The sequence below is a fragment of the Pedobacter sp. KLB.chiD genome, from assembly GCF_047040275.1.
Classification (GTDB): Bacteria; Bacteroidota; Bacteroidia; order Sphingobacteriales; family Sphingobacteriaceae; genus Pedobacter.
On record NZ_CP178207.1, the window covers coordinates 3747429 to 3805099 of the forward strand.

The window sequence follows — 57671 nt, forward strand, 5'->3', positions numbered from 1 at the left end:
ACAAAACCACGTTGAAGAAGGCTTTTTACATCAGCTATTGGTCAAAACAGATGTACTCGTTCAGCAAAAAAGCGGATTAATCTATATCGGAACAATTATCATTTCTATCATTGCCTTTGTTGGTGTAATGAAAATAAATGTGAATGGCTACGTAGTTGATGACCTGCCCAAAAACTCCGAAATTTTAACTGACTTAAAGTTCTTTGAGAAAAATTTTGAGGGCATTTTACCTTTGGAAGTAAGTGTCGATACCAGGAAAAAAAATGGCGTTTTCAATTTAACCAACCTGAAAAGAATGGAGAAATTGGAAAAAATGATCTCATCTTACCCGGAATTTTCACGGTCTATCTCGGTAAATATGGGCTTGAAATATGCTACTCAGGCATTTTACAATAACGACTCTACCTTTTTCCGTTTGCCAGACAACCTGGAGAAGAATTTTATTCTGGCCTACATCGCAAATGGCGGTAAAGGAAACGCAAACCTCTTAAACAACTTTGTTAGTAAAGGAAATCAGAGCACGAGGATCAGTTTTCAAATGGCTGATGTAGGTTCGAAACGTTTAGACGCCATTATGGCCGAATTAAAACCACGTATTGACAGCATATTACCTCCATCTAAATTTGATGTTGAGCTCACCGGCTCAAGCATTATCTTTTCTAAAGGAACCGACTATATGTTAAGGCACCTGGTAGAAAGCATTGCCCTTGCTATTATATTGATCTCTCTCTTAAGGCTGGCACAGTTTAAGAGTTTGGGCATTATGTTCATTTCGCTGTTGCCCAACATTGTTCCGCTTATTATCACAGCCGGAATTATGGGCTATTTTGGAATTTCCTTAAAACCTTCTACCATATTGATTTTCACCATCGCCTTTGGTTTAGCATCCGATCAGACCATTTATTTTTTAACACGCTACCAGCAGGAATTAAACCTGACGAATTTTAGCGTACCCAAAGTAATTAGCGATACCATTACCGAAACAGGCGTAAGTATGACACATATCGCTTTAATTTTATTTTTCGGTTTCGGAATATTTACCGCTTCAACCTTTGGCGGAACAGTAGTATTAGGCTTACTCTTATCTATAACCTTATTGGTGGCCTTAATTTTCAATTTAACTTTATTGCCGGCACTGGTATTATGGTTAGATAAAAAGAAAGTAAGAAAAGTGGTATCAGATGAAGAATCTGCGAAAAACGCAGGTGAGTTTGATCATTAGACCTTTTTCTAAATCCTATAAGGTTTTTAAAACCTTATAGGATTGTTATATTTATAAAAAAAATTGCCATGAAATATTTCGATAAATTTCATCCCGACAATTTTTACCATATTTATAACCATGCTGTAGGAAAAGAGAATCTGTTTAGAAAACATGATAACTTTATTTTTTTCTTGAGCAGATATGATAAATATATATCCCCTATCGCTAAAACATTTAGCTATTGTTTAATGCCTAATCATTTTCATTTATTGATTCAAATTAGAAATGATAAGGTGATTAGGCTGTTGGCGAAAAATGATAATGATGAATTTGATTTCCATAAATTCATTATGCAGCAACTCAGTAATTTTTTAAACAGCTATGCGAAGGCATTTAATAAACAATGCAATAGAAGAGGAGCTTTATTTTTAGATTTCACTCGCAGAAAAGAAATTAATGATGAATCTTATTTTTGCAAACTAATAAATTATATTCACCATAACCCTGTTCATCATGGTTTTTGCAAATTACCATCGGAATGGAATTATTCTTCTTACAATTCAATAATCAACATCAACAAAAGCTCCAAACTCGAAAGAAATGCAGTTTTCGATTGGTTCGGAGGAATAGAAGAGTTTGTGGAATTTCATCAAAATGAAAAATCTATTCTAGACCTATAAGGTTTTGGAAACCTTATAGGTCTATCACTTTATTCTGTTGCAGGCTTTTTCTCCTCCTCATCAACCGGAACCTCAACAGTCGGATCGGTAATAATTTCGGCATTGCCATCTTTGTCTCTTTTGGCAAATAAAATTGGATAGAGCATCCAGAGTGCACCAACCATGATAAGTACGCCCGCCAGCATTTGGAAATAGACGCTTCCCTTTACTTCATAGGCGTCCAGAATTTTATAAGTAATAAAAGAAAGCAGCCCTGCAGCAATTACAAAAACGGCCTTCTGCAATTTCAATAGCTTAATCATAGGGTCTTTCTTTTTAGTGTGATCATATGGATTAAAACAAAAATAAGTCCGATAAGTTCGAGCAAGCCACAGAAATAAAAAGCATATAGCACAAAATCGCGGTCAGAAGGGCTTATTACCACTATAATTGGCAAAACAATTACAGCTACGATCATTAATGCAAGCCCTATATTAAATAATTTCACGTTAAAAGTATTTACATCAAAACTACCAAAATTCGGCCAATTCTGTTAACTTTGCAACCTTTAATTTTTTGAGGTACTTGATTGATGTATAGCGAATTTAAACAACTGGAACTTGCCAAAATAGGGCAGGAAATTTTAGATTTTTGGAAAAAGGAGAATATCTTTGAAAAAAGCATTTCTTCGCGTCCTAAATCTAATCCGTTTACTTTTTACGAAGGACCACCGTCTGCCAATGGTATGCCGGGGATCCACCATGTAATGGCGCGTGCAATTAAGGATATTTTTTGCCGCTATAAAACTTTAAAAGGCTACCAGGTTAAACGCAAAGGTGGTTGGGATACACACGGTCTCCCGATTGAACTTGCGGTAGAGAAAAAACTGGGCATTACAAAAGAGGATATCGGTAAAAAAATCAGTGTAGATGAATATAACGAAGCCTGCCGTACCGAGGTTATGCGCTATACCGACGTATGGAACGACCTGACCGAAAAAATGGGTTACTGGGTTGACCTTGAAAATCCATACATTACTTACGAAAATGAATACATCGAAACCCTTTGGTGGATTTTAAAACAGCTTTATGACAAAGGATTTTTATATAAAGGTTATACCGTTCAACCTTATTCACCTGCTGCGGGTACAGGTTTAAGCTCACACGAGCTGAACCAGCCAGGCACTTATAAAGATGTAAGCGACACCACGATTGTGGCACAGTTTAAAACTATTGAGTCTACTTTGCCGGAAGCATTAAAAGGTTTTGGTACGGTTCACTTTTTAGCCTGGACAACCACCCCATGGACATTGCCAAGTAATACCGCATTAACCGTAGGGCCGAAGATTGACTATGTACTGGTTAAAACTTTTAATCAATATACTTTTGAGCCGATCCAGGTGATACTGGCTAAGGCTTTGGTGGGCAAGCAATTTTCAGGGAAATATTTCTTAGCCGAGAGCGACGAAGCTTTTGCAAGCTACAAAGCTGAAGATAAAAAAATCCCTTACACGGTTTTAGCAGAATTTGTGGGTACAGATTTAGTAGGCATCAGATACGAGCAATTATTGCCTTATGCACTGCCTTATCAAAATCCGGAAAATGCCTTCCGGGTAATTGCCGGAGACTTCGTAACCACCGAAGATGGTACAGGTATCGTACATACCGCACCAACTTTTGGTGCTGATGATGCCCGGGTAGCTAAACTGGCGACACCTGAAGTACCGCCGATGCTTGTTTTGGATGAAAAAGGCAATGCCGTTCCTCTGGTAGATCTGCAGGGTAAATTTATTGCATCGTTAGGCGGAAATTACGGCGGCAAATACGTCAAAAACGAATATTATAAAGACGGTGAGGCGCCAGAAAAATCTGTCGACGTAGAAATCGCCATCCAGTTAAAAGAAGAAAACAAAGCTTTTAAGGTAGAAAAATACGTCCACACCTATCCACACTGCTGGAGAACAGATAAACCTGTTTTATACTATCCGTTAGACAGCTGGTTTATTAAAACCACCGCGGTTAAAGATAAAATGGTGGAATTAAATAAAGGAATTAACTGGAAACCGGAATCAACAGGGATTGGCCGTTTTGGTAACTGGTTGGAAAACCTGGTTGACTGGAATTTATCGCGTTCACGTTATTGGGGAACACCTTTACCCATCTGGCGTACGGCTGATGGAACGGAAGAAAAATGTATAGGCTCTATCGCTGATCTAAATGCGGAGATTGCAAAATCTGTAGAAGCCGGATTTATGCCGGCAGGTTTCGAACTGAAAGATATGCACCGCCCATATGTGGATGATGTAATCTTAACTTCATCAAAAGGTGAAAAAATGATCCGCGAAACTGACCTCATCGACGTTTGGTTTGATAGTGGTGCCATGCCTTATGCACAATGGCACTTTCCGTTCGAGAATAAGGAAGAGTTTGAAAACGCTTATGCTGCTGATTTTATCGCAGAAGGTGTTGACCAAACCAGGGGTTGGTTCTTTACTTTACATGCCATTGCGGTAATGTTGAGCGAAGCCAGTGATGAAATTAAAGCGGTAAACGCAAAAGTAGGCAATCCTGGTGTTGCTTTCAAAAATGTAGTTTCGAACGGACTGGTATTAGATAAAAACGGCAACAAAATGTCTAAACGTTTGGGCAACGCCGTTGACCCTTTCAGCACCATCGAAACTTACAGCGCCGATGCTACGCGCTGGTATATGATCAGCAATGCATCACCTTGGGATAACCTTAAATTTAGTTTAGAGGGCCTGGACGAAGTACGCCGTAAATTCTTTGGAACCCTTTACAATATCTACGCGTTCTTTGCTTTATATGCCAATATCGATAAATTCGAGATTGACAAAAACAACCTGAGCAAAGTTGAAGACAGAACGGAATTAGACCGTTGGATTTTGTCACTCTTGCAGAATTTAATCAGCGAAGTTGATGAAAGCTATAATACTTACGAGCCAACTAAAGCTACCCGTGCCATCCAGACTTTTGTTGATGAACATTTGAGTAACTGGTACATCAGGTTAAGCCGCCGCCGTTTCTGGAAAGGCGAAATGACTGATGATAAACGTGCTGCCTACGAAACACTTTATACCTGTTTAGAAACCCTTGCACAGCTGATGAGTCCGGTTGCGCCTTTCTTTGCGGATTGGTTGTACAGAAACTTAACGGTAACGGATGCATACGCAGCAGAATCGGTTCACTTAACGTTATGGAAAGAAGCTGATCCAAGTTTAACAGACAATGCGTTGAACGAAAGAATGGTTTATGCTCAGGATATCTCTTCGATGGTTTTATCGTTGCGTAAAAAATCGGGCATCAATGTGCGGCAGCCTTTAGAGAAAATCTTAATTCCATCTTTAAATGGTGATTTCGAACAAAAAATTGCTAAAGTTGCCGATTATATTCTTTCCGAAACCAATGTGAAACACATTGAATTCATCACTGATACGCATGGCATTGTAAAGAAAAAGCTGAAACCAAACTTTAAATCTCTGGGTAAAAAAGTTGGGAAAGATATGAGCATCGTAAAAGAAGCTTTAGAGAACATGACACAAGACGATATCCAGCGTCTGGAGGTTGATGGTTACATCAACGTTTTTGGCAGTAACAACATTCAGCATGCTATTGATCTGAATGATGATGTAGAAGTTTTTGCTGAAGATATTCCGGGGTGGCAGGTAACCAACATTGGCAGCTTAACTGTTGCTTTAGATGTAACCATTTCGGAAGAGCTGAAACAGGAAGGTATTTCGCGCGAATTGGTTAACCGTATCCAGAATTTACGGAAAGAACTGAATTTTGAGGTGACCGATAGGATTAAAGTTTCATTACAAAACGATAACTTGGTAACCAGCGCAGTTGCTAAAAACAAGGATTACATTTGTGCCGAAATATTGGCCGATGAATTTGAATTAACAGATGCTGTAAATAATGCAAACAAAATCGTGATTGACGATGTTGAGTTAAACATTTCAGTAACTAAAATATAAATCCATATATAAAAAAATTAGAAAAGAACATGGAAAACAGTAACAAAACACGCTACTCAGACAGTGAATTACAGGAGTTTAAAGAATTAATTCAAGATAAATTACGCATGGCGAAAGAGGAACTTAATGCTTTAACGGCATCTTTAAGTAATCCCAACGCCAATGGAACCGAAGATACTTCAGGTGCTTACAAAACATTGGAAGATGGTTCGGCAACGATGGAGAAAGAGCAGATCAATCAATTGGCTGCGCGTCAGAAAAAATTTATCGATAATCTGGAGAACGCATTGGTGCGTATCGAGAATAAAACTTATGGTATTTGCCGCGAAACGGGTAAATTAATCCAAAAAGAGCGTTTACGTGCTGTTCCTCATGCTACTTTAAGCATGGAAGCTAAATTAAAACAGAGTTAATGAAAGGCTATACAAAACCTTTAATTGTTATCTTTTTAGTTTTACTGGCCGACCAGCTGGTTAAAACCTGGGTTAAAACGCACATGTACCTTGGGCAGGAGTTCCATATTATTGGTAAATGGTTTATTATCCATTTTACTGAAAATAACGGAATGGCCTTTGGAATGGAGTTTGGTGGTGAATTTGGCAAATTAGCTTTATCGCTTTTCCGTATTGCTGCTGTTGCAGGAATCGGTTATGGCCTACATTACCTCATTAAGCAAAAATATCACCGCGGTTTAATTCTAAACGTCGCTTTGATTTTTTCCGGTGCATTAGGCAACATTATCGATTCGGTTTTTTATGGAAAGATTTATGGTTACGAAACCTGGTTTCACGGCCGTGTAGTTGATATGTTCTATTTCCCAATCGCCGAAGGTCATTTCCCTAACTGGCTTCCGATTTGGGGAGGAGAAGAATTTGTTTTCTTTAGGCCTGTTTTTAACCTTGCAGACGCTGCAATTTCGGTTGGGGTGATCCTAATCCTGATCTTCCAAAAAAACTACTTTAAAGAAGATGTAAAGGATGATGTTAGTTTAAACAGTGAAATTGTGGAAGATTAATATTCCAGCAGACAAGAATTTAATAAATTGAAGCCTGTTTCAAAATTGAGACAGGCTTTTTCATGAAGATCCGTTCATGGAGCTAGCCTCTTTTTATTGTCATTCTGAACAAGATGAAGAATCTTCCCTATTGACTGCCACTTCTATCCACCCGTAGCGTTCCGAAGAGCTCTACGGATCACAGCATCGGAAACAATCTTCTGCTCACTCATCGTTGAAATAAAAGTTCAGTTCAACAATCCGCAGCGGACGCTGCGCTTCACTCGACGGCATTAAGCGGCCGAAGATTTCTTAATTCAGGCCTATTAATTTTAGCAAAAACAATCCACTGCCAATGATCAACTTCCTCAATATCGCCTATCTCAAGTCTGGAAATGAGAAGCAAAAAAAAGCCTATCAGGTTTTGACCGAGAATAAAGTTTTAGAAAAACTAGGACTATATCAACCTATTTTAGTCGGCACCATACCCATTAATATCGACATCGAAAACAGCGATCTTGATATCATCTGCTATATGAAAGATAAAGCCGCTTTTACCGAATTATTAATCAATCACTTTCAGAACAAAAAAGACTTTAAGATCACAGAAAATCCGACCTTTCAATCCATAAATGCTAATTTCGTTATAGACGGTTTCGAATTCGAAATATTCGGACAACCAGTCCCCACAACCATGCAGAATGCTTACCGCCATATGTTAATCGAATATCAGTTACTTTAAAAAAAAGGTGAAGCATTCAGACAAGAAGTTATCATTTTGAAGAAACAGGGATATAAAACCGAACCAGTATTCGCAAAATTACTGGGAATGGAGGGAAATGCTTATGAGGAATTATTGAAATTAGAATTTGATGTCGTGCCGAACGCCGTGAAAAAATCTCAATTAAGACAATAAAAAAACCAACGCTCGTTATTTAAGATCTTCATTTCATTCAGGTTGACAATTATTACCATCATTTTCAAATTTTTAAAATATATTTGAATAAACCAAATATCATGAAATTTCATTACACCCTACTATTACTCATCACACTTGGTACATCGGTATTTGCCCAGAAAAGCCTCTTTAATGGCAAAAATTTAGATGGCTGGCATGTAGATGTACCTGCAATGGACAGCAAACCCGACACCGTTAATCCATTTATGGTACGCAATGGCATGCTGGTCAGTTTAGGTACACCTGGCGGACATCTAATAACCGATAAAATTTACAAAAATTATCAATTAACCGTACAATATCGCTTCGCTGGCAAGCCAGGTAATTGTGGTGTTTTGGTACATGCTTCAACTCCGCGCGTGCTGTACGGAATGTTCCCAAAATCGATGGAAATCCAGTTGCAACATCAAGATGCAGGCGATTTTTGGTGTATTGAAGAAGATATCACTGTACCGGATATGGTAAGCAGACGTGGGCCAAAAGAAAACTGGGGCATAAATGGCGATAAATTACGTCGTATAAAAAACTTAACAGATGACAGTGAAAAACCTGTTGGCGAGTGGAACACCATGATTATTCAGTGTTTAGGAAATGAAATAATGGTGTGGGTAAACGGCACTTTGGTAAACCATGGCACCAATTGTACCGCAGCTAGTGGACAAATCGCTTTACAGGCAGAAGGCAGCGAGGTGGAATTTAAACAATTGGATTTGAAACCGATTAAAGTTTTATCTAAATCTTAGGTTATTCACCCTAACGTAGCTTGTAAGTAAACTATGCTGGAATAGAAACTCCGCTCAATCCTTAAAACACAAACAAATCAAATAACCAACAAAGTAAGCAAGCAGGTCGTAAACAGAAAAATAAGTCCCTAAAACAACAGTCCAAAACGTATTGTCCTGCAGACCCAACCAGTTTACGTAATGAACAGCCTGTAAAAACTCGATTACAAAAGAGAAAATTAACACACCTAAAGCGAGTCTTTTGTTATCGGTAACTAAAAATATTCTGAAGAACGAATAAATTAACATAACTACCAAAACATCACCGCCAAAAGGCCGAATAAATGCATCATTAAGATATTTAGCGATCAACATTTCTATAAGGAATATCGCTAAAAAAATAAATAGAAATTTTGAGTTAAACGTTAATTTCATTTTTTGTTATAAAAAAGAAGTCAAGTTTTTACAGCACGTTGGCCATAAAACTTGACTTCTTTATAAATGTAATAAGTCCCGATTAACCGGTTTTTAGGTTTAAACGCCTAATAACAATCTAGCCGGATCTTCTAACAATTGTTTCACCCGAACCAGGAAACCAACTGACTCACGTCCGTCGATAATTCTGTGATCATAAGACAACGCAACATACATCATCGGGCGGATCACCACCTCACCTTTTTCTGCTACCGGGCGCTCAACAATGTTGTGCATACCTAAAATAGCCGATTGTGGTGCATTAATAATTGGGGTCGACATCATGGAACCAAATACACCACCATTGGTGATGGTAAATGTTCCACCAGTCATTTCTTCAATGGTTAATTTGCTGTCACGTGCTTTTAAAGCCAGTTCTAAAACCGATTTTTCAATCTGGGCTAAAGTCATGCTTTCTGCGTTACGGATTACCGGAACCACTAAACCTTTTGGTGCAGAAACAGCGATAGAAATATCGGCAAAATCATTGTAAATCAATTCGTCGCCTTCAATACGGCCATTAACAGCAGGAAAATCTTTTAAAGCTTCGGTAACGGCTTTGGTAAAAAAGCTCATAAAGCCTAAACCAACGCCAAATTTCTCTTTAAACTGGTCTTTATATTTTCCGCGTAAATCCATAATTGGTTTCATGTTAACCTCGTTGAAAGTAGTTAACATGGCAGTTTCATTTTTAACAGCAACCAAACGTTTCGCCACAGTTCTACGCAATGGCGACATTTTCTCACGGCGTTCGCCACGGCTACCTGCAGGAGCAGCAGCTGTCACAGGAGCACTGGCTTTTGGTGCCTCCGCTTTTTTACCTGCCTCCGCTTTCACTGCATCATCTTTGGTAATACGGCCATCAACACCGGTACCTTTTACTGCAGCAGCATCAATGCCTTTTTCGGCAAGGATTTTACCCGCAGCAGGTGACGGAGTACCTGAAGCGTAAGAGTCTTTAGTCGCAAGTCCTGAGTCTTGAGTCTTTGGTGCTTCGGCAACAGGGGCCGGAGCTTGGGCATCAGCTTTTGAACCATCGCCTTCTGGCTTCGGACTAACAGCTGCACCCCCATCTTCAATTTTACAAACTACTGCACCGATAGCTAAAGTATCGCCTTCGGCGGCTATGGTTTTTAAAGTTCCAGCTTGTTCTGCGGTTAATTCGAATGTTGCTTTATCCGATTCTAATTCGGCTATCACTTCATCCATTTCAACAACATCGCCATCGTTTTTTATCCATCTTGATAAAACAACTTCGGTGATCGATTCACCAACAGGTGGAACTTTTATCTCTAAACTCATATTTTTAAAATTGTAATTTTTGTTGTTATTATGTTTTAAGATTGAAAGTTTAAAATCGTGAATTATTTAATCCGCTATTTTAACCCCTCGGAACCTTCTACATTTAATCTGCTTCAGCCATTTTTTTATTGGCTTTTTTGGTCGCTTCCTTTACTTCTTCCTGTTTAACAGGAAGTTCAAGAGCCTTGGCTAAAATATAGGTTTGTTGGTTGGCATGTTGTTTTGCAAAACCCGTAGCGGTACTGCTGCTTTCCCTTCTCGAAATTACGTCGATACCTTTTAAAGCAGTCTTATATAATTTACGGAATAAATATGGCCATGCACCCATATTTTCTGGCTCTTCCTGCACCCAGAAAATTTCTTTTGCATTTATGTATTTTTTCTGAATGGCTTCCATCTGATCAACCGGTGTTGGATACAATTGCTCTACACGAACAAGGGCTACATGTTTAATTTTATCAGCCTGTTGTTTCTCCAGCAACTCGTAGTAAATTTTACCGCTACAGAAAACAATACGTGTTACCTCTGCAACTTTAGCATTTACATCATCAATAACCTCTTTAAAGCCGCCTTCGGTAAATTCTTCTAACCTGGAAACACAAGCCGGGTGACGGAGTAAACTTTTTGGCGTAAATACCACCAATGGTTTACGGAAATCGCGTTTAAACTGGCGACGTAAAACGTGGAAGAAGTTTGCAGGAGTAGTACAGTTGGTTACCTGCATGTTATAATCTGCACAAAGCTCCATAAAACGCTCAATCCGCGCTGATGAATGCTCAGGCCCTTGTCCTTCGTAACCGTGAGGCAATAACATCACCAAACCGTTTTCGCGTTGCCATTTGGTTTCAGCACTGGCAATATATTGATCTACAACAATTTGAGCGCCATTAAAGAAATCGCCAAACTGTGCTTCCCAAATGGTTAATGCATTTGGATTGGCCATGGCATATCCATATTCAAAACCTAAAACGCCGTACTCTGATAAGTGTGAATTGTAAATATCAAATGAGGCCTGTTGATCTGAAATATTGGCCAATGGTACATATTCTTCTTCACTATCTTCAAGTGTTAATACGGCGTGACGGTGAGAGAACGTACCACGCTCCACATCCTGACCACTTAAACGAACACGTTTACCTTCTGATAACAAAGTACCATAAGCCAGTTGCTCGCCCATTGCCCAATCGAAAACAAGCGTTTCATTCACCATTTTGGTGCGCTCGGCAAATAGTTTTTCGATTTTTTTGAAGAACTTTTTATTTGAGGGTAAAGTGGTAATGCGTTTACCAATTTCCAATAAAGTACTTTTTTTAACTGCTGTAACCGGCGAAGCCTCGAAATCTTTAGGTGTTGCCATCCGCAGATCGGCCCATGCACCACCAAATTTAACTTCGCTGTTGCTGGCCACGTATTCTTTAGCTTCATTCAAACGTTCCTGCAAAATACCACGGAAATCTTTTTCCATTTCTTTTGCTAAACCAGCTTCCAGTTTACCCTCTTTGGTTAATTGATCAATATAAATTTCTCTTGGGTTAGGGTGTTTTTCAATCGTTTTGTACAATAATGGCTGCGTGAATTTAGGCTCATCAGACTCATTGTGTCCGAAACGACGGTAGCAAAGAATGTCAATAAAAACATCATTTTTATATTTCTGACGGTATTCCATTGCCAGGTTAATCGCATAAACCAAAGCTTCAGGATCGTCACCATTGACGTGGAAAACAGGCGATAAAGTTACTTTAGCAATATCGGTACAGTAAGTACTGGTACGGGCATCTTTATAATTGGTGGTAAAACCAATCTGGTTATTAATTACAAGGTGAATAGTTCCCCCTGTTTTATAACCTTCCAAACCAGCCATCTGGATAACTTCATAAACAATACCCTGTCCGGCAACTGATGCATCACCATGAATCAAAATCGGCGCTAAACGGCTATTGTCTCCACCATATTTGAAATCGATTTTAGAGCGGCTCATGCCTTCTACCACACCATCAACGGTTTCTAAGTGGGATGGATTAGGACATAAACTCAAGTGGACGCTTTTACCCGAAACGGTAGCAACATCGGTAGAATAACCTAAATGGTACTTTACATCGCCCCCATATGGAGTATCAGGGCTGTAGCTTTTACCTTCAAACTCCGCAAAAATATCTTTGTATGTTTTTTGCATGATGTTGGCCAACACGTTCAAACGGCCGCGGTGTGCCATACCAATTACAAATTCTTCTATTCCCAGTTCAGCCCCTTTTTCAATTACCGAATCCAAAGCAGGGATCAAAGCTTCTGCTCCTTCTAACGAAAAACGTTTCTGACCCAGGAATTTTGTACCTAGGAAATTCTCGAAACTTACCGCTTCATTTAATTTCCGGAGAATACGTTTTTTCTCGTCGATAGAGAAGTTTGGGGTGTTACGCACACTTTCCATTTTTTGCTGAATCCAGTTCAACACTTCTGGTGTGCGTAAAAATTTAAATTCGGCCCCGATAGAACCTGCGTATGTTTGTTTTAAAAAGGCTACAATATCTTTCAGTTTCGCTGCTCCAATACCAATCTCCACACCAGAGTTAAAAACAGTCTCCAGGTCGGCATCCGATAATCCAAAATTGGCCAGTTCCAATGTCGGTAAATGTTTCCGTCTTTCACGAACAGGGTTGGTGTGGGTAAATAAATGACCGCGGCTACGATAGCCATCAATCAGATTTAAAACATTAACCTCTTTTAAAAAGTGCTCAGGCGTTTCTGCTGTTGCTGCAGGCGCTTCAGATCCTCTTCCAAAATCAAAACCTTCGAAAAATTTCTGCCAACCAAACTCAACAGATGCCGGATCTTGTTGGTAGGATTGATATAAAGACTCTATATATTCGGCGTTTGCGCCATTAAGATAAGATAATTTATCCATTATTAACTGTTTACTATAAGCATTACAAAATTAGAATTTTACCTTATATAAATGGCAAAAATCTCTATTAAATTAAATGAACGGACTTTAACTTTGCAAGTTTGTAAATGAGCTGGCCTGATATACAAAAAACGGGCAAAATCTGCTAAAATTCAATTACCCAAACGTGCGTGTTCCATACGTAGCCGTTTTATCATTCTACGTCACAACTATGATGCCCAAGTTATGGCGTAATTGCCTTTTGGGTCAAGATTTTTGATATTTTTATCAAGATCGAAAACACTTTTTGATTTTTGATCATTACCTACACCGGCTACATTGGCCCAATTGCCCCAATTACTGGCAGGATTGTAATCAATCAGTTTTTCTTCAAAATAGGCGGCTCCCAAAACCCAGCTTACCTCTAAATTATTGATTAAATAAAGGGCTGCCGTTTGACGGGCAATATTCGAAATAAAACCGGTTTGGTTCAACTCCGTCATCACCGCATCTACCACAGCAAAACCAGTTTGCGCATTGCGCCATTTATTAAAATTATCCTGCTCGTTGGCTACATCAACCAGGCCCTGGCTGCCAAATCCATCCGGATTAAAAAATGTATTGCCGTATTTTTTAAACATAAAACGGAAATAATCTCTCCACAACAGGCCTAACAAGATATGATTAAACATGGCCTTGGTATTAGGCACACTTTCCATCTTTTTAATTTCCCAGTACACTTTGCGCGGAGATAAACTGCCTATGGCCAACCAGGCAGAAAGTTTAGAAGCGAGAATTAAATTCTTGGTTGTTGCAGCTTGTTGCATGGCCATAATGACCTTTTGAAGATGAACCAAACCTTCTGCTTCTCCGCCAGCAAACTCGAAATCTGCACGCTGGTCTTTTTGCTGAGGCAAAAGATTAAGGTCTTCCAAAGCGGGTAGCATGCCCCAATCAATCACTTCAGCTACATTGATCCGATCTGGTGCTGCAAAGCAGGGCTTGATCATCGAATCGCGTTCAATTTTCTTTTTAAACTGATTAAAAGCATCAGGAATATCCTTAATGGGAAATGGCAGATCTTCCTTATTGTATAAAGTATGACCAATAAAATGTTTCAGGTTGACGCGTAATTTCCAAAGTGCATTTTCTACAAGTGTTGAAATATGCGTTTCCTCACGCGCAACTTCCCGGTGATGGTAAACTTCCGTAATCTCATATTCCTGCACCAGTTGAGGAATAATATCTTCGGGCTTCCCTTCAGCAATCAGCAAATTACCGCCAATCTGTTTTAAAGCATTTCGTAAGCCTAAAACACTTTCTAGAAGAAACTGCGCTCTGATATTACCTGTTTTTAAAGTACCATATTTAGTGTCGCCAAAAGAACGGCGATCAAGAATGTATACAGGTAAAATCGAATCAGATTTAGCAATCGCTTCCACCAACATTTCGTTATCATGCAAGCGAAGATCATTTCTAAACCAGACTAAAATTTTTTTGGACATCTTTTATCGAAAAGGGTATAAGAACGCTTTACAAATTTATCTTATTTTTCTTCTTCATCCAACCGCTAAGTAATTCTTTACAAATAGGAAACAAAAGAATTAGAACCAGATTAATGCATTTTAATATCCCTCCGACAAACCCTTTTGCTTCTTTGGTGTTTAAAAAAGATGGCAAAAAAGATTCTGATTACCGGCGCTACAGGACTTGTGGGTACTGAACTGAAAAAGCACTTGCTGAACAAGGGTTATGCGGTGAATACACTTTCGAGAAAGAAAGATAACGACGCAAACAATTTTGTATGGGATGTTTATAAGGGAACTATTGAGGCCGACTGTTTGAATGGTGTAGAGGCCATTATCCATTTAGCGGGAGAGCCGGTTGCCGATAAAAAATGGACGGATGAACGCAAAAAACAGATTATCGACAGCCGTGTAAAATCAACAGAATTACTTTTCAAAACCATAAAATCTAATCCGAGCCTTCAACCAAAATCGTTTATTTCTGCTTCGGCAGTTGGTTTTTATGGCGATTGCGGTGATGAGATTTTAACGGAAGAAAGTCAGAAAGGATATGGTTTTCTGGCAGATTGTTGTAAGCTTTGGGAAGATGCCGTAGATGAAGGGAAAAAGCTGAGCCTCCGAATTGTAAAACTTCGTACAGGAATTGTGTTGAGCAATGATGGGGGCGCCTTGCCTCAGCTGGATAAACCCGTTAAATTATTTGTCGGAGCAGGCTTAGGAACAGGAAAACAATGGACACCGTGGATACACATCGACGACATGGTTGAAATGTATATGGAAGCCATCGAAAACCTGAAAATGGAAGGCTGCTACAATGCCTGCGCACCTTTCCCGGTAACCAATACCGCCTTAACCAAAGCGATTGCCAAACAGCTTCGCCGCCCCTTCTGGCCGATGAAAGTTCCTAAAAAAGCATTGGAATTATTATTGGGAGAACGCGTAGAGGCCGTTTTGATGAGCAATAATACCTCGGCACAAAAAATCCTGGATGCAGGATTTAAATTTAAATTCACCCATTTGGATGATGCTTTAAAAAATTTGTATAAATAGGTTAACTGATCAAATGTCGACATCCTGATCCGATAGTTATCGGATTTATTTCAGAATCTTACCAATATACTGGTGCAAAAGGATACTGAAATTCCCGTCCGACTGGCCGGGCGGAAGTTCAGCATGACGTAATATAAGTAATTTATAATTTCCCTGAATGACTCCAATATCCATTTTCTGGTTCCGCCGCGATTTACGTTTAACGGATAATGCCGCATTATACCACGCCCTAAATGGCGACTATCCGGTTTTACCACTTTTTATTTTTGATCAGAATATACTGGAAAAGCTACCAAAAGATGATGCACGCGTAACCTTCATTTATCAAACTGTCGAAGCGCTAAAAAAACAACTTCGGCAGCAAGGATCAGACTTACTGGTAAAATACGGCGCACCTGAGAAAGTATGGCCTGAAATTTTAAAGGAATACCATGTTAAGGAGGTATACGCCAATCACGATTATGAACCCTATGCCCGCGAACGTGATGATAACATGGCCGAGTTTTTAACCAGCGAAGAAATTGTGTTTAAAACCTATAAAGACCAGGTTATTTTTGAAAAAGATGAAATCTTAAAAGCAGACAAAACACCTTATACCGTTTTTACCCCTTTTTATAAACAGTGGCATGCCAAACTGAACGATTTTTATATAAAAGCTTATCCAACCAAAAAGTATTTTAAAAACCTACTGCAAACCAGGCATCTGCCTAGTCCGGGTTTAAAAGAAATGGGCTTTGAAAAGAGCAAGCTGGATTTTCCGAAAATAAATTATAAAAACAAGCTTGATGATTATGCAAAAGAACGCGATTTCCCTGCGCTTGATGGTACCACACACGTTGGTCTGCATTTGCGTTTTGGAACGTTAAGCATCCGGAAAGCCGTTAAAGATGCCCTGGAAGCAAAATCGAATGTCTGGCTTTCGGAACTGGCCTGGCGGGAATTTTACATGACTATAATTTGGCATTTCCCATACGCTGCTTTCGATTCGTTTAAAAAACAATATGATAAAATTAAATGGCGCAACAATGAAGATGAATTTAAGGCCTGGCGTGAGGGCAATACCGGCTATCCGATTGTTGATGCAGGCATGCGCCAGCTGAACCAAACCGGCTGGATGCACAATCGCGTACGAATGATTGTGGGCAGTTTTTTAAGCAAACATTTACTGATTGACTGGCGATGGGGAGAGGCCTACTTCGCCGAAAAATTATTGGACTATGAAATGGCGAGTAATGTTGGCGGCTGGCAATGGGCTGCAGGATCAGGGAATGACGCCGCACCTTATTTCAGGGTATTCAATCCCGAACTGCAAACCAAGAGATTTGACCCTAAACTGGAATATATTAAAAAGTGGGTACCGGAATTTGGCACCAAAAACTATGCCCAACCGATAGTTGAGCATAGTTTTGCAAGGGAAAGGGTTTTAAAAGTTTTTAAAGAGGCGTTGAGTGATTAATTAACATTGAACGAAGGGGCGTTTGGGACACCACCGGAAAAAAAACGACCTGTACCCCAAATACTTCCTGGTTTTCCTTCTTGAGTACCTATATCGATGATAATTGGACCAGTCGCATTACCAATACTGTAGCTACCTAAACTATAATTAAATATTGTATAATTTGGATTTGGAAAAATAGCAAAACTATAATTGTAGTTTAAATTACTAAAATAATAATCTGTTTCATTTGTTCTCCAACCACCAAAAGTTTTTTTTAATTCTTGACGCGAACTGAAATAATATCTGATACGGTATTCTAATGCAGCAGGATCCCAAACCTCAATATCGGTTCTGGGTGCACTATCTTTCCATAGGTCAACAAAAAGCCTTCTCTTACCATCCTCGTTATAGTATAATTCAGATTTAATAGCACTGGTTACAACAGATCCAAAAGTTGCTTCAGTATTAACTACAGCCATCTTTGTTGACACACTCCCCACGAATATGCCTTGGTTTGCATCGGTCTTATAAATACTATTAATCTGCGATTCGCTTTTATGTTTACCGGCATAAGAAACCATACGTTGATCTTTTGTATATACTGTTGTAACGCCTCCAATCTTCACCTCTCCGTTTATATTGGTAAATAGCGCTGAAAGTGGAGTACCGAATCTATATGTTAAAGAACTATCCGATTTGATTTCTACCAAATCAGAATATTTAGTCTTAAAATCATCAAATGCCTTAGAATTATTGACATTTTGATATTCCTTTTCTATTTCCATAAATATATCCTTGTAAGACTTAAAATTTACCAATTCTTTTGGTTTGGTATTAGAATTTTCAGGCTTTACCAAGATATTAACCAAAGAATCAAAGGCTTTTTGATCTCTGAATTTTAAATATCCGTTTTCAATGCTAACCGCGTTTGTTAAAAGTTCTTCTTTTTGATTTCCGACAGTAGCATCCTTTTTACAGGAAGCAATTGAGATACTAGCCAGCATAGGTAGTATTAAGTAGCGTAAATTAAATTTATTTTTCATAATTAGATTGTATGTTTTCCCTTACACATCAAACATACAACTAAAAAATAAGTTATGAAAGCTAAAGCCAAAAAATATGCCCAACCAATAGTTGAGCATAATTTGCAAGGGAAAGAGTTTAAAAGTTTTTAAAGAGGCGTTATCTAATTCGTAACCTTAACAATTTCTATATCAAAATCTAAAGGCTTCCCATTAGCTAAATCAGAAGGGATAATAAGACGAAGTTTTCCACCCGCAGTTACTTTTCCTGGCAATATTAACTGCCAACCTTTATATAAGTCAGACAAAACACTACTAAAACTTCCGTCTGTACTAGTTTGCAACACTGTTCCATCTAAATATCTTACTGTGTAATTTGCAACTATCGTTGAGGTCAGGCTAATCGCATCCGTTCCTGTCCCGGGTGTAATAATGCTGTAGCGCGCTCTTGAAGGGTCTTTAATTAGTGTAAGATTATTTTTTGAAATAAATTTATTAATCTCCAATTCGTCAATTTCATGCCGCTTCGATTCGCTGTACATCACTAAATCAACTATAATATTTTCATTTGAACCGATATTCAAAGCACTAATACCGTTTTTACCAAAAGCTAAATGCGATGGCATAATCAAAGTAGCACTACCACCCCTGTTTAATTTGGTTAACACCTCTCTTACCGGAGCAAAAACATAATTTACAGTCTGGCTATTAATCCTGAATTGATCTGTATATCCTAAATAAGTACCTAGGATCATTAAATCAGACGTTTGCTGTAAAACTTGCCCAGATAATGTTTTAAAGGTATAAGTATAATAAACCGAGTCCTGATTCGCAACCTTACTGCCCGTACCTTGTGTATTGATTTTAAAATAATAACCTTTGGTCGGATCTTTATCGAAATTAAGATTATTTTTTTTTAAGTAGGCCTGGATAGCTGCATCATCTATACTTTCAATAGACTCATATTCCTTTTTGCAAGCGCTGAAAACTACAGTAGCAAATAAGAGTGTAAATAGGCCAAGTTTAGTAAATTTGTTCATTTATTGTTGTACGTCTGTAAGTGTTATCGTAAAATCAAGTACGGAATTAGCAGGAACGGAAGATGATGGCGAGCGAGTTCCATAGGCATAATAAGAGGGGATAATTAACCGGATTTTTCCTCCCTTTTGTATTTTTTGAATCCCAAATTGCCATCCTAAAATCACATTTCCAAGTTTAAACGTGGCGGGAGTTCCCTTAGTACTATCGAAAATAGTACCATTTAATAGTCTTCCTTCATAATCTGCAGAGATCACTGTAGAAGTTAAATAACTTACGCTTCCTGATCCTGGAGCAATAATCTGATAAAAAATACCGCTGGCGTCTTTTATCGCCGGGATATTATTAGTCTTCACAAAAGCAGCAATAGCCGTCGTATCTGCTTTAAATTGCGGCGTAGGATCGTAAGCATCATCAACAGGGACATTTTTCTTACAGGCCGCTAAGCAACCTGCGAGGCAGACCATGATCACAAAATATTTAAATTTAACCATTATCCGCAAAAATAAGCTTTTAATGTGGTTGCAACAATTTTTAACCTATTTTAACAATTTTAAGGCATTTAATGTAATAGCAAAGACCCAGACATATTAGCAGATTTTGCTTTAGTCTTTAAACTTATTGTACGTTTGATAGTTGAATGTTAAAATCCAACACAGAATTTCCCGGAATGGGGCCTACCGAACTACTGCCATAGCCTAATCCTGGTGGAACAATTAATCTGATTTCGCCACCTTTCTGAATTTTAGGAATACCTATACGCCAGCCTTGAATCAGTTCTGCAAGATTAAAGGTTTGTTCTTTGCCACCTCCATTATCAAACACATTGCCGTTTAACAATCTGCCCTCATATTTAATGGTAATTTTGGTATTGCCCGGATAAGTGAAGGAACCCGAACCCGGTTTAATGATCTGATAATATAAACCAGAATCGTCTCTCACGGCATCGATATTATTTTTTCTGATAAACTCTGCGATCTGTTTTTCGGGATCTTCGTCTTTCTTACAAGATGAAACAAAAGCTACACTTAAAAAGAGCAGGGTAAGGAATCTAAATTTACTCATATGCGAAAATATGATTTAATATCATAAAGCTAAGGACTTATTATTTTTTCAACTCCTGTCATGCTAAGTTTAAATTTGCCACGTAAAAATCAATATAAACGACTGTAATCAATTTACTAGTAAAAAAATCTCTCAAGTTACAATCATTTCGAGCGGATTGCAACGAAGTCGAGAACCCGAAGGCTCTGCGAAGCAAAATCTGCCTCGATAGATCTCTCCATTTCGCTGTGCTACAGTCGAGATGACGACCATTCTACTGATGTCCTGTCACTTCGTACCTCAGCATGACAGCATATTATATTATAGCCTTATGTAGAATAAAAAAAGGTTTAGCGCTTGAGGTTAATGCACCCAAACCCTAAACCTTAAGCCCTACACCCTAAACCTTAAAAAATATATTTATTTGCTTCAATAAGCTGTTGTGCAACTCTTTGACGGGCGTCTTTAACATTAAACGGCTCTACTTTTGTAAACCGGCGTAAACCTACCTGCATCATACGCAGTTCATCACCTTCTGCAAAAGCCCATAGTGCTTCTTTACCTGCTTTTGCTATACCATCGACAGCCTCTACCAAATAAATCCGCAATAAATCCAGCTGACCTGCACAGGCCTCTTCACCGCGGGTATGTACCAGTTTTTCTGTCCTTAATAAAGCTGATTCAAGCACATAAACATAACTGGCCATATCGGCAATGTTCATTAAAATTTCCTGTTCTTTGCTTAGCGTCATCATTAATTTTTGAACCGCAGCACCAGCGACCATTAATGTTGCTTTTTTAAGGTTGGAAAGCACTTTTTTCTCTGCAGAAAATAAGGCTGTGTCCTCTTCACCAAAGTCAGGTATGCTCATCAGCTCGGCGGCAACGGCAGTAGCAGGCGTCATTAAATCGAGTTCACCTTTCATGGCGCGTTTCAACATCATATCAACCGTTAACAATCGGTTAATTTCGTTTGTACCTTCAAAAATACGGTTAATACGGGCATCGCGGTAAGCCCTGTCCATAGGTGCATCAGCACTAAAGCCCATACCTCCATAAATCTGTACACCTTCATCTACTGTATAATCTAAAGCTTCAGAACCCCATACTTTTAAAATGGCACACTCTACGGCAAATTGTTCAACAGACTTTAACCTGGCTTTGCCAGACTCCATTCCGCCTGCAACCAATTGATCATAAGTATCATCAATATTTTGTCCTGCACGGTAGTTTGCCGCATCAACCGCATAAAGCTTAGCCGCGATTTCTGCAATTTTAAAACGGATGGCACCGTATTTCGAAATCGGGCGGCCAAACTGGATCCGCTCGTTTGAATAGTTGATAGCTGTATTTAAAGTGGCTTTCGATGCTCCGATAGCTGCCGCAGATAATTTGATACGGCCAATATTTAAGATATTTACCGCTATTTTAAAGCCGTTTTCGCGTTCACTTAACATGTTCTCAACAGGTACAGGGCAATCGTTAAAGAAAACCTGACGGGTTGACGAACCCTTGATACCCATTTTGTGTTCTTCCGGGTTCATGGTAATGCCACCGAAACCTTTCTCCACAATAAAAGCAGTTAAGTTCTTATCATCATCAATTTTGGCAAAAACGATAAAAACATCCGCAAAACCACCGTTGGTGATCCACATTTTCTGACCATTGATGATATAATGTTTACCATCATCACTCAATTTCGCCTTGGTTTTACCGGAGTTGGCATCCGAACCTGAGTTTGGCTCAGTTAAACAATAAGCGGCCTTCCATTCACCCGAACCAAGTTTAGGAATATACTTGGCTTTTTGTTCTTCGTTACCATAATATAAAATAGGTAATGTACCAATTCCGGTATGAGCAGAAAGCGCAACGGCAAAAGAATGGCCTGCACCTACCACATCAGCAACCAACATGGAAGTATTGAAATTTTTGCCAAAACCACCATATTCTTCCGGTACGGAAACACCAAGAATACCCAGCTCGCCAGCTTTGGTTAACAGTGCCGGCATCAGCTCAGGATCTTCCTGCTTATCAATTTTATCTAAATTGGGGTAAACCTCAGCTGCCAGAAAATCGCGACAGGTTTGTGCAATCATCTGCTGCTCTTCGTCAAACTCTTCAGGGATAAATACCTCCTGATAAGTGGTATCCTTGATTAAGAATTCACCACCTTTAATTGTCTTTTTTTCAGTTGTTTCCATTGCTTTAGTATCTAGTAGCAAGTATCTAGTCAAAGCTTAAGATCTAGATACCGCTAAGTTTTTGAAAAAGGTAGCGATTACCAGACATCAAGACAAAGCTCAACACCTAACATCGCTTTAATATTTATTTTATTATTTCATCAATCAATTTTCCACCTAAACCTTGAGACTTTTATCCAAAGCATAAACCATTTTTTGAATTTCAGTTGTTTTCTTTATCAGATTAGCTGATAATTCATCATCCAGCAATTCCAGCCTGTTCGAAATAATGAGCTGTGTTTGCAATTCAAAGGCTGAGCCATGGCTTATCGTCAAAAAATATTTGAATTGAGCTCCACTACCCCTGCCAGAGCCTTCTGCAATATTTGAAGGAATTGAAACTGAACATCTCTTCATTTGCGAGATCAACCCAAATTTTCGTCATTTGGCAAAAATGATGTCGCTTTGTAAACTTCAACTGCCAGGTCAATTGATTTTCGCCATACTTTTAGTGTTTTAAAATTATGCATGATGCTTTGGTATTAAGTTATAAATACAAATATGTTTGGGACGATTTTATAATTTGGTTAAACCCTATTATTCAATCTCGATACTTGATACTCATATCTTGATACTATTTCCTACAATAATTCAAAAATCCCTGCGGCACCTTGCCCGGTTCCTACGCACATGGTTACCATTCCGTACTTTTTGTTTTGTCTTTTCAGCTCGTTCATGATTTGTACGGTCAGTTTTGCTCCGGTACAACCCAGTGGATGCCCTAAAGCAATTGCCCCTCCGTTTACATTAATTACATCGGGGTTTAAATCCAATGTTCTGATTACCGCCAACGACTGCGATGCAAAGGCTTCATTCAGTTCGATCAAGTCGATATCTTCCTTTTTCAAGCCGGCTTGTTTCAATGCTTTTGGGATCGCCTCAATCGGGCCAATGCCCATAATACGTGGCGGAACACCTGCAATGCCGTAACTGACCAACCTGGCAATCGGTTCGGCATTTAATTCTTTCATTTTCTTTTCAGACACGACCAATACAAAAGCCGCTCCGTCTGATGTTTGCGATGAATTACCCGCCGTTACACTACCCACTGCATCAAATACGGGTTTCAGTTTCGCCAACTTTTCCAGCGTGGTATCTGCCCGTGGCCCCTCATCGGTATCAACCACGTAAGAACGGGTTTTCTTCTTCAGGTTGTCATCAAGATAGTTCTCGTTTACTGTAATGGGCAGGATCCCATCCTTTAAATGACCATTTTTTATGGCATGAATAGCTTTCTCATGAGATTTTAATGAAAAGGCATCCTGATCTTCACGGCTGACATTATATTCTTTAGCTACAGCCTCGGCAGTTAAGCCCATGCCCCAGTACCAATCTGGATTTTTTTTTGCTACCTCTGCATTCGGAACCAGTTTCCAGCCGCCAAAAGGCATTCCACTCATTACCTCTACACCACCTGCTATAATACAATCGGCCATACCCGCTTTAATTTTGGCAACTGCGGTTGCAATCGTATCTAAACCTGATGCACAGTAGCGGTTTACGGTAACACCAGGTACTTTATCGGTATCCAGCCCCATTAGCGAAATCATACGACCAATGTTTAGCCCTTGCTCTGCCTCTGGTGTAGCATTACCCACCATTACATCATCAATCTGTTCGTTATCTAAATTGGGAACTGATCCTACCAAAGCCCTGATTACTTCTGCGGCTAAATCATCAGCTCTTGTAAAACGGAATACGCCACGTGGTGCTTTACCCACTGCTGTACGATATCCGGCTATAATATATGCTTCCATTGTTAAAGTATCTAGTAATTAGTATCAAGACTTAATTCTTGCATGATTATTTTTTTTATTTACTATGAGCAATTTTTTTCGATAATCGTCATGCTGAACTTCCGCCCGGCCAGTCGGACGGGTGTTTCAGCATCTATCTTGAAAAGACCCTGAAATAAATTCAGGGTGACGATCCGCAAAACTCACTTTTAATTCCTCAGCGGTTTACCTTTTGTAATAATGCTCTGAATCCGCTCTAACGACTTCCGCTCACCTGCAAGGGATAAAAACGCTTCTCTTTCCAGATCCAATAAGTATTGTTCGGTTACTTCTGTTGGTGCAGATAAATCGCCACCGCACATCACATAGCCCAGTTTTTCAGAGATTTTTTTATCATGTTCAGAAATGAAATGCCCGGCATACATACTATTGGCACCTGCATAAACAATCCCCAATCCTTGCTTTCCTAATACTTTAATATCATTCCTTTGTACCGGTTTGGTGTAACCGGCCTCGGCTAGCTCAATCGCTTTCGCCTTTGCATCGGCCAGTAGACGGTTGCGGTTCATGGAGATCGAGAATTTATCTTTTTGCAGATAGCCCAATTCATAAGCTTCGTAACCTGAGGTTGAAACTTTGGCCATTCCAATGGTCAGGAAACGATCTTTCAGTGCATTCTGTACAATCTGATCATCTTTAAACTCATCAGAAGCACGCAAAGCAAACTCTTTGGTACCACCGCCTCCAGGAATTACCCCGACCCCAAATTCAACCAGGCCCATATAGGTTTCAGCAGAAAGTTGAACATGATCGGCATGTAAACTGAATTCGCAACCACCACCTAAAGTTAAATTATGCGGGGCTACTACAACCGGAATGGAAGAATAACGGATCCGCATGGACGTATTCTGAAACATTCTGATCGCCATGTTCAGTTCGTCCCACTCCTGCTCTACTGCCATCATAAAAATCATCCCTACGTTGGCACCAGCTGAGAAATTCGCCCCATCATTGCCGATAACTAAACCACGGTAATCCTTTTCTGCCATATCAATGGCCTTATTGATTCCCGAAATCACGTCACCTCCTATGGTATTCATTTTAGTATGGAATTCTACATTCAGAATGCCATCGCCCAGATCAATAATAGAGACACCTGAGTTTTTCCAAACGGTTTTATTTTCGCGAAGGTTATCCAGGATGATAAACTCATCGGTTCCAGGTAAAGCTTTATAACTTTTGGAAGGGATATCGTAATATTTTTTAATACCATTTTCCACCTTATAGAACGAAGTATATCCGGCATCCAGCATTTCCTGTACCCAGGCTGCAGCTTTATGGCCATATTGCTCCATTCCCCCGATACCTTCCTTTACGCCAACAGCATCCCACAACTCGAAGGGACCGAGTTCCCAGCCAAAACCTGCCCGCATCGCGTCATCAATACGGTACAGTTCATCAGAAATTTCTGGAATCCTGTCTGATACATATTCAAATAAACCAAAAGAAGAATGACGGAACAATTCGCCTGCCTTATCTTTTCCTTTGGCAAAAATCTTCATGCGCTCACGAAGGTTTTCTACCGGCTTGGTCATTTCCAAAGTTGTTGACTTTACCTTTTGCTGAGGCTTATATTCCAGGGTTTTTAAATCAAGTGCAAGAATTTCAGTTTTGCCATCAGCAGTTTTGGTTTTTTTATAGAAACCCTGTTTGGTTTTATCACCAAGCCACTTATTCTCTTCCATTTTTTGCACGTATGCCGGAAGTTCAAACAAATCGTGTGCTTTATCATCAGGACAGTTATCATAGAGACCTTTAGCCACCTTGATCATGGTATCCAGACCTACCACGTCAGACGTACGGAAAGTAGCTGATTTTGGTCTGCCCAATGCCGGCCCTGTAAATTTATCAACTTCTTCTACCGTTAAATCAAGTTTTTCGACCAGATGCAGGAGTGCCATAATCGAGTAAACACCTACCCTGTTGGCAATGAATGCGGGGGTATCTTTACATAAAACGGTTGTTTTCCCTAAAAACTTATCACCATACTGCATCAGAAAATCAACTATTTCTGGCTGTGTATGTGGCGTAGGGATAATTTCCAGTAATTTTAAATAACGTGGTGGATTGAAAAAGTGTGTGCCACAGAAATGCGACTTAAAATCTTCGCTTCTTCCCTCAGCCATTAAATGGATAGGAATACCAGAAGTATTTGATGTAATTAAAGTGCCTGGTTTGCGGAATTGCTCTACCTGCTCAAAAACTTTTTTCTTGATATCGAGATTTTCAACAACAACTTCGATCACCCAATCATAACCTGCAATTTTCGGCATATCATCGTCGAAGTTCCCGGTCTTGATCTTATTTAACGCTTTTTTAGTGTAGATTGGCGATGGATTTGTTTTTACAGCCGTCTGCAAAGCTGTATTTACAATCCGGTTTTTTACAGCCGGGTTATCTAACGCTAATCCTTTCGACTGTTCATCGGGGCTGAGTTCTTTTGGGGCGATATCCAATAACAATACCTCAACCCCTATATTGGCGAAATGGCATGCGATACGCGATCCCATAATACCCGAACCTAAAACAGCAACTTTATTAATGCTTCGTTTCATTACTATTTGCTTTTCATTAGTCTGATAGAAACATGTTATGAATTTACCAGACAGGTTTGATTACTATATTTATTAATCTACAGTATAGGCTACTGTAATATCATTTAATTTGATCAGCAGGTTAATAAAAGTCTCTTTTTCTTTTTTTGAGAAATGTTCGTCAAGATATTCATTAAATTTTCGGACAACTCCCTTCGCCAACTGTTTTTTCTCTTTACCAAAATCAGTCAGAAAAACCTTTACCGAACGTTTATCACCTACTGATGTTTCCCTGAAAATAAGGTTAGCCTCTTCCATGTTATTTAACATACGCGATAAACTGGTAGCCTTAACTCCGAGCAAGCCAGCTAAATTTGAAACCGCAGTTCCCTCAACATCATCTATATTAATAAGCATGTAACCAATGGCCTGGGTAATCCCAAAACCGGATGCCATTTGATTATACTTATTAAACATATTTTGCCAGGCAAACTTAACATGGTAATCTATGGTTTGTTGCTGTTTCATATTTACTAATTTATTATGCTTGCATAACAAAGCTAATGAATGTATTTTGTTAATGCAATAGAAAAATTCAAAATATTTGTCAAATTTTTCTTATCATAGCCATACACAAAATGAAAACGCGGAATATGTTTAAAAGAAAACAGATACTATTGTTTGTTTTTTTTATTTTATGGGCAGCCATCGGCCAAGGCCAGGTTGCCTATTTCGGAAAATCCCTTTTAAACAGCCAAAAAGTAAAGGTTTTCGAAAAAACCATTACCCTGTTTACCCTACAGTATACTGATTATGCCGAGCTGGAAAAATTTGATCAAGCCATCAAAAAAAACTGGACGATTACACCTTATAAAATTATAAGGCCAGAAGAGCTGGCACGTTATGATACGCTTGCCAATTATTCTATTTTTTATTTTGATGCTTATACCGAGAAGTCAGACAGCACTAGCAATACAAATATTATTTATGCATTGAAGTTGCTTACTCAGTCTAAGAAACCTAAGGTAAAAGATGAAAGTTTATTAGCGGCAGTAGCGCTTTTTGCTGATCCGAATACCAATTTCCTGGTTGAAACGCAAGATCAGCAGTATGGCACCAAAAGAAGTATAAAAAACAATATTTTATCTTATTTTTATAATAAAGCTGGTTTCTTCAATTGGTCACCGGGCTTTTTAACAGGTTATTTAAAACAGATAAATGACGGATTGCTAGCCAATGAGAATTGCAATATAGATTACGAATTTTATAACAAAGTGCGATTACCAGAACTGGCGAAGGAAACCCTTTATATACCTGAATATATCAAGCAAGTTTTTTCTTCGAGATTAACACTTTTACCGCCCTCAGGTATTATACCCGAACCTTACAACTACAAAATTAAATTCGTATCGTACGAAGTACTGGATAGTTTAATCCTGAACAAAACTGTTCCTGTTAAATATATGGTTTACACGCAACGCGATAATGATAAAATAATCAGCGTGTATGATAGTAAGGATAATAAAATTATTTACCAACGCTTTTACCCACAATCGCCAAATTTTGAGATGAATGATTTAAGCGAAATTAAAAAGGTGATTGTATCGCTGAAATAAGTTGAGTTCAATGATCTAAGGTCGATTAACATTTATACTTTTTGATCCATTTAACCTTTTTCCAACGTGATCGTCATGCTGAACTTCCGCCCGGCCAGTCGGCCGGGTGTTTCAGCATCCTTTTTCTTAGAAAGACCCTGAAATAAATCCGATAACTATCGGATCAGGGTGACGACTTTGTTTAGGGATTCTTCATTTCGTTCAGAATCCTATTATACTAAGTTAGCTTGAGAAAAATCCTTCACTAGGTCCAGGATGACAATTCGCATTTATAGCTATTAACCAAATTAGCTAGCCACCGTACACAAAACCTTTTAAAACAAAAAAGTCCCGATTTTCATCGGGACTTTTCAAATTCTGTTTAAACAGCTTAGTAAAGTGTAAACTCTACGCGACGGTTTTGCTGACGGCCTGCTGCTGTTTTATTAGAAGCAATTGGTTGACCCATACCGTAACCTGTAGCCTCAATACGTGATGCATTTGCACCTTGAGAAACCAGATAAGCTTTAACGGATTCTGCTCTTTCTTTTGATAAACGCAGGTTTAATTCTTTTGAACCAGTGTTATCTGTATGGCCAGCTAATTTTAAGCTAAAGTTTTTCTGGATCAATAATGCTGCTACTCTATTTAAGGAAGCATAAGATTTAGAACGGATCGTGGCTTTACCTAAATCGAACTCTAAATTTTTAATCGCCTCGTTAACCACTTTACGATCTTCTTCTGTTACGATTACCTTTTCTACAACCTTTTCTGGTGTTTTTAACGGACAACCGGCACCATCAACAACTGTACCTGCTGGAGTATCAGGGCATTTATCCAATTTATCTGCAACACCATCACCATCTGTATCCTTTAACACATCATTCAATTCTGAACGTAATTTTGCATTATCAGCTTTTTGGGCATTTAATTCAGATCTCAGACCTTCTGCGGTTTGTTTTGCTTTTAAAGCCTCATCATAAGTTAAGGCTACCGGATTGTGGAAAGCCAATTGTTTTCCGCTACCCAAAGCAAACTCTAAACCAGCGTAAGCGTAGTTATATTTATCATTTCCATTTCTGTAGTAACCGTCCAGGTTATCACCATCAACAAAATTGATTGTCCAACCTAAATCAAAATTAACCGCGTCAGAAATTTTAAATTTCGCCCCTAAACCTACCGGAATAATCAATTCGTGGATGTTATCGCCACCACCAAATGCTGAAGTCCCTGCTGCAGTGGTAATGGTTGGTTTGTAAGCTGCAATACCCGCTCCGGCCGATGCGTAAAGCTGCAAAGTATTTTCTTTTTTAAACATGTCGATATTGAACATGTTTACTACGGCATTTAAACTTCCTGAATAAGATAAGTCAGTATCGAATGATCTTACAGGAGAGTTGTTTACCGCACCGCTTTCATAAGGCTCGGTATTATCGCCTTTTAATTTACCACGAACTCCGTCTAAACGAAGAGAGAAATAAGGTGTAAACTGTTTTTTGATGTAAAGACCATAACCTAAACTTGATTTGTTGTTACTGAAATCATTTTTTCCGCCCAAAGGTGATAGTGGAGTTAGTACACCAGCGTTTACACCAATAGACCATGTCCTTAATGTTGTAGTTGAAGTTGCCGGACTTTCCTGAGCTGAAGCAACCGACCCGATTAATAAACCAGCAAGTGCAACTGGTAGGGCTTTAGATAATTGTAGTTTCATAATTTTCTGTTTAACGTTGAATAGCGTTTCTCAACCTTTACAATAGCCATACCAAAAAAATACACGCACGTAAAAATACTTATCAACTTTTCAACAGCACATCCAAACGTTTCTATTTATAGATTCTTATCTACTCATGCTCAGCATATTACCTTAACACTACCTATTTAATGTCACCGGCAAATTTCCAGCGGGTGCTAAAATTTTCGGGTAATTGCTGCCGGGTTAATAAGGCCCTTACCATTTCTACAGGCATATTATTTTCATGCAGGATGCTTTTATGAAACTCAATATTGGTCATTTTACCACTTTGTACCAGTTCTTTGTGCAATGCCCTAAACTGTAATCCACCTAACATGTACCCAATTTGGTACAATGGCCCGTACCCACCGGTAAACGATCTGCGTACTTCTGCCGCTGCATTAGCAGGCTCAAACCCTACACGATCTACCAAAAAATCGATACACTGTTGAGGTGTCCATTTACCTAAGTGATAATTCATCGAAAAAATGATACGCGCACAACGGTGCATGCGCCAAAAAAGCATTCCAATTTTATCTTCAGGAGATTTTGCAAAATTCTGGTCCCACAGTAACATCTCCCAGTACAGCGACCAGCCTTCTGTCCAGAAAGGCGTACCAAACACCCTGCGATATGGTTTGTAACGGCTTTGCATAAAATATTGAAGGTTGTGTCCGGGAATAAGCTCGTGAAAAACTACAGCTCTGGAAAAATGCCTGTTGTTGCCACGAAGGGTCATCATTTTAGCCTCTTCACTCATATCTTCCGTTGGATAAGCAATCAGTACCGATTCACCACCCAAAAAAAACGGTGCATACAATTGTTCGCTTGGACTTAACATACGCATGCGCCAGCCTTCTTTGGCCAGGGGAGGAATAGCAATGAGTTTATTTTTCTCTACAAAATCTATGGCTTCATTAGCCAGTTGATAAACCAGTTCAGGCTGTTTCCCCAATTCAGGATAATCGGCTTTAACCTTTTCCAGTGCTTTTTTCCAATCGCTACCAAATCCCATTTCCTGCGAGGCTTTAAGCATTTCAGCATCGCACCAGGCAAATTCCCGCATGGCAATTGCCTCAATCTGTTCAGGCGTATAAGCAATCATCTCATCGTTTAAATTGCTCAGCAAGGCTGTTCTTCCTATCGGATTACCAATAATGCCACTTCCATCGTCTTTAATATTGGAAGGTTTAGCTATGTTACCCAACACATCAGCATAAGCCTTCATCGCATCAATTACGTCTGGATAAACTGCTTTTGTGGATTTGGTAAACTGAGGGTCGTAACCATCATAAAATTTATAGGCTTCCATAAATACAGACTGGTATTGATTAACCGTTTGCTGCGCCCAGGAGGCCTGTACTGCTGTAACTGTTAAATCTTTATTTTCTACTGCTTTTGCGGTTTTCTGAATGGCCGCTTTTAATTGTTCGAACTGTTGCTGGGTAACTTTACCGTCCTGTTGTGTACCAATTCTTCGTTTTGCTTCAAAATCCAATAATGTTTTGGCAAAAGGCAAAGTAAAAATGTTGCTTTTAAATTCGGAATAACTTTGCTACAAGCTGGCCGAATCAGCGCGGATATCACGTTTTAGCAAAATATAATCTACCCTTTCGTTTACAGTTAGCTTGTTAAAAGGCAATGATTTTAATTGTTTCTGCCATTCAGCATAAAAGCGTTCCATTCGCTTAAAGTATTCTTCCGATCGCTTTAGCGTATATTTACGGCTCAGCATCATCCCATCTGATTGATATTGATTAATCAGTGGACTTACCAGGCTGGCCTCATTGGTTTGAGCCTGCAATTGTAATGCAATTGTTAGAAGGAAAGACAGAGAAAATAGTTTACGCATGGCGATATGGGCATTTTGAATTGCCGACGCAATATAACTAAACCGCTACGCAATTGCCGCAGGGTATCTATGTAACATATTTAAGGGTAGCAGATAAAAGGCAATTCAGGCCAATCATGTTCCTGTAATCCAAAAATAGCTACCAGCCAACGGCTTTATCATCCCCTCTGGGGTCGGCTCCCCCCTGATAATTGCCCCATTTTGTTTTTAAAACAGCATCAACCCTACCTATTGGACCTCTTTGTAAGATTTTATAACCTTTTGCCCTTAACCTTTCTGTTGATAAGCTATCGATGGCATCTTTTTCAACATACACTTCATCTGGCAACCATTGGTGGTGAAACTTTTTAGCAGCAACAGCCGATTGCATAGACATATCGAAGTCGATTACATTTATGATGGTTTGGAATACAGAGGTAATGATGGTTGATCCACCAGGTGTACCTACCACCATAAATAATTTTCCATCTTTTTCTACAATGCTTGGCGTCATGGAGCTTAACATTCTTTTATTAGGTGCTATGGCATTGGCTTCTCCACCAACCAAGCCATACATATTGGGTGCTCCGGGTTTAACAGAAAAGTCGTCCATTTCATTGTTTAATAAAAAACCTGCTCCTTTTACGGCCACTAAAGATCCGTAAGAACCATTTAAAGTGGTGGTGATGGAAACCGCATTTCCATCGCGATCTACGATAGAGAAGTGTGTGGTTTCTTCATGTTCTGCTGCTTTTATTTCGCCAGCCGAAACAGCACTGCTTGGGGTTGCAGCTGCCCAGTTAAAGTTTGCCATCCGGTTTTTATTATAGGCAGCGTTTAGTAATTGTTGTTGAGGAACGTTATAAAAATCAGGATCGCCCAGGTGTGTTGCGCGATCGGCATAGACCCTCCTCTCGGCTTCGACAATTACCTGCACAGTTGAATCGGTATTATGGCCCCATTTTTTTAAGGGATAAGGTTCAACAGATTGAAGCAACTGGATGAGGGCAATACCTCCGCTTGAAGGAGGTGGCATGGTAATAATTTTGTACCCCCTGTAACTCCCGGTTATAGGTTTACGCCAAATGGCGTGATAACTTTTTAAATCTGCTTTTGTAATAAGTCCTTTTCCACGTTGCATTTCAGCCACAATCGAATCGGCCACGGCTCCTTCGTAAAAACCCGACCTGCCTTTCTCCTGAATAAGCTTTAAGGTATTGGCCAATTCCTTTTGCACCAACACATCATTTTCCTTCCAGGTACTTTCTAAATTGACGAAAGCCGTCCCGTTAGGATTAAATGCCATAAACTTCCGGTGCAAAGCATTCAGTTCGCCAGCCTGCCGTTTGGTAATTTTAAAACCAAGGTTTGCCAGGTCTATCGCAGGCTGTAATACCTGCGCCCAGGAAAGCTTTCCATATTTTTGATGTGCCTCTACCATACCATCTACTGATCCGGGTACACCCACAGCTAAATGGCCATAAAGGCTTTTATCAACAACCGGATGACCAGCAGTATCCAGGTACATATCTCTACTGGCTGCCGCAGCTGCTTTTTCTCTAAAATCCAAGGCATTTATCTCGCCATTTGCACCACGGTATACCATAAAACCGCCGCCACCGATATTTCCTGCATTGGGATAAACCACGGCCAACGCAAACTGAACCGCCACGGCAGCATCAACCGCATTTCCACCTTTTTTTAAAATATCGATACCTACCTGCGATGCTTCCGGATGGGCCGAAACCACCATACCCTTTTTATATTCGCCACTGTTGTTTTTACCCAATTGCCCGGTTACACAACCAACCAATAACAGCACAACACATAAGTATATTAACGATTTTTTAAAATTATTAAGGGGCTTTATAGTTTTCCGCATCTTTATATATTTTTTCGATTACTTCAATGTTTTTTTCTGTAATCACTTTTCTTTTCAGACTTAATTTTGGGGTAAGTTCACCACCATCTATGCTCCACTCTTTAGGCAAAAGTGCAAATCTTTTTACCTGCTCCCATTTACCAAAACCCACATTAGCAGCTTCGATAACCTCGTTATACTTATTGAGTACCTGCTCGTTTTTAATGATCTCTTCGTTTGAGTTAAAAATAATACCCTTTCTGCCCGCCCAGGTTTTCAGGGTTTCGAAATTTGGTACAATCAGGGCGGAAGGGAATTTTCTATTTTCGCCTAACACCATAATCTGTTCGATAAAAATAGATTCTTTATATTTATTCTCCAAAATTTGTGGGGCAACATATTTACCGCCCGCTGTTTTAAACATTTCTTTTTTACGGTCGGTGATTCTTAGAAAACGGCCGTCAACCAGTTCACCGATATCTCCGGTATGAAACCACCCTTCCTGATCTACTGCTTCCTGTGTAAGATCCGGCCGGTTATAATAACCTTTCATCACCTGGTGTCCGCGTGTTAATACTTCACCATCAGGCGCAATTTTAACTTCCACACCTTTAATTACTTCGCCAACGGTACCGAACATGGTGCCACCAAAATGATTAACGGTAATTACCGGTGAGGTTTCAGTTAGTCCGTAGCCTTCAAAAACAGGCATACCAGCAGCCCAGAAAATTCTTGCCAATCGTGGATTTAGCGCTGCTCCGCCAGATACGATCACCACAATTTCTCCTCCCAAAGCCTCCTTCCATTTTTTGAAAACCAGTTTACGGGCAATCCCCAGTTTAAAGTTGTACCAGGCACCTGCATTAATGGTATATTTTTCGGCTAAAGCTACCGACCAGAAGAAAATTCCTTTTTTAATTCCGGTTAGTGCTTTTCCTTTCTCCATGATCTTATCGTACACTTTTTCCAGCAGCCTTGGCACTGTAGAAAATGCATTAGGTTTTACATGCTGAATATCGGCTACAATAGTTTCCATACTTTCGGCATAATAAATTCCCGTATAATTAAACAGGTACAGATAAATGATCATTCGCTCGAAAATGTGCGATAAAGGCAAAAAACTTAAACTTTTTTTAACACCTTCGGGCATCACTACGGCTGAGTTCACAAAATTTGCGACTAAATTATGGTGCGTTAACATTACTCCTTTAGGCGTGCCTGTTGTTCCCGAGGTATAAATTAAGGTTAAAATATCTTCAGGTGCTACTTTCGACCGATATTCTTCCAGATCGATATCAGTGCTTGCTTTACCCAATTCGATTAGGGCATTCCAGCTTTCGGTTACAGTAATTTCGTTAAAACTATAAATCTTTATAGCCGGATTTATGGCATCGGCGCATGGTTTAACTTTTTTATACAACTCTTCGTCGGCTACAAAAATGATGGTTACTTCTGCATCTTTTAAAATAAATTGAATATCGTGCTCGGCTAAGGTTGGGTATAAGGGAATCTGATAAGCCCCGATCTGGTTGGCAGCAAAATCGGCAATATTCCATTCAGGCCGGTTATGCGACATCACTGCTACTCTTCCGCCTTTACCAATACCTTGTTTAATTAATCCGCGGCTTAGGTTATCTACAGCGTTACAAAAATCTACTGTACTATAATTTATCCATTTTCCGTTAATTTTTCCGCTGATGAATTCCTGCTTAGGATTTTCGAGGCTGTATTTTAAAAGATCAAAAACCCGTTTAATTTCTGCCGCCATAAGAATTGTATATTATTTGGTTAAGTTAAAAAAATCAAGCACAAAGATTATCATCTATTATGCTTTTTTAAGGAAAATAATACCTCATCATAAATAAAACACTGTATTTAGTTTCCGGTAAAAATATTTTAATAAACTTAGCAATTACAAAATTACTATGCAAGCATTGTTTTTTATCCTATGAAAATTTTTACTCAAAAAACAGAAACGGCACTAAAGTTGTTAGGCTGATAATTATTTACAAAAACATTTAAATTATGAAAAAGTTATTTACAATTTTAGGATGCATTGCATTGTTTGCCCTTAGTACAACAACCGTTAAAGCCCAAAACTACAAAACCGGATTAGGTTTAGGCATTGACTTTGGAGATGGCGCTACGTTGGTTGGTCCTTCAATCAGACACCATTTCAGCCCTAAAGCAGCCCTTCAGGGAGATGTATTGTTTGGTGGAAACTCTACTATTATTCAAGGTTTCATCCAATACAACTCAGCTATCCGCGGTGCAAAAGGTTTAGACTGGTATTTAGGTGGTGGTCCATCCGTTCAATTGTATGATGGTGGTTCTAATTTTTATCTTGTTCCAATGGTTGGTTTGGATTACAAATTCTCTGGTGCACCATTGGCGTTAGCTTTAGATTGGAGACCAAGACTTTACATTGGCGATAACGATAGCGATTTTAATGCTGGAAGATTTGGTTTAGGATTTAGATATACTTTCTAGCAAAGCATTTAGCGCATGGCGACAGGCGTTGATACAGCAAGCATTAACATAAAAAATCCCGTAGGATGAATTTCTTACGGGATTTTTTATGTGTACCAGTTGACTCAAGACTTAGAACTTAAAACCAAGGACTTATGATTAAAGACTAACCACCCGTCCATTTTTTCAGTACTGCTTTTTGAACTGGTGTGGCATTTTCGTTAACAGCTACATTTAGGCGTACATTTGGATTTTCTTTCAGGGTTAAAGAAATTTCTTTCTCCAATCCATCACGTCTAACCTTCAGTTTCAGCACATCGCCGATATTCTTTTTGGCTACCAAAGGAACTGCATCTAAAGCTAAAACAGGGCTTTTTAACTTAACAGTTGATAACGCTTCACCTAAAGTGGTATCATCTAAAGTAAGTACCACATCGTTTACATTTAATCCGCTAATCCAGGCCGCAGAATTTCTTGTTGTTGAAGTAATTACCAGACCATCATTGGTTAACTGTCCGGTAGCACCAGTAAACGGTTTACCTGGATTTGCATTTTCTGTCGAAACATCTACACCGGCATAACCTAAGTATTTTACATATTCTACATCATCAACTCCGTTTACATATTTTGCCCAGAAATTGGTAAAACTGATTCCGGATATTTTCTCCACCATGGTTTTAAACTCGGCATCGGTATAACCGCGTTTTAAAGTTTTACACTGCAGGTACATGGCTTTCATTACATCATCCAGGCTTTTAGCACCTTTGGTAGCGTTAATAATTTCGAGATCCATTAGCATACCAATCACTTCTCCTTTATTATAATAAGAGATTGAATTATTTTTTGAGTTCTCATTCGGGCGGTAGCCGATAATCCAGGCGTCGTAGCTAGATGAAGCTGCCGACTGGTATTTGGCACCCGGGGTATTTAAAACCGTACCTACCCCACCTGCTAAATCTTTCAGAAATTCGTTTACATCAGTAAAACCGGCACGGTGCAAATATTTATTTTCATAATAAGAGGTAAAACCTTCGGCCACCCAGAGGTTGGTGGTGTAATTTTCGTTATCATAATCGAATGGGCCCAAAGCAATGGGGCGCAAACGTTTCACATTCCACAGATGGTGATACTCATGTGCAACCAAACTTAAAAAGCCTTTATAACCTTCGGCCGTATTGTAAGCATTTCTTGTAGCGCCTAAAGTGGTAGAGTTTAAATGCTCCAAACCACCGCCGCCTCTTAAGAAATTATGAACAATAAAGAGGTAATATTTATTAGGATTTTCGCCATAAACTGCTGTTTCCTTTTCCACAATTTTGGCCATATCTACTTTTAGCTTTTCTTTATCGTAATTACCGCCGCCATACATAGCCACTTCATGGCGAACACCTGCAGCGGTAAATTCAAAGGTATCCTGATTGCCCACTTCAATAGGGCTATCGTAAAGAATATCAAAATCGGTAGCCTTATACGTAAACTGCTCGCCGGCAACGGGAGTTAAACCGGTAGAAACCTTACTCCAGGTATTAAATGGAATAATCTTTACCGTACTTGGCGATTTGATCATGCCATCGGGATGCATAAAAATCCCCGTTGGTGATAAGAAAGCATGAGATTCGTCGATAAAAGGCGTACGCACTGAAATTTCAAATGCATAAACACGGTAATTAATCTGAATATTGGGGGCCTTTGCCGAGAAAATCCTCCAGATGTTTTTTCTTACTTTTTCAACCTTTACCACTTTACCCCCTGCGGTAGCCTTAAATTCTTCCACACTTTTTTCAAACTCGCGAACCAAATAAGAACCTGGGGTCCAAACAGGCATTTTTACATCTACATAATCTTTCGTCAGTCCAGAAATATTCATCTGTACTTCTGCATAATGCGCTTGCGGTTCTTTAAAAGATACCTCAAAGCCTATTTTTACCTGCGCCTTCGCTGCCATAATACACGTTAGTAGTAAAACTAAACTTAAAATTGATTTTTTATTAAACATATTCACTTGTTTTGCTGCAAATTTAGATTTATTGATGGGCTTTTGATATAAATTAGCTAAATGTGGTGTAAAATAGTTGTTTCGCTCCGATTGGCTCACAGATGATGATCTCGTTATCTTCAAAAATTAATTAATTTTCTTCTTTGTGTCCAAATCCAGAAATAATGGACTAATATAAGATGTTCGTGATTAATTTGGCTGGAAACTGAAAGCTGTAACATCCTTAATACAACAAAATTAGGACTAAACTATTTGAATATTTTTACGCTCTAATTCTAAACATTAATCTCATTTTAATGTTGGAATACGCACTACACAAATCATAACATGAAGAAAAGGTATATTATCTATGCTGTTTTAGCTATAGGCTTGGCTTATCTGGTATATTACAGAATTAATGCAAATAAAAAACTGGAGGGGAAAGGTGGTACATCTGCCGGAGCTGGCAAAGGCAATGGTAAAGGCGGCACTTCAGCTCCATTGGTAGTGGATGGGATTATAGTAAAGCCGGTATCTTTTGATAATGACCTGGAAATAACCGGCGCTATTGATGCAAACGAATCGGTAGTCCTTAAAAGTGAAGTATCAGGTTTGGTTACCGGAATTTATTTTCAGGAAGGCACCACGGTTTCAAAAGGAAGTGTACTGGTAAAAGTAAACGACAGAGATATACAGGCGCAGTTACAGGATGCGCTTACCAAACAAAAACTTTCCGGCACAAATGAGAACAGGGCAAAACAATTGCTGGCAAAAGGAGCAATCAGTCAGGAAGAATATGACACTGCCCTGGCCGATTTAAAATCGTTGCAGGCACAGTCACAATTAGTCAGGGCACAACTGGCCAAAACCACAATCCGCGCACCTTTTACAGGGCGTATAGGCTTACGCAATATTTCTACCGGTACTTATTTAACCCCCACTATGGTAATTGCCAACCTGGTGAGTACAAATCCCGTTAAAGTTACTTTTTCTGTTCCGGAGAAATATGCAGGACAGATTAAAGTGAATTCAGAAATCGTATTTACAACCGATGGCTCTCCAAAAGAAAACAAAGGAAAAGTTTATGCAATAGAACCCGGGATTAATGCTGCTACGAGAACTTTAGAAATCAGGGCTTTAGCCCCAAATGCTGATAATGCTTTGCTACCAGGCTCTTTTGCGAAGATTAAACTGGCTTTAAATACCCTTCAAAATGCAATCCTGATCCCTAACGAGGCTGTTATCCCGGTTTTAAAAGGTAAAATTGTTTATATCCAAAAAAATGGCAAAGCACAGGAAGTTAAAGTAGAGGCGGGTACGCGTACTGATGAAAACATTGTGATTACATCAGGATTAAAAGCGGGCGACACGGTACTAACCACCGGATCAATGGCTTTAAAGAAAGATGCACCGGTTAAAGTTCATTTGGTTAAAGAATAATTATGAGTATCTCCACTACGAGTATAAAACGGCCGGTGCTGGCCATTGTGATGAACCTGTTAATTGTTCTTTTTGGGATTATAGGTTATACTTTTCTGGGTGTCCGAGAGTACCCGTCCATTGATCCGACCGTAGTTTCGGTAAGAACCTCTTATCCTGGAGCCAATGCTGATATTATCGAATCACAAATTACCGAACCTTTAGAAAAATCGATCAATTCTATTGATGGGATCAGAAATATCTCCTCATCTAGTAACCAGGGGGCAAGTAATATTACCATAGAGTTTAACCTTGACAAAAACATTGAAGAGGCCGCAAATGATGTACGTGATAAAGTATCGCAGGCAGCCAGAACTTTACCGAAAGATATAGACGGTTTACCTGTGGTAAGTAAAGCTGACGCCAACTCTGATCCGATTTTATCGATGACGATACAAAGCGATAAACGCAATACACTTGAATTAAGTGATTTTGCCGAAAACGTCATTGCCGATCGGATCCAAACCATTCCGGGGGTAAGTAGTGTGCAAATCCAGGGGCAAAGGAAATATGCCATGCGCATCTGGATGGATCCGAATAAACTCAGTGCTTACGGCTTAACCTCGCAGGATATCGTTACGGCCTTAGATAACGAAAACGTAGAACTCCCATCCGGAAAAATCACCGGGGCTACTACGGAACTAACAGTTAAAACCTTAGGAAAACTTACCAACGAAAGTCAGTTTAACAACTTAATCTTAAAAGCCGACAGTAACCAGGTAGTTAAACTCAAAGATGTAGGTTTTGCAGTTTTAGGGCCGGAAAATGAAGAAACCATTCTGCGCGAGTCGGGTAAACCGATGGTGGCCATTGCCATTATTCCGCAGCCGGGCGCTAATTACCTGGATATCAGCAAAGAATTTTACAAACGTTTTGATAAGTTAAAAGCCGATATCCCGCAGGATATCAAATTAAAAGTGGCATTAGATAATACCCTTTTTATCAAACGTTCGGTAACCGAAGTGGCCGAAACTATTGGCTTATCGCTAGTATTGGTAATTTTAATCATCTACCTCTTTTTTAGAGATTGGGCCATCGCCTTCAGGCCTTTGATCGACATCCCTGTATCCCTGATTTTCACCTTCTTTATCATGTATGCCTTTGGCTTCTCCATAAACGTATTAAGTTTATTGGCCATTGTACTGGCTACGGGTTTGGTTGTGGATGATGGTATTGTGGTTACCGAAAATATCTTTAAAAAGGTCGAAGAAGGGATGTCGCCCTTTGAGGCAGCCATTAAAGGGTCTAACGAAATCTTTTTCGCGGTAATTTCGATCTCCATTACCCTTGCAGCCGTATTCTTACCTGTAATTTTTTTACAAGGCTTCGTTGGTCGCTTATTTAGAGAGTTCGGTGTAGTAATAGGTGCTGCAGTATTGGTATCTGCCTTTGTATCACTTACCCTGACGCCAATGTTAAATGCCTATCTGATGAAAAAGGGCGGCCATAAACCATCCCGATTTTACAACTGGACCGAACCCTATTTTGTAAAATTGAATGATGCCTACGGATCGAACCTGAATAAATTTTTAGCTAAAAGATGGCTTTCGGCGCCGATTATCCTGGTTTGTATGGGGCTTATTTTTCTTTTCTGGAAGATATTACCGAAAGAAACTGCTCCATATGATGACAGAAGTGCAATTAACATTAATGTATCTACACCTGAGGGTGCTTCATTTGCCTATACGGATAAGTTTATCATGAAGCTTAATCAATTGGTGATTGATTCTGTTCCGGAAAAAAATGTGAACATTACCATCACTTCGCCAAGTTTTGGTGGATCTGGTGCAGTAAACTCTGGTTTTGTACGGATGGGCCTGACCAATCCGGAAACCCGTGAGCGTTCGCAAAAGGAGATTGCAGATATACTTACCCGGATAACTAAAAAATATACTGAAGGTAAAACCATTGTGAACCAGCAACCTACCATTTCAGTGGGGCGCCGCGGCGGCTTGCCGATCAGTTACATCATCCAGGCACAAAATTTTGAAAAGCTACGCGAGAAAATTCCATTGTTTATGGATGCTGTGGCCAAAGATCCAACATTTACCGTTTCAGATGTGAACCTGAAATTCAATAAACCTGAAATTAATCTTACCATCGACAGGGATAAAGCCAAAAACCTGGGTGTTTCTATTTCTGCTATTGCCCAAACCCTGAATTTAGGGTTGAGCGGACAAAGGTTCTCGTACTTTTTTATGAATGGAAAACAGTATCAGGTAATTGGTCAATTCGACCGCGGAGACAGAAAAGATCCGTTAGATTTAAGCTCCGTTTATGTCCGTAACGATAAAGGAGAATTGGTACAGCTTGATAACCTGGTAACCGCTAAAGAAGAAAGCAGTCCGCCACAATTATACCGCAACAACCGCTTTATTGCCGCTACCGTTTCGGCTGGTTTAGCACCGGGCAAAAGTATTGGCGAAGGTATTGATGCAATGGATGCCATTTCAAAAAAAGTATTGGACGAAACTTTTTCTACAGATTTAAGTGGAGAATCGCGCGATTTTAAGGAAAGTTCTTCCAATACCTTTTTCGCGTTCGGTCTGGCGCTACTCCTGGTATATTTAATTCTTTCAGCGCAGTTTGAGAGCTTTAAAGATCCGGTTATTATTATTTTAACCGTACCAATGGCCGTTGCAGGTGCATTTTTGTCTCTCTGGTTATGTGGGCAAAGCTGGAATATCTTTAGCCAGATTGGCACCATTATGCTGATTGGCCTGGTAACCAAAAACGGAATCTTAATTGTGGAGTTTGCCAACCAGCTTAAAGAAAAAGGCATTCCCATTCCAGAGGCCATCAGGGAAGCTGCAGTTTCGCGTTTACGCCCAATTTTAATGACCAGTTTGGCCATTGCCATTGGCGCGCTGCCTATTGCGCTTGCACTAGGTGCTGCGGCAAAAAGCAGAATGAGTATGGGAACCGTAATTGTAGGCGGAACCTTGTTCTCTCTGGTACTAACTTTATTTGTAATACCGGCTATTTACTCCTATTGGGCCAAACCTTACCAACCAAATCAAGAATTAAAAGAAGCCCGTCGTTTTGAACAGGAAGCTTTACATACAGAAGAATAAGATGAGCAAGAAATTAAAAATATTTATCCTGCTGATAAGCTTATCGCTTTCGGGTTTTGCACAAGAAAAGTTAAGCCTGAAAGAAGCCATTGCCATTGCTTTAGAGCATAATTACGACATCAAAATCAGTAAAAACCAGATCGATATCGCTAAAAACAATGCCAACATTGGCAATGCGGGCATGTTACCTAACCTAACCGGAAATTATACCAATGGCGGAAGTATCCAAAATACCCGGCAAAGTCCTGTAACAGGTCCAGACCGGGTAATTACCGGAGCAAAAAGTACCAATAACAGTTATGGCGCAGAATTAAACTGGACCGTTTTTGATGGTTTCCGCATGTTTGCCAATTACGATCGTTTAAAAGAACTGCAAAAACAAGGCGAATTAAATTCCCGTTTAACCATTTTAACCACTGTATCAGATGTCATTACAGCTTATTACGATATGGTAAGACAACAACAATTGGTTAGGGCGGCTGATAGCGCCATGGATGTTTCGGTCTTGCGTACCAATATTGCCAAAACAAAATTACAGCTTGGGCGTGGCTCTAAACTGGATGTATTAACTGCACAGGTTGATTACAATACGGATACCTCAAATTACCTGCAAATCAAAAATGCGCTACAGATAGCTAAAGTTCGTTTAAACCAATTAATGGTGCGGGATATCGGAACCACTTTTTCTGTTGCAGACAGCATTGATGTGGATAAAGGCATCTTATTCAGCAAGATGGCCGAAATGGCCGAAAAGCAGAACCCTGATGTACAGAATGCGTTTATCAATCAACGCATTGCTTCCTTAAATTTAAAATCCATCCGTGGGGCACGTTATCCCGCAGTTAGCCTGAACTCGGGTTACAGCAGGGCAAACAGTACCAGCCCAACAGGCTTTAACCAAAAATTTGCGGCCAATGGATTTACCTATGGCGTTACCGCGAGCATAAATTTATTTAATGGCTTTTTACAGCGCCAGCAAGAGCGCAATGCCAAAATAGAAATCGATAATTCGATCCTTAATCTGAACAAAACCAAGTTGGATGTGAATGCGCAGCTACTTACTGCCTACGAAAATTATAGTACCTATTTGGATCTGATTAAATTAGAACAGCGGAATGTAGATATTGCAAAGCAGAATTTAGATATCACTTTGGCAAAATACCGTTTGGGCAGTATAGCTCCGTTAGAACTGAGAGAGGCACAGCGTAATGCCATTGATGCACAAAACCGTTTCATCGAAATGCAATATCAGGCCAAAATAGCTGAAAACACTTTAAAAACAATTAGCGGGAGTATTGATTTGGTTAACTAACCACTGGCCCGTAAATTATCAGGTACATAAAGCATATAGCTAAATCATTTCTTATTGCCGGAAAAGCCACTTTTTAAATTAAAATCATATAATTTGCTGATTAATTGTCAAACTGCCTAAACAATTAGTGAAAAGTACTGCTCAAATATGTGCACCATGTTAAAACACCACCAATAAGCGTTAAAGGAGGTAACGAAATTATTTCAAATATAAAATGCTGTAATTAATTTTTATATTTAGTGCCATGATACTTGTTGCAGATAGTGGCTCATCAAAAACCGATTGGATGGGTTATCATAATGGCGAAACCATTAAATTTAGTACCCCTGGAATAAATCCTTATTTCTTAAGTGAACAAGAAATCACCAAGCTGATTTCTAAAAACGAACCCTTATTACAGTATGCCAATGAGGTAAAAGAGATCTACTTTTTTGGGGCTGGCTGTTCTTCTCCAGACAAACATGAAGTTGTTTCAAATGGTTTATCAGCTGTTTTCGGTAATGCTTTTATTTCCGTAGATCATGATCTTTTAGGTTCTGTATATGCTACCTGTGGAAACAGTGAAGGTTTAAACTGTATTTTAGGTACAGGATCTAATATCTGTTACTTCGACGGAAAAAAAATCCATGATGGCCACCATGGCCTGGGCTATGTTTTAGGTGATGAAGGTTCTGGAACTTTCTTTGGAAAAAAAGTGCTTTTAAGCTATCTGTATGGTAAAATGCCATCATCGTTAGCAGCAGAATTTAAGAAATCCTACCCTGCAGAAAAAGAGGAAATTATTACCAATGTTTATCAGAAACCTTTCCCCAACATCTACCTGGCAAGCTTTAGCCGCTTTATGGCCAACCATAGAGACCATCCTTTTATCCAGGAAATACTAAAAAATGGCTTTCAGGAATTTGTTGATACCAATATTAAAGATTACCCTAAACACAAAAGCGTACCCTGCCATTTTGTAGGCTCCATTGCCTACTATTATCAGGATGTGCTGATTTCGGTATTGGTAGAAAATGGTATTGAGCCGGGTAAAATTTTACAAAAGCCAATAGATGATCTTTTTAATTTCATTTTACATAAAGAAGGTATTGTACAGCAGGCCAGTTAAGTCAAAATATACTTTGCCTTAATAAATTGTTAAAATATGCTTAAGATTGTAAACATATACACAAAAAATTTTGTTATACTTTTAACAGCATATAATTGCACACACATATGAAGAGAATACTGGTAGTAGATGATGATATTGAGGTTTTAGAAACCATACAATTGATCCTAGAAATTGGAGGTTTTAAAGTTTCGGCACTAAATGACGGTGAGGAAATTTTCAACAGAATTGAAAAGTTTAATCCTGATTTAATTTTACTTGACATTTCTCTCGGACATATAGATGGTCGTGTATTATGTGAGCAGTTAAAATCTATTGAAAGCACTTCCAAAATTCCTATTCTGCTTATTTCCGGCTTGTACGATCAAAAAGATTTTACAACCTTAAATTATGGTCAGGATGATTTCTTATCAAAACCGTTCCAAATGGATGTGTTGCTTAAAAAGATTACTAAAATCCTTTCACTGGAAGAGGATAAACCAAGCTTTCTTTTAAATTAAATTTAATCACATATTAAAATATTTAGCCAAGAAACCTCAAATTTTCTTGGCTTCTTTGTTTTTGAAAAACTCATCTCTCAAACGAATCTGTCTTATCAATGATACCAAGCAACGAATGGTTAAAAACCTGGAACGAGAAGCGCGCACTGCTCACCTGCCCCAATTACCTGAACGATTATTTTGAAGAAACAGTTGTTGCCGGCAAAAAGATCGATCACCTCGAACTGGGAAGTGTTTCCATCCCCACAGGAGAAATTCTGGTTAGAGATCCATTGGTATACATTCAAAGAGATGCCGAACCTTATCTGATTAAAGTTCCTACAGGCGAATTCCCGGTAACTGCTGCTGTAATTGTGCCTGAAAATGAAGATTGTGCACGTTATGCTGCCGTTAAAGTACAGTTTTCAGCTTATGATGCCGTACGTTTTGAAGAGGCATTAATTGGAACGGAAGATCTTGTTAATTTTAATGAAGGAGAATTTTTCGGTTTTAATGTAGATGCAGGCTTAGCTTGCGTACTGGATAGAGAAACTTTAAAACATTTTTGTGCATTCCAAGAAACATTTCACAAAGAGAATCCGGGCAAAAACTTATATGATGATTATTTCGCTAAACTTTTTGCTGATAATTATGCCCAAAACTCCGATTACCAACGTGAAGATGGCGATTGGATAAACTGGAACATACCGGGAACCGATTATCACATTCCATTTTTTCAAAGTGGTTTTGGCGATGGTGTATACCCTGTTTATTATGGTTTTGATGTAGAAGGCAAGGTATGTTCTCTGATAATCCAATTTATTGATATTGAATTGGCCTATGGTGAAGAAGAATAGCGGTCACTATGCTGTCCGTGATACACCGGTCACGTAATCAGCATAGAGCGATAGAAGAATATTATAAATAATAGCAACAGACAGGGTTTTTAAGCCTATTATATTAAGAATTCCCAATCAGGTTGGAAATCACGCTTCCCCACACTACATCTTCCAGCTTAGCTGCATCTGTCATTTTGGCAAACAATTTCTTTTGGAACAACCCTTGATATGCAGGATGTAGATTAAACAATTTATTTACATATGAGCATACAGGAAAAAGGAAATATTTCTATACATACTGAGAATATTTTCCCGATAATTAAGAAGTTTTTATACTCTGATAACGAAATTTTTCTTCGTGAACTGGTTTCTAACGCAGTAGATGCCGTTCAGAAAATCAAAAGACTAGCTTCATTAGGGCAGTTTAACGGGGAAGTTGGCGCACCACTGGTACAAGTTGCGGTTGATAAGGATGCAAAAACCATTACCATTAGCGACAATGGTTTGGGAATGACAGCTGAAGAGATTAAGAAGTACATCAACCAGGTTGCTTTTTCTGGCGCAAGTGAGTTTGTAGAGAAATTTAAAGATGCAAAAGATGCCAACGAAATCATCGGTAAATTTGGACTAGGCTTCTATTCGGCCTTTATGGTTGCTGATTTGGTTGAAATTCAAACTTTATCTTACCAGGATGGCGCTGAGCCTGCCCGTTGGGTTTGCGATGGAAGTACAGAATTTGAAATTACAGCCGGTAACAAAACTACCCGCGGTACTGATATTATCCTCCATGTAAACAAAGATTCTGAAGAGTTTTTAGAAGAAAGTAAACTACAGGAAATCCTTAATAAATATGCTAAATTTCTACCTGTTCCCATTAAATTTGGTACTAAAACCGAATCGGTAGAAGATGGCGTAGATGAAGAAGGCAAAAAGAAGTATAAGGATGTGGAAGTTGATAACATCATCAACACCACCAACCCGATCTGGACAAAAGCTCCTGCAGATTTGTCAGACGAGGATTATTTAAGCTTTTACCGTGAGTTATACCCTTTTAGTGAAGAACCATTATTCTGGATCCACCTAAATGTTGATTATCCATTTAATTTGACAGGTGTACTGTATTTCCCTAAGTTGAAAAACGATTTTGAAATGCAGCGTAACAAAATTAAATTGTACTCCCGCCAGGTATTTATTACCGACGAGGTTAAAGATATTGTTCCTGAATTTTTAATGCTATTGCATGGCGTAATTGATTCTCCGGATATTCCACTAAATGTATCGCGCAGTTTCCTGCAGGCCGATAGCAATGTTAAAAAGATCAATAACTACATTACTAAAAAGGTTGCGGATAAACTAGCTGAGCTATTTGCCAAAGACCGTAAAGCTTACGAAGATAAATGGAAAGACATTGGTCTTTTTGTTAAATATGGTATGATCAGCGAGGAGAAGTTTTACGATAAAGCCAAAGATTTCGCTTTAGTTGGCAACACTAAAAATGAGCTTTATACCCTTCCTGAATATAAAGAAAAAGTAAGCGCATTACAAACGGATAAAAATGGCACTGTAGTATATTTATATACGAATGATGCTGCAAAACAAGATGCGTTTATACAATCAGCCAATAAAAAAGATTATGATGTTCTGGTATTAGATTCGCCAATCGACAATCACTTTATTAATCAGTTGGAACAAAAATTAGAGAAAACATCAATTAAACGTGTCGACTCTAGCGTTGTAGATAAATTAATTGAGAAAGATGAGCAGAATGAGCATGTTTTAAATGAAGATCAGGTAAAAGAAGTAACGGCTATTTTCGAAAAAGCCATTACCAAACCGGGCATGCACGTAGAAGTTGTAGCTTTACACCCAGATGAGCTTCCGGTTACGATTACCATGGATGAATTTATGCGCCGGATGAAAGACATGGCTGCAATGGGTGGTGGAATGAATTTTTATGGCCAAATGCCAGACAATTATAAAGTTGCCATTAACGGGAACCATAAATTGGTAGGCAAAATTTTAAATGCCGAAGGCGAAGAACAGCAAAACCTGGCTAAACAAGCGGTAGATTTAGCACTTTTAGCACAAGGTATGTTAACCGGGGCAGAGTTAACTGCCTTTGTAAGCAGAAGCGTAGAATTAATTTAGCCAAAAAAGCCAGTTATAATTTAAAAAGGCCCTATCATAAATGTAATTTATGATAGGGCCTTTTTTCTTTTACATAAGGGTAAAAAAAAAGTCCTGACAAGCAAGACTTTTACAGCGTTTTCGGTAACGCTTATATTAACTTTAAAAGCTTTAGTTGGCTTTTTGATCTACATTGAAATAATCCTTATGATCTTCGATCATTTTTGCAATAATTGCCGCTTTGGTATCAGTTATTTTAAATTCGAACAACGGCTCTTGATTTTTCTTTGATCTCACCATCTTCTCTGTATAAAAACGATATACCAAACCATTGGTTAATAAACCATATTTAGCTTTTGTTTTGCGAAAATATTTAGATAAGCGCGAATCGTGGATATCCAGATTATCATTGTGATGTTTACATTCAACAAGAATTGTCGGCTCGCCATCTTTCATGATAGTGTAATCGACTTTTTTACTTTTTTTAACCCCGAAGTCTAAAACAGCGTCAGATTGAACCTCAGAAGGATCAAATCCTAAGATTTGGATAAAAGGCATAACCAACGCATTCCTTGTTAAATCTTCAGATTGAACTTGTGGAAGCATTTTTTTAATTCTTACGGCAAATTGCCCGATTTCGTCTTTCAATTCCATATTGTTATCTATTATAGGTAGTTAATTTTTTAAATGATATTGGTTAAATACCGAATTTGCAGTTGCTATAATCTGATCTAAGCTCTGTTTGTCAAAAAAGTTCCTGTTCAACATATCAACCATATAGGTTAATTTATTGATATCATTTGCCTCCATGGTAAACTGAAAACTTTTCATGCCATCTTTTATAGCCTGTTGAACATAATTACGTACAACCAAAAAAGATTTCCTAAATGCATATTCACCATCTAATTGCCCCTCAACAGGCTGCTGTCCGTTAAGATTGCTATATTCATTTTGCATTCTCTGATAAATATCTGAGTTGATTCCTTGATTTTCCAGAATGCCCTTGTAGTAGATTTTGTTAAGTAAATATTCGTATTCGTTGTTTTTCATGTGGATAACTGGTGGATGTAGGGGAATATTTCTTTTGCTTTTCGGTATTTCTTTTTTAAGTTCTCGCTATCTAACCCAGTGTTGTATGGCCTGTTTTTAATATTATTATCTACAGGCTACACAAGATTGGGCAGGCAGATGTTTTACAATTAGTAATTTTCAACTACTAATTATTTGTTTTTGGCAAACAGTATAAAGATTATAAAAAGAAGGGGTGCATATAATTTTTTTACATGAACCACCCAGAATATTACACGAAACCTGGGTTTGTTATAGGCAAAACCAGTAGATAAGTTTTTTTGAGGTGCAATTGTTAATTCAACTCATTTTTATTTAACTTGCATACAAATCATGTAAACCAACAAATTTTACTCATGAATCTAAAATGCGTTGTTATAGACGACGAGCAACATGCGATTGAAGTATTGACTGACCACATTGCAGAAATGCCTGGTTTAAGCGTTTTTAAAACTTTTACCAGCCCTGTCCAGGCACTTACCGAAATAAGTATCGAAGACGAGATTGATTTATTGTTTATGGACATTGATATGCCAGGAATAAATGGATTAGAACTGGCTAAAAACATCAGGGAAAAAGCAAAGTATTTGATTTTTACAACTGCGCATCCTGATTATGCCCTGCAAGCATTTGACGTACAGTCAGATCAGTACTTATTAAAACCTATTTCTTTTGCAAAATTTGCATTGGGTATTGATAGGATTTTAAAAAAGGAATCAACCAATAATAGCAAGGCTACAGCAAAAGAAGCTGAACAGGTTGCTGCACTTTATATCAAAGGCGACCACAAATATGCTTTTTCCAACATTGCTATCGATGAAATACTTTACATCAAGGCCCTGCAAAATTATATACAGATTATTACGAAATCTGAGATCCATACAACATACCTGACACTTAAGGAAATTGAAAAGGCTTTGGAAAACCACGCATTTATCCGTGTCAATAAATCAAATATTGTTGCCAAGGCAGCAATCAAAAAAGTAGATGGAAATATAATCCGCCTCGTCAATAACGAGATGATACAAATTGGAGAAGGTTATAAAGAAGCTTTCTTTGCCTATGTACAGAGCAGTTTATTAAAATCGAACCGGAATCACTAGTTGACAGCATCGCCCCGACTTCTCGTTATACGAAGTAATCGTGTTCGGAAATTACAATCCAAAAATTAGACTTGTCATTACCGTATGACTCTGATCTCCTGTTGGGTTAGTGGAGAAATTGTTTTGGGCTTTAATGTTTTTATAAACAAAAACAGTTTTTTTAGCAAGTTTTGCAGATGGGTTTGTATGTTGAGCTTTCATGTTAATAATGCTTAAATATGATAATATTTCGTTAAAAAAGTGAGGATAAGATTAAAGTGCTACAATAAAACTTGTCATTACCGTGTGACTTTGATCTCCTGTTGGGTTAGTAGTAAAGTTGTTTTGAGCTTTAACATTTTTATAGACGAAAACAGTTTTTTTAGCAAGTTTCGCAGAAGGATTTGTGTGTTGAGCTTTCATAATATATAGTATTTAATTTTTTGTTATTATCGTTGTGATTAAGTTCTGTAAAGATGCACCTCAAAGTTAGACACGGCCAATTTTTTACACAAACCCCTGCTTTTGGGAGATAAAAACCCCATTTTAATAGATTAAAAAGAAAAAAATGAGCTTTTTGCATTTAAAAAAATTCTACGAAAAGTATAAGTTTCACCTGTTGGTATGGAGTCTTTATATCATTTATGAGGTATTTATTCTTGGTTTGGCCACCAACAGATTTAGAGAACCAGGAGCGTACCTGCTGGTTTATATAGTTAATATTCTTACGTTTTATGTATATGGTTTTTTTCTTAAAAAAATAATCAAAAGCGGATCTATCCCCATAAAAATCTTAAAGATCACCGCACTTATTATCTTAATGATTTTTGCATACGTAGTTTCTACATTTCTCCTGATCATCCTGTTCGAGCAACTTAGGTTAATTGAAGCAAATCCATCCAGGTCCTTAAACAGGGAGTTCATATTACCGTGCATCTATCGATCCATATTATATATCGGTTACTCTACCGGCTACATATACGTAGTTAAATCATTTCAGGATCAGAAAAAAGTGGAAGCACTGGAGCGGCAGAATTTGGTTACCCAAATAGAGAAACAGGCTTTAGAAAATGATCTTGTTCAGTCGCAAAATAACTATCTGCGCAGTCAGATCAATCCGCACTTTCTATTTAATACCTTAAACTTTATCTATAATGATGCCCGCAAAAAGGCGCCGATGGCTGCTGATGCAATCATGAACCTGGCAGAGATGATGCGTTATGCATTAAAGCGCCCTGAAGCATCAGAAATGGTGTCACTAAGTGAAGAAATTGAGCAGATTGAACACCTGATCAACCTGCATAAACTTCGTACAGCTAATACCATTAATCTGGACCTTAAAGTAACAGGCGATCTGTTCGGATTAAAATTTCCACCGCTCATTTTGCTAACGCTGGTTGAAAATATATTTAAGCATGGAAATGTTTCGCACTCTACCCAGCCAGCGATTATTAAGATTGCTTACGAAAACGACAAGCTGAACATCAGCACCATCAATATGGTTAACGACAATAAAGGTAAACAAACAGAAAGCCACCATGTAGGGATTGACAATATTTGTAAACGCCTGAATAGCTTTTACGGTGATGATTATATATTCAATTATTATCAAGATCCGCTTAACCGCTATATTACTGAAATAGAGGTAACAGTAGTTAATCCATTGGCCAGGCTAAACCGTTAAATTTTAGTCGCATTCTGGCGCTGGATATCTTTTAGCAGAAAATAGTACATCACCATTTCATGTGTTCGCTGATCTTTACTAAAAAGCCGGTTTACGTGCATATGCATTAAATCAGTCAATAGCTTTAATGCATTTTCTGGAGCACATTGTTCAAGAGTTTTGATGAACGAACCAGAGAACAGGCTAAACTTCTGCTCTTGCTCTGCAGTTAAAACTGTCCATTCTGTTTTCCGAAATTCCTGATAATGTATATTTAGTTGCTTAAAATCGGTTGCATCTAACCTATGCTCCTCATTAAAGTTATCAGACATCAATCTCACGATCTTATTAATGGCTAACTTATCCAAAATGTTAGATTCGGCAATCCTGGAAAATAAAATGCTGCACCATCTATATTTATTAAAATCATCGGTTTGTGTTTCCAAAAGTGATAATACAAATTCACTATCTATAGAAAAGTGCTGTTCTACCTCTTCGATCATATTACTGCCATAACGTTCCAATTCACGCTTGTAGGTTTTGATCTGTACATCGGATACCAAACCTGAATTTAAGAATAGTTCCAGATCATCCATCAATTTTGATACTAACAGCTGTCCATCCTTTGGATTGTTGAGCTGTACCCTAAACCTGATGTGGTTTCCATTTTCATTGTATCGGATAAAAAACCATGATTTTACCTGATCTGTATAATTGTTCAGGAAAGGCGTTATTACGGCTGTCAAAATCTGATCACTCCGTTGCTGGTGGCAATAAATTTCGAAATATAGCCATTCTTTACCTGGCAGAAAATAACGCGTAATACCATTATTTTCAGGCGATTGAGCCAAGCCACGATAAATTTGTTCGCTATGGCCTATGCTTAAAACAAATTGCGCTAAATAGGGCTTAGCCGCTTCATCAACTACGATGTTATTTCGGGGCATTACCATTTCTTCAACATATGTATCGCCATGTTTTTGCGCATATTGCAGAAAAGCATTAATATCATCATCGTTTTGCAGGGCAAAACATAAAGTCTGATCGGACATACCGGCCTTGAAATACTCGCTAACACCTAAATTATTCAGGTATGATCTGCATGCTGTGATGGATATCAATCCTTGATCAGCTGTTAACAGCGCTTCTTTTTTAATTTTCCATTTGTTGCTGCTTAAAACTATATTTTGATATTGCAACCTTGGATAATAATCGAGATCAGGGATAATGGCATCGAGCGGAAAGGAAAGATTGGTTTGCAAGCCCTGATGCTGCAGATCGCACAACAGCCTAAATACAGAAAGATCTGAACGGATGTAATTATAGGCAGAGGCCATTCTTGGCACCAACCGTTTATTTAACTGCCTGGAGCGAAGGACAATTTCGGTACCCTTAACCGAAATCTGTATATCATTTAATGCAAGTGGCGCCGCTGAGGTATCGAAATTTAAAATTGACAATTGATGCCCGTAGATTAATTTCCGCCGGTTTACATTATCTACGTTAGCTTCTACCATATAGGCCACATCAAAAAACAAAACGTCGGGATTTGCCTCTTGTTCTGCGGTGGCAATGGCCTTTGCATAATTGGTTACACCATCATCGGCCATGGTAAATCTTCCGCTTAACGCATTGGAGGTTACGCCTCCAATCTGCTCTACAAAAACCAGGTCGTCGTGAACTGACATGACCATACTAAATGAATTGGGTAAGGATGCCCTTTTCTGATTCTGCGCCAAGGCGAGTTTGTTCAGATAAATAGCTTTGCCTTTTTCAAATTGCGGTTCGGTAAGATGGCTTTTTAATGCGGTTTTAATATTTTCTATTTCGGCTTTTTGAGACGGCTTATTAATAAATCGTGTGATAAAGTCGCTGTGTTGACCGGATTGCTCCAACTCGTCGTAGCCTACGCCAATCTCAGGATCCAGTGCCAATAATAATGGTACTTCCTGATCTTCGAATTTCTTCCTAAACCTAACCTGAAACTGACCAAGGGCATCACGACCTTTTACAGGCATGATGTTTTGGAGCATATTGATCAAACCTGGAACAGCCTGAAGCAAACGTTCATTTATACATCCAGACACGGCTTTACGTTGCGCAATAAGATATTTTGGCAAATCGGCCGTAGTGCTTAAGCCTAAACGTTCAAAATAATCATCTCCTATAATGTTAGGATCGTAGTTGGTAAAAACAAGCTGCAAATCGTGCATATCCTGCAGCAAAGCAAAAAGATTCTGGCTTTCTGTAGCATCTAAGTTTAATTGTTTTACCAGATCGTTAACCCGGACCGGCTTTAAGCAGGCAGCTAATATTTGTTGTACAAAGTCGTTTTGATCTAATTCAGCCAGTTCGAAAACACCATCTGCACAAGCTATATACCGGATACTATTGGGCGTTAAGTAATAGCTGCTGTTGCTAAACAGCAAACAGTTCTTTAGCAACAGATCTGCCAATGGCAATGGAATATTATTCTTGTAAGGCCAATCAATCAGTTCGCGTACTTTTTGCGCCTCTTCAATCACTATGCCGCTTTCGGCCGGTTTAATGGCATCATTTAGCAAGGTAAAACCAGCGAAAGTACCATAAGGAGTCGACCGGAATTTCGCACGATTGAAATATTTCCAAATGGTATAATAGATCTTTGGCGGAAGATTTTGGACTTCGTTTGCCTTTACTTCTTTTATCGTTTCATAAAAAGCTGCAGAAGATATGGAAATAGCCTCCTTTAATTCCTCCCAACAATCTGCCAGTTCGGATTGATAAGAAAATTTAGGTGTTCTGAAAATTACGGTTGGCTGGATATTGATCTTCATTGCGTTTAAGTGATAAGGCGAAAATTACAAAGATTAATTCAATTATCAGTTTTCAGTTCACAATTGTTGCTTATCAGTTTATGATTAATCTCAACATACAACATCTGCAGGAATAAATGAATACAAAAAAGTTTCCCCCTTAATACCCAAAAAAAAGCCATCTTCTTTTTGGGAAGATGGCTCATCGGGATGATCATATATCTTATTTTTTGGTTACTTTAAATTCTGTTCTCCTGTTTTTTGCTCTTCCTTCAGGATTATCCTTTTTCTTGCGCCTTACGATAATTTCATTCGGTGCAATCGGCATTGATTCTCCGTATCCTTTAGAAGTCATTCTAGCCGCAGCAATTCCTTTACTTTCCAAATAATCTGTACAGGATTTTGCCCTTCTATTTGATAAATCCAGGTTATATTCATCCTTTCCGATATTATCGGTATGAGAACCAAGTTCGATTTCCATTTCAGGATTATCTTCCATAATTGGGATGAGAAAGTCTAACACTTTTTCAGAAGCTTCGGTAAGTTCAGCACTGTTAAATTCATAATAAACATTTTCCAAAGTTATTGGTATACCCAATTTAAAAGGGCTTAAGCAATAATCTTTATCAATCAGGGTATCTGCTTTTGCAAGTTCTTCGTAAGGATGGTTTTTTGTAATGGAGAAATAATCATCCTTTGTAAAAAGCAATTTAACTGGTCTTTTCGAATCAACCGTAAACCTGTAAATACCATCGCTTCCTGTAGTTATTTTCTGCGATCCCTCTGCATTGGTTAAAGTTACATAGGCACCTGCCAAAGGCAATTTAGTTTTACAATCTGTTAAAACACCTGTGATAGAAAAGTATTCTTTTTTAATTTCAAATACTTCTAAACAGCAAGATGATTCGCGATCAGAACTGATGTAACCTGTTGTTCCTTTATCATCAGTTGCGGTAAAATAAAGATCATCCTTTGATGAATTGAAGGGATATCCCATATTTTTAGGGCTAGACCAATTTACAAGATCGCCTTCTGACTCAAAAAAATCAAGACCACCGAAACCGATACGCCCGTCGGTACTGAACAATAGCTTTTTAGTTAGGGAATTATAATAAGGTGCGCGCTCATCATCTTCGGTATTAATGGAAGGGCCAAAATTTACAGCCTGACCTAACGAACCATCTTCCCGTAAAGCACAATACCAAAGATCGAATTTGCCATAGCCACCACTTCTATCGGATGAGAAAAGCAGGAACTTACCATCGCTGGTAACAAAAGGTTGCGACGAATTAAAGTCTTTGCTGTTCACCTGTAAGCCTACAGGTTGTGGATCTGTCCATTTATCTCCCGTTTTTTTGGAAGAGTAAATAGCATATTTTTCTTTATCCTTCCAAGCAGTAAAGTACATCGTATTTCCGTCGGGCGTAAAAGTAGCCGCGGCAATTTCCATGTTTCTAGGAAAATTGAAATCAACTTTTCTTATGGCAACATCAGCTGAGTTTAAATCGCTTTTAGCACTATAAATATTATTGATAAACGGGTTTGATTTAGTTGATACCTGAATCTCTCCGGCAGCTGTTTTAACCATATCTCTTTTACTCCCTACAGCAACCGGGCGGGATGATGTGAAATAGAACTCGTTATTGATGCTGACAGGCGCATAATTAGATCCTAAACCATTTACATCAGCTGGTACTTTTTTAACCTGCACCATACGAGGAAAACGCATTTCTTCGAGCGCAAATTTACACGACTCAATTTCCTTTTTGGCATCTTTAGCTAAAACATCGCCAGGGTTTTTCTGAATGAATTGTTGAAAAGCATCAATTGCCTGGTTAAACTTTTTATTTGCCCTTAAACTTTCAGCATAATAAAATAAGGCCTTTCTGAAACGTGTATTGGTAAAGGTTATGGCTATAGCATAATATTTTTCAGCCTCATAAAATTCCCGGTAAAGCCTGCTAGATTCTGCGAGGTTATAAATCGATCCTTCATAATCTTCTATCGCTTTATCATCACCGGCTGATTTTCTTTCTTTACCGTATGGTAAAATAGCCTGTGTACTATCGCCGGTAATTTTTAAGGCCTTTTTATAAAAAGTTGATGCAGCATAGTAATCCTTATTTTCGAAATAAGTATCTGCAACCTTTTTATAGTTTACCACATACTGTGCGTTTGCAAAACTGCCAAATGCCACTAACAAAAAGAGTAATATTTTTTTCATCTTTTTAAACCTTTTTTCAAATGGTGATGAAGCCATCATGATCTGAAAATCATCATGGCTTCATTTGATTAATTATAAA

General features: G+C 38.7%; 44 protein-coding genes and 2 pseudogenes (2 of these 46 cut by a window edge). 20 read left to right on the top strand and 26 right to left on the bottom strand.

The window, feature by feature from the left end; translation table 11 throughout:
• Together ACK1I8_RS15370 and ACK1I8_RS15375 are read left to right on the top strand one after the other, a co-directional pair.
• Nucleotides 1–1222: the 3' portion of an efflux RND transporter permease subunit gene (locus ACK1I8_RS15370; RefSeq protein WP_412466212.1), read on the top strand. Its footprint begins 1130 nt before the window's first position; the window shows 1222 of its 2352 coding nt (coding positions 1131–2352); its start codon lies beyond the left edge, outside the window; the stop codon is at nucleotides 1220–1222.
• 68 nt (nucleotides 1223–1290) lie between these two features.
• Nucleotides 1291–1884: a transposase gene (locus tag ACK1I8_RS15375; RefSeq protein WP_412466213.1), complete on the top strand. Its 594-nt coding sequence runs from the start codon at nucleotides 1291–1293 to the stop codon at nucleotides 1882–1884.
• A 29-nt stretch (nucleotides 1885–1913) separates the two neighbouring features.
• On the opposite strand, the gene ACK1I8_RS15380 is transcribed toward ACK1I8_RS15375, so the two are convergent.
• A complete protein-coding gene (locus tag ACK1I8_RS15380; protein ID WP_412466214.1) occupies nucleotides 1914–2186 on the bottom strand; it encodes an isoleucyl-tRNA synthetase in 273 nt (90 codons plus the stop codon).
• Between the two features lie 269 nt (nucleotides 2187–2455).
• On the opposite strand from ACK1I8_RS15380, the gene ileS reads away from it, so the two are divergent.
• The 5 genes and pseudogenes from ileS (at nucleotide 2456) to ACK1I8_RS15405 (ending at nucleotide 8552) form a co-directional block, all read left to right on the top strand.
• Nucleotides 2456–5857 carry an isoleucine--tRNA ligase gene (gene ileS, locus ACK1I8_RS15385; protein ID WP_412466215.1) on the top strand — a complete coding sequence of 1134 codons (3402 nt, stop codon included), beginning with the start codon at nucleotides 2456–2458 and terminating at the stop codon, nucleotides 5855–5857.
• A 29-nt stretch (nucleotides 5858–5886) separates the two neighbouring features.
• A complete protein-coding gene (locus tag ACK1I8_RS15390) occupies nucleotides 5887–6270 on the top strand; it encodes a TraR/DksA family transcriptional regulator (protein ID WP_090984197.1) in 384 nt (127 codons plus the stop codon).
• Complete coding sequence (locus tag ACK1I8_RS15395; protein ID WP_412466216.1) at nucleotides 6270–6872, top strand: lipoprotein signal peptidase; 603 nt, start codon at nucleotides 6270–6272, stop codon at nucleotides 6870–6872. The genes ACK1I8_RS15390 and ACK1I8_RS15395 overlap by 1 nt, the downstream gene beginning before the upstream one ends.
• A 334-nt stretch (nucleotides 6873–7206) precedes the next feature.
• Nucleotides 7207–7767, top strand: a pseudogene (locus ACK1I8_RS15400) (DUF4269 domain-containing protein).
• Between the two features lie 101 nt (nucleotides 7768–7868).
• Entirely contained in the window at nucleotides 7869–8552 is a 684-nt protein-coding gene (locus ACK1I8_RS15405) for a DUF1080 domain-containing protein (RefSeq protein ID WP_412466217.1), read from the top strand.
• 54 nt (nucleotides 8553–8606) lie between these two features.
• Here ACK1I8_RS15405 and ACK1I8_RS15410 read toward each other — a convergent pair whose 3' ends face one another.
• From ACK1I8_RS15410 to ACK1I8_RS15425, 4 genes are all read right to left on the bottom strand, one after another.
• Nucleotides 8607–8966, bottom strand: coding sequence for a DUF2809 domain-containing protein (locus ACK1I8_RS15410; RefSeq protein WP_412466218.1), 360 nt, complete (start codon nucleotides 8964–8966; stop codon nucleotides 8607–8609).
• A 99-nt stretch (nucleotides 8967–9065) separates the two neighbouring features.
• Complete coding sequence (gene odhB / locus ACK1I8_RS15415; protein WP_412466219.1) at nucleotides 9066–10307, bottom strand: 2-oxoglutarate dehydrogenase complex dihydrolipoyllysine-residue succinyltransferase; 1242 nt, start codon at nucleotides 10305–10307, stop codon at nucleotides 9066–9068.
• Nucleotides 10308–10410: 103 nt separating this feature from the next.
• A complete protein-coding gene (locus ACK1I8_RS15420; protein WP_412466220.1) occupies nucleotides 10411–13209 on the bottom strand; it encodes a 2-oxoglutarate dehydrogenase E1 component in 2799 nt (932 codons plus the stop codon).
• 209 nt (nucleotides 13210–13418) lie between these two features.
• Nucleotides 13419–14693 carry a DASH family cryptochrome gene (locus ACK1I8_RS15425; protein WP_412466221.1) on the bottom strand — a complete coding sequence of 425 codons (1275 nt, stop codon included), beginning with the start codon at nucleotides 14691–14693 and terminating at the stop codon, nucleotides 13419–13421.
• 168 nt (nucleotides 14694–14861) lie between these two features.
• On the opposite strand from ACK1I8_RS15425, the gene ACK1I8_RS15430 reads away from it, so the two are divergent.
• The gene (locus ACK1I8_RS15430) at nucleotides 14862–15764 is read left to right on the top strand and encodes a TIGR01777 family oxidoreductase (protein WP_412466222.1); all 903 of its coding nucleotides are present in this window, start codon (nucleotides 14862–14864) and stop codon (nucleotides 15762–15764) included.
• 157 nt (nucleotides 15765–15921) lie between these two features.
• A complete protein-coding gene (locus tag ACK1I8_RS15435) occupies nucleotides 15922–17220 on the top strand; it encodes a cryptochrome/photolyase family protein (protein WP_412466223.1) in 1299 nt (432 codons plus the stop codon).
• Here ACK1I8_RS15435 and ACK1I8_RS15440 read toward each other — a convergent pair.
• The 9 genes and pseudogenes from ACK1I8_RS15440 to ACK1I8_RS15480 form a co-directional block, all read right to left on the bottom strand.
• Nucleotides 17217–18245 (bottom strand): hypothetical protein, encoded by a 1029-nt coding sequence (locus tag ACK1I8_RS15440; RefSeq protein WP_412466224.1) that lies wholly within the window; start codon nucleotides 18243–18245, stop codon nucleotides 17217–17219. The two genes, ACK1I8_RS15435 and ACK1I8_RS15440, sit on opposite strands and share 4 nt — an antisense overlap.
• A gap of 143 nt (nucleotides 18246–18388) precedes the next feature.
• Nucleotides 18389–19264 carry an FKBP-type peptidyl-prolyl cis-trans isomerase gene (locus ACK1I8_RS15445; protein ID WP_412466225.1) on the bottom strand — a complete coding sequence of 292 codons (876 nt, stop codon included), beginning with the start codon at nucleotides 19262–19264 and terminating at the stop codon, nucleotides 18389–18391.
• Nucleotides 19265–19756 (bottom strand): FKBP-type peptidyl-prolyl cis-trans isomerase, encoded by a 492-nt coding sequence (locus tag ACK1I8_RS15450; RefSeq protein ID WP_412466226.1) that lies wholly within the window; start codon nucleotides 19754–19756, stop codon nucleotides 19265–19267. It abuts the gene before it with no gap.
• A 124-nt stretch (nucleotides 19757–19880) separates the two neighbouring features.
• Nucleotides 19881–20327 carry an FKBP-type peptidyl-prolyl cis-trans isomerase gene (locus ACK1I8_RS15455; RefSeq protein WP_412466227.1) on the bottom strand — a complete coding sequence of 149 codons (447 nt, stop codon included), beginning with the start codon at nucleotides 20325–20327 and terminating at the stop codon, nucleotides 19881–19883.
• Between the two features lie 386 nt (nucleotides 20328–20713).
• Nucleotides 20714–22507, bottom strand: coding sequence for an acyl-CoA dehydrogenase family protein (locus ACK1I8_RS15460; protein WP_412466228.1), 1794 nt, complete (start codon nucleotides 22505–22507; stop codon nucleotides 20714–20716).
• A 156-nt stretch (nucleotides 22508–22663) separates the two neighbouring features.
• A pseudogene (locus tag ACK1I8_RS15465) lies at nucleotides 22664–23016 on the bottom strand (four helix bundle protein).
• A gap of 111 nt (nucleotides 23017–23127) precedes the next feature.
• Nucleotides 23128–24303 (bottom strand): acetyl-CoA C-acyltransferase, encoded by a 1176-nt coding sequence (locus ACK1I8_RS15470; RefSeq protein ID WP_412466229.1) that lies wholly within the window; start codon nucleotides 24301–24303, stop codon nucleotides 23128–23130.
• A 188-nt stretch (nucleotides 24304–24491) separates the two neighbouring features.
• Nucleotides 24492–26897 (bottom strand): 3-hydroxyacyl-CoA dehydrogenase NAD-binding domain-containing protein, encoded by a 2406-nt coding sequence (locus ACK1I8_RS15475; RefSeq protein WP_412466230.1) that lies wholly within the window; start codon nucleotides 26895–26897, stop codon nucleotides 24492–24494.
• 72 nt (nucleotides 26898–26969) lie between these two features.
• On the bottom strand, nucleotides 26970–27404 hold the full coding sequence (locus ACK1I8_RS15480) for a MarR family winged helix-turn-helix transcriptional regulator (RefSeq protein ID WP_205058158.1): 435 nt from the start codon (nucleotides 27402–27404) through the stop codon (nucleotides 26970–26972).
• 125 nt (nucleotides 27405–27529) lie between these two features.
• Here ACK1I8_RS15480 and ACK1I8_RS15485 point away from each other — a divergent pair, with 125 nt between their 5' ends.
• Nucleotides 27530–28492, top strand: a complete 963-nt coding sequence (locus ACK1I8_RS15485; RefSeq protein ID WP_412466231.1) for a hypothetical protein — start codon at nucleotides 27530–27532, stop codon at nucleotides 28490–28492.
• Nucleotides 28493–28862: 370 nt separating this feature from the next.
• On the opposite strand, the gene ACK1I8_RS15490 is transcribed toward ACK1I8_RS15485, so the two are convergent.
• The 5 genes from ACK1I8_RS15490 to ACK1I8_RS15510 all read right to left on the bottom strand — a co-directional run bounded on the left by ACK1I8_RS15490 (nucleotide 28863) and on the right by ACK1I8_RS15510 (nucleotide 35666).
• The gene (locus ACK1I8_RS15490; protein WP_412466232.1) at nucleotides 28863–30185 is read right to left on the bottom strand and encodes a DUF6089 family protein; all 1323 of its coding nucleotides are present in this window, start codon (nucleotides 30183–30185) and stop codon (nucleotides 28863–28865) included.
• A gap of 163 nt (nucleotides 30186–30348) precedes the next feature.
• Nucleotides 30349–31725: a DUF885 family protein gene (locus ACK1I8_RS15495; RefSeq protein WP_412466233.1), complete on the bottom strand. Its 1377-nt coding sequence runs from the start codon at nucleotides 31723–31725 to the stop codon at nucleotides 30349–30351.
• A 36-nt stretch (nucleotides 31726–31761) separates the two neighbouring features.
• On the bottom strand, nucleotides 31762–32058 hold the full coding sequence (locus ACK1I8_RS15500) for a hypothetical protein (protein WP_412466234.1): 297 nt from the start codon (nucleotides 32056–32058) through the stop codon (nucleotides 31762–31764).
• A gap of 139 nt (nucleotides 32059–32197) precedes the next feature.
• A complete protein-coding gene (gene ggt, locus ACK1I8_RS15505) occupies nucleotides 32198–33919 on the bottom strand; it encodes a gamma-glutamyltransferase (RefSeq protein WP_412466235.1) in 1722 nt (573 codons plus the stop codon).
• The gene (locus ACK1I8_RS15510; protein WP_412466236.1) at nucleotides 33894–35666 is read right to left on the bottom strand and encodes an AMP-dependent synthetase/ligase; all 1773 of its coding nucleotides are present in this window, start codon (nucleotides 35664–35666) and stop codon (nucleotides 33894–33896) included. Before ACK1I8_RS15510 ends, ggt begins: the two co-directional genes overlap by 26 nt.
• Before the next feature lie 257 nt (nucleotides 35667–35923).
• Between ACK1I8_RS15510 and ACK1I8_RS15515 the strand changes: the two genes are divergently transcribed.
• Nucleotides 35924–36388: a hypothetical protein gene (locus tag ACK1I8_RS15515; protein WP_412466237.1), complete on the top strand. Its 465-nt coding sequence runs from the start codon at nucleotides 35924–35926 to the stop codon at nucleotides 36386–36388.
• Between the two features lie 145 nt (nucleotides 36389–36533).
• On the opposite strand, the gene ACK1I8_RS15520 is transcribed toward ACK1I8_RS15515, so the two are convergent.
• On the bottom strand, nucleotides 36534–38363 hold the full coding sequence (locus tag ACK1I8_RS15520) for a M61 family metallopeptidase (protein WP_412466238.1): 1830 nt from the start codon (nucleotides 38361–38363) through the stop codon (nucleotides 36534–36536).
• A gap of 327 nt (nucleotides 38364–38690) precedes the next feature.
• On the opposite strand from ACK1I8_RS15520, the gene ACK1I8_RS15525 reads away from it, so the two are divergent.
• From ACK1I8_RS15525 to htpG, 7 genes are all read left to right on the top strand, one after another.
• Nucleotides 38691–39782, top strand: a complete 1092-nt coding sequence (locus ACK1I8_RS15525; RefSeq protein WP_412466239.1) for an efflux RND transporter periplasmic adaptor subunit — start codon at nucleotides 38691–38693, stop codon at nucleotides 39780–39782.
• A gap of 2 nt (nucleotides 39783–39784) precedes the next feature.
• Nucleotides 39785–42895, top strand: a complete 3111-nt coding sequence (locus ACK1I8_RS15530; RefSeq protein WP_412466240.1) for an efflux RND transporter permease subunit — start codon at nucleotides 39785–39787, stop codon at nucleotides 42893–42895.
• A gap of 1 nt (nucleotide 42896) precedes the next feature.
• On the top strand, nucleotides 42897–44207 hold the full coding sequence (locus ACK1I8_RS15535) for a TolC family protein (protein WP_412466241.1): 1311 nt from the start codon (nucleotides 42897–42899) through the stop codon (nucleotides 44205–44207).
• A gap of 244 nt (nucleotides 44208–44451) precedes the next feature.
• Nucleotides 44452–45315 (top strand): N-acetylglucosamine kinase, encoded by an 864-nt coding sequence (locus ACK1I8_RS15540; RefSeq protein WP_412466242.1) that lies wholly within the window; start codon nucleotides 44452–44454, stop codon nucleotides 45313–45315.
• A 107-nt stretch (nucleotides 45316–45422) separates the two neighbouring features.
• The gene (locus tag ACK1I8_RS15545; RefSeq protein WP_293790165.1) at nucleotides 45423–45815 is read left to right on the top strand and encodes a response regulator; all 393 of its coding nucleotides are present in this window, start codon (nucleotides 45423–45425) and stop codon (nucleotides 45813–45815) included.
• 98 nt (nucleotides 45816–45913) lie between these two features.
• On the top strand, nucleotides 45914–46651 hold the full coding sequence (locus ACK1I8_RS15550) for a DUF4241 domain-containing protein (RefSeq protein WP_412466243.1): 738 nt from the start codon (nucleotides 45914–45916) through the stop codon (nucleotides 46649–46651).
• 243 nt (nucleotides 46652–46894) lie between these two features.
• Nucleotides 46895–48781 carry a molecular chaperone HtpG gene (htpG, locus tag ACK1I8_RS15555; protein ID WP_412466244.1) on the top strand — a complete coding sequence of 629 codons (1887 nt, stop codon included), beginning with the start codon at nucleotides 46895–46897 and terminating at the stop codon, nucleotides 48779–48781.
• A 150-nt stretch (nucleotides 48782–48931) separates the two neighbouring features.
• On the opposite strand, the gene ACK1I8_RS15560 is transcribed toward htpG, so the two are convergent.
• Nucleotides 48932–49414, bottom strand: coding sequence for a type I restriction enzyme HsdR N-terminal domain-containing protein (locus ACK1I8_RS15560; protein WP_293790171.1), 483 nt, complete (start codon nucleotides 49412–49414; stop codon nucleotides 48932–48934).
• Between the two features lie 21 nt (nucleotides 49415–49435).
• Complete coding sequence (locus ACK1I8_RS15565; protein WP_412466245.1) at nucleotides 49436–49810, bottom strand: hypothetical protein; 375 nt, start codon at nucleotides 49808–49810, stop codon at nucleotides 49436–49438.
• Between the two features lie 374 nt (nucleotides 49811–50184).
• Between ACK1I8_RS15565 and ACK1I8_RS15570 the strand changes: the two genes are divergently transcribed.
• Nucleotides 50185–50931 (top strand): LytR/AlgR family response regulator transcription factor, encoded by a 747-nt coding sequence (locus tag ACK1I8_RS15570; RefSeq protein WP_412466246.1) that lies wholly within the window; start codon nucleotides 50185–50187, stop codon nucleotides 50929–50931.
• Between the two features lie 252 nt (nucleotides 50932–51183).
• Here ACK1I8_RS15570 and ACK1I8_RS15575 read toward each other — a convergent pair whose 3' ends face one another.
• Nucleotides 51184–51333: a hypothetical protein gene (locus ACK1I8_RS15575; RefSeq protein ID WP_412466247.1), complete on the bottom strand. Its 150-nt coding sequence runs from the start codon at nucleotides 51331–51333 to the stop codon at nucleotides 51184–51186.
• Nucleotides 51334–51478: 145 nt separating this feature from the next.
• Between ACK1I8_RS15575 and ACK1I8_RS15580 the strand changes: the two genes are divergently transcribed.
• On the top strand, nucleotides 51479–52594 hold the full coding sequence (locus ACK1I8_RS15580) for a sensor histidine kinase (RefSeq protein ID WP_412466248.1): 1116 nt from the start codon (nucleotides 51479–51481) through the stop codon (nucleotides 52592–52594).
• Here ACK1I8_RS15580 and ACK1I8_RS15585 read toward each other — a convergent pair.
• From ACK1I8_RS15585 to ACK1I8_RS15595, 3 genes are all read right to left on the bottom strand, one after another.
• Nucleotides 52591–55389, bottom strand: a complete 2799-nt coding sequence (locus ACK1I8_RS15585) for a thiopeptide-type bacteriocin biosynthesis protein (protein WP_412466249.1) — start codon at nucleotides 55387–55389, stop codon at nucleotides 52591–52593. The two genes, ACK1I8_RS15580 and ACK1I8_RS15585, sit on opposite strands and share 4 nt — an antisense overlap.
• 202 nt (nucleotides 55390–55591) lie before the next feature.
• Entirely contained in the window at nucleotides 55592–57592 is a 2001-nt protein-coding gene (locus tag ACK1I8_RS15590; RefSeq protein ID WP_412466250.1) for an OmpA family protein, read from the bottom strand.
• A gap of 72 nt (nucleotides 57593–57664) precedes the next feature.
• Nucleotides 57665–57671, bottom strand: the 3' portion of a protein-coding gene (locus ACK1I8_RS15595; RefSeq protein WP_412466251.1) for a PorP/SprF family type IX secretion system membrane protein. Its footprint extends 995 nt past the window's final position; 7 of the gene's 1002 nt are visible here — the last part of the coding sequence; its start codon lies off the right edge, out of view — the gene reads right to left on this strand; its stop codon occupies nucleotides 57665–57667.

Bases quoted from the DNA above. Each gene is read 5' to 3' on its own strand.
- ACK1I8_RS15475 (WP_412466230.1), bottom strand. From the start codon at position 26,897: ATGAAACGAAGCATTAATAAAGTTGCTGTTTTAGGTTCGGGTATTATG.
- ileS (WP_412466215.1), top strand. From the start codon at position 2,456: ATGTATAGCGAATTTAAACAACTGGAACTTGCCAAAATAGGGCAGGAA.
- ACK1I8_RS15410 (WP_412466218.1), bottom strand. From the start codon at position 8,966: ATGAAATTAACGTTTAACTCAAAATTTCTATTTATTTTTTTAGCGATA.
- ACK1I8_RS15530 (WP_412466240.1), top strand. From the start codon at position 39,785: ATGAGTATCTCCACTACGAGTATAAAACGGCCGGTGCTGGCCATTGTG.
- ACK1I8_RS15460 (WP_412466228.1), bottom strand. From the start codon at position 22,507: ATGGAAACAACTGAAAAAAAGACAATTAAAGGTGGTGAATTCTTAATC.
- ACK1I8_RS15560 (WP_293790171.1), bottom strand. From the start codon at position 49,414: ATGGAATTGAAAGACGAAATCGGGCAATTTGCCGTAAGAATTAAAAAA.
- ACK1I8_RS15575 (WP_412466247.1), bottom strand. From the start codon at position 51,333: ATGAAAGCTCAACACACAAATCCTTCTGCGAAACTTGCTAAAAAAACT.
- ggt (WP_412466235.1), bottom strand. From the start codon at position 33,919: ATGCGGAAAACTATAAAGCCCCTTAATAATTTTAAAAAATCGTTAATA.
- ACK1I8_RS15590 (WP_412466250.1), bottom strand. From the start codon at position 57,592: ATGAAAAAAATATTACTCTTTTTGTTAGTGGCATTTGGCAGTTTTGCA.
- ACK1I8_RS15395 (WP_412466216.1), top strand. From the start codon at position 6,270: ATGAAAGGCTATACAAAACCTTTAATTGTTATCTTTTTAGTTTTACTG.
- ACK1I8_RS15535 (WP_412466241.1), top strand. From the start codon at position 42,897: ATGAGCAAGAAATTAAAAATATTTATCCTGCTGATAAGCTTATCGCTT.
- ACK1I8_RS15520 (WP_412466238.1), bottom strand. From the start codon at position 38,363: ATGTTTAATAAAAAATCAATTTTAAGTTTAGTTTTACTACTAACGTGT.
- ACK1I8_RS15425 (WP_412466221.1), bottom strand. From the start codon at position 14,693: ATGTCCAAAAAAATTTTAGTCTGGTTTAGAAATGATCTTCGCTTGCAT.
- ACK1I8_RS15375 (WP_412466213.1), top strand. From the start codon at position 1,291: ATGAAATATTTCGATAAATTTCATCCCGACAATTTTTACCATATTTAT.
- ACK1I8_RS15405 (WP_412466217.1), top strand. From the start codon at position 7,869: ATGAAATTTCATTACACCCTACTATTACTCATCACACTTGGTACATCG.
- ACK1I8_RS15390 (WP_090984197.1), top strand. From the start codon at position 5,887: ATGGAAAACAGTAACAAAACACGCTACTCAGACAGTGAATTACAGGAG.
- ACK1I8_RS15470 (WP_412466229.1), bottom strand. From the start codon at position 24,303: ATGGAAGCATATATTATAGCCGGATATCGTACAGCAGTGGGTAAAGCA.
- ACK1I8_RS15525 (WP_412466239.1), top strand. From the start codon at position 38,691: ATGAAGAAAAGGTATATTATCTATGCTGTTTTAGCTATAGGCTTGGCT.
- ACK1I8_RS15440 (WP_412466224.1), bottom strand. From the start codon at position 18,245: ATGAAAAATAAATTTAATTTACGCTACTTAATACTACCTATGCTGGCT.
- ACK1I8_RS15435 (WP_412466223.1), top strand. From the start codon at position 15,922: ATGACTCCAATATCCATTTTCTGGTTCCGCCGCGATTTACGTTTAACG.
- ACK1I8_RS15450 (WP_412466226.1), bottom strand. From the start codon at position 19,756: ATGGTTAAATTTAAATATTTTGTGATCATGGTCTGCCTCGCAGGTTGC.
- ACK1I8_RS15580 (WP_412466248.1), top strand. From the start codon at position 51,479: ATGAGCTTTTTGCATTTAAAAAAATTCTACGAAAAGTATAAGTTTCAC.
- ACK1I8_RS15420 (WP_412466220.1), bottom strand. From the start codon at position 13,209: ATGGATAAATTATCTTATCTTAATGGCGCAAACGCCGAATATATAGAG.
- ACK1I8_RS15510 (WP_412466236.1), bottom strand. From the start codon at position 35,666: ATGGCGGCAGAAATTAAACGGGTTTTTGATCTTTTAAAATACAGCCTC.
- ACK1I8_RS15585 (WP_412466249.1), bottom strand. From the start codon at position 55,389: ATGAAGATCAATATCCAGCCAACCGTAATTTTCAGAACACCTAAATTT.
- ACK1I8_RS15565 (WP_412466245.1), bottom strand. From the start codon at position 49,810: ATGAAAAACAACGAATACGAATATTTACTTAACAAAATCTACTACAAG.
- ACK1I8_RS15515 (WP_412466237.1), top strand. From the start codon at position 35,924: ATGAAAAAGTTATTTACAATTTTAGGATGCATTGCATTGTTTGCCCTT.
- ACK1I8_RS15380 (WP_412466214.1), bottom strand. From the start codon at position 2,186: ATGATTAAGCTATTGAAATTGCAGAAGGCCGTTTTTGTAATTGCTGCA.
- ACK1I8_RS15550 (WP_412466243.1), top strand. From the start codon at position 45,914: ATGATACCAAGCAACGAATGGTTAAAAACCTGGAACGAGAAGCGCGCA.
- ACK1I8_RS15570 (WP_412466246.1), top strand. From the start codon at position 50,185: ATGAATCTAAAATGCGTTGTTATAGACGACGAGCAACATGCGATTGAA.
- ACK1I8_RS15490 (WP_412466232.1), bottom strand. From the start codon at position 30,185: ATGAAACTACAATTATCTAAAGCCCTACCAGTTGCACTTGCTGGTTTA.
- odhB (WP_412466219.1), bottom strand. From the start codon at position 10,307: ATGAGTTTAGAGATAAAAGTTCCACCTGTTGGTGAATCGATCACCGAA.
- ACK1I8_RS15480 (WP_205058158.1), bottom strand. From the start codon at position 27,404: ATGAAACAGCAACAAACCATAGATTACCATGTTAAGTTTGCCTGGCAA.
- htpG (WP_412466244.1), top strand. From the start codon at position 46,895: ATGAGCATACAGGAAAAAGGAAATATTTCTATACATACTGAGAATATT.
- ACK1I8_RS15430 (WP_412466222.1), top strand. From the start codon at position 14,862: ATGGCAAAAAAGATTCTGATTACCGGCGCTACAGGACTTGTGGGTACT.
- ACK1I8_RS15500 (WP_412466234.1), bottom strand. From the start codon at position 32,058: ATGCGTAAACTATTTTCTCTGTCTTTCCTTCTAACAATTGCATTACAA.
- ACK1I8_RS15545 (WP_293790165.1), top strand. From the start codon at position 45,423: ATGAAGAGAATACTGGTAGTAGATGATGATATTGAGGTTTTAGAAACC.
- ACK1I8_RS15445 (WP_412466225.1), bottom strand. From the start codon at position 19,264: ATGAACAAATTTACTAAACTTGGCCTATTTACACTCTTATTTGCTACT.
- ACK1I8_RS15540 (WP_412466242.1), top strand. From the start codon at position 44,452: ATGATACTTGTTGCAGATAGTGGCTCATCAAAAACCGATTGGATGGGT.
- ACK1I8_RS15455 (WP_412466227.1), bottom strand. From the start codon at position 20,327: ATGAGTAAATTTAGATTCCTTACCCTGCTCTTTTTAAGTGTAGCTTTT.
- ACK1I8_RS15485 (WP_412466231.1), top strand. From the start codon at position 27,530: ATGTTTAAAAGAAAACAGATACTATTGTTTGTTTTTTTTATTTTATGG.